Source organism: Planomicrobium sp. CPCC 101079 (genome assembly GCF_007859275.1).
Classification (GTDB): domain Bacteria; phylum Bacillota; class Bacilli; order Bacillales_A; family Planococcaceae; genus Planococcus.
In genome coordinates this window covers 1-50,992 of the sequence record NZ_VOHC01000012.1, presented here as the reverse complement: position 1 = coordinate 50,992, position 50,992 = coordinate 1, and the positions used below count along the sequence as shown (strand labels likewise).

The 50,992-nt window shown below is 44.6% G+C and carries 47 protein-coding genes, 1 tRNA gene and 1 rRNA gene; 5 read left to right on the top strand and 44 right to left on the bottom strand.

The window, feature by feature from the left end; genetic code table 11:
• Positions 1 to 489 precede the first annotated feature (489 nt).
• The 11 genes from lysS to tilS all read right to left on the bottom strand — a co-directional run bounded on the left by lysS (position 490) and on the right by tilS (position 12,016).
• Positions 490 to 1,974 carry a lysine--tRNA ligase gene (lysS, locus tag FQV28_RS07230; protein ID WP_146495080.1) on the bottom strand — a complete coding sequence of 495 codons (1,485 nt, stop codon included), beginning with the start codon at positions 1,972 to 1,974 and terminating at the stop codon, positions 490 to 492.
• Positions 1,975 to 2,322: 348 nt separating this feature from the next.
• Complete coding sequence (gene folK / locus FQV28_RS07225) at positions 2,323 to 2,811, bottom strand: 2-amino-4-hydroxy-6-hydroxymethyldihydropteridine diphosphokinase (protein ID WP_146495078.1); 489 nt, start codon at positions 2,809 to 2,811, stop codon at positions 2,323 to 2,325.
• The gene (folB, locus tag FQV28_RS07220; protein WP_146495076.1) at positions 2,808 to 3,173 is read right to left on the bottom strand and encodes a dihydroneopterin aldolase; all 366 of its coding nucleotides are present in this window, start codon (positions 3,171 to 3,173) and stop codon (positions 2,808 to 2,810) included. The genes folK and folB overlap by 4 nt, the downstream gene beginning before the upstream one ends.
• Positions 3,173 to 3,985 carry a dihydropteroate synthase gene (gene folP, locus FQV28_RS07215; protein ID WP_146495074.1) on the bottom strand — a complete coding sequence of 271 codons (813 nt, stop codon included), beginning with the start codon at positions 3,983 to 3,985 and terminating at the stop codon, positions 3,173 to 3,175. The genes folB and folP overlap by 1 nt, the downstream gene beginning before the upstream one ends.
• Positions 3,986 to 4,123: 138 nt before the next feature.
• Positions 4,124 to 5,065 (bottom strand): cysteine synthase A, encoded by a 942-nt coding sequence (gene cysK / locus FQV28_RS07210; protein WP_146495072.1) that lies wholly within the window; start codon positions 5,063 to 5,065, stop codon positions 4,124 to 4,126.
• Between the two features lie 133 nt (positions 5,066 to 5,198).
• The gene (locus FQV28_RS07205; RefSeq protein ID WP_146495071.1) at positions 5,199 to 6,143 is read right to left on the bottom strand and encodes a peptidyl-prolyl cis-trans isomerase; all 945 of its coding nucleotides are present in this window, start codon (positions 6,141 to 6,143) and stop codon (positions 5,199 to 5,201) included.
• Positions 6,127 to 7,008: an Hsp33 family molecular chaperone HslO gene (gene hslO, locus FQV28_RS07200; RefSeq protein WP_146495069.1), complete on the bottom strand. Its 882-nt coding sequence runs from the start codon at positions 7,006 to 7,008 to the stop codon at positions 6,127 to 6,129. Before hslO ends, FQV28_RS07205 begins: the two co-directional genes overlap by 17 nt.
• 17 nt (positions 7,009 to 7,025) lie before the next feature.
• The gene (locus FQV28_RS07195; RefSeq protein ID WP_146495067.1) at positions 7,026 to 7,793 is read right to left on the bottom strand and encodes a type III pantothenate kinase; all 768 of its coding nucleotides are present in this window, start codon (positions 7,791 to 7,793) and stop codon (positions 7,026 to 7,028) included.
• Between the two features lie 116 nt (positions 7,794 to 7,909).
• Positions 7,910 to 9,919, bottom strand: a complete 2,010-nt coding sequence (gene ftsH / locus FQV28_RS07190; RefSeq protein WP_146495065.1) for an ATP-dependent zinc metalloprotease FtsH — start codon at positions 9,917 to 9,919, stop codon at positions 7,910 to 7,912.
• Positions 9,920 to 10,041: 122 nt separating this feature from the next.
• Positions 10,042 to 10,593 (bottom strand): hypoxanthine phosphoribosyltransferase, encoded by a 552-nt coding sequence (gene hpt, locus FQV28_RS07185; protein ID WP_146495063.1) that lies wholly within the window; start codon positions 10,591 to 10,593, stop codon positions 10,042 to 10,044.
• Positions 10,594 to 10,603: 10 nt separating this feature from the next.
• Positions 10,604 to 12,016, bottom strand: coding sequence for a tRNA lysidine(34) synthetase TilS (tilS, locus tag FQV28_RS07180; RefSeq protein WP_146495061.1), 1,413 nt, complete (start codon positions 12,014 to 12,016; stop codon positions 10,604 to 10,606).
• A 120-nt stretch (positions 12,017 to 12,136) separates the two neighbouring features.
• Here tilS and FQV28_RS07175 point away from each other — a divergent pair.
• Positions 12,137 to 12,210, top strand: a tRNA-Met gene (locus FQV28_RS07175).
• A 47-nt stretch (positions 12,211 to 12,257) separates the two neighbouring features.
• On the opposite strand, the gene FQV28_RS07170 is transcribed toward FQV28_RS07175, so the two are convergent.
• From FQV28_RS07170 to FQV28_RS07160, 3 genes are all read right to left on the bottom strand, one after another.
• Complete coding sequence (locus FQV28_RS07170) at positions 12,258 to 12,719, bottom strand: DinB family protein (protein ID WP_146495059.1); 462 nt, start codon at positions 12,717 to 12,719, stop codon at positions 12,258 to 12,260.
• 122 nt (positions 12,720 to 12,841) lie between these two features.
• Positions 12,842 to 13,270, bottom strand: coding sequence for a S1 domain-containing RNA-binding protein (locus FQV28_RS07165; RefSeq protein ID WP_146495057.1), 429 nt, complete (start codon positions 13,268 to 13,270; stop codon positions 12,842 to 12,844).
• Between the two features lie 116 nt (positions 13,271 to 13,386).
• Positions 13,387 to 13,797 carry an FtsB family cell division protein gene (locus FQV28_RS07160; RefSeq protein WP_146495055.1) on the bottom strand — a complete coding sequence of 137 codons (411 nt, stop codon included), beginning with the start codon at positions 13,795 to 13,797 and terminating at the stop codon, positions 13,387 to 13,389.
• A 291-nt stretch (positions 13,798 to 14,088) separates the two neighbouring features.
• Here FQV28_RS07160 and FQV28_RS07155 point away from each other — a divergent pair, with 291 nt between their 5' ends.
• Genes FQV28_RS07155 through argF form a run of 3 tightly spaced genes read left to right on the top strand, consistent with a single transcriptional unit; the run spans position 14,089 to position 19,194 of the window.
• Positions 14,089 to 15,159, top strand: a complete 1,071-nt coding sequence (locus FQV28_RS07155) for a carbamoyl phosphate synthase small subunit (protein WP_146495053.1) — start codon at positions 14,089 to 14,091, stop codon at positions 15,157 to 15,159.
• Positions 15,152 to 18,247, top strand: a complete 3,096-nt coding sequence (locus FQV28_RS07150) for a carbamoyl-phosphate synthase (glutamine-hydrolyzing) large subunit (RefSeq protein WP_146495051.1) — start codon at positions 15,152 to 15,154, stop codon at positions 18,245 to 18,247. The genes FQV28_RS07155 and FQV28_RS07150 overlap by 8 nt, the downstream gene beginning before the upstream one ends.
• Complete coding sequence (gene argF / locus FQV28_RS07145) at positions 18,244 to 19,194, top strand: ornithine carbamoyltransferase (protein WP_146495049.1); 951 nt, start codon at positions 18,244 to 18,246, stop codon at positions 19,192 to 19,194. Before FQV28_RS07150 ends, argF begins: the two co-directional genes overlap by 4 nt.
• 95 nt (positions 19,195 to 19,289) lie before the next feature.
• Here the strand turns inward: argF and FQV28_RS07140 are convergent, their stop codons facing one another.
• The 18 genes from FQV28_RS07140 to metG form a co-directional block, all read right to left on the bottom strand.
• Positions 19,290 to 19,580 carry an RNA-binding S4 domain-containing protein gene (locus FQV28_RS07140; RefSeq protein WP_146495047.1) on the bottom strand — a complete coding sequence of 97 codons (291 nt, stop codon included), beginning with the start codon at positions 19,578 to 19,580 and terminating at the stop codon, positions 19,290 to 19,292.
• Complete coding sequence (gene yabN, locus FQV28_RS07135; protein ID WP_146495045.1) at positions 19,577 to 21,046, bottom strand: bifunctional methyltransferase/pyrophosphohydrolase YabN; 1,470 nt, start codon at positions 21,044 to 21,046, stop codon at positions 19,577 to 19,579. Before yabN ends, FQV28_RS07140 begins: the two co-directional genes overlap by 4 nt.
• A 6-nt stretch (positions 21,047 to 21,052) precedes the next feature.
• Complete coding sequence (locus FQV28_RS07130) at positions 21,053 to 22,648, bottom strand: putative polysaccharide biosynthesis protein (RefSeq protein ID WP_186763809.1); 1,596 nt, start codon at positions 22,646 to 22,648, stop codon at positions 21,053 to 21,055.
• Between the two features lie 25 nt (positions 22,649 to 22,673).
• Entirely contained in the window at positions 22,674 to 26,207 is a 3,534-nt protein-coding gene (gene mfd, locus FQV28_RS07125) for a transcription-repair coupling factor (RefSeq protein WP_146495043.1), read from the bottom strand.
• 139 nt (positions 26,208 to 26,346) lie between these two features.
• Entirely contained in the window at positions 26,347 to 26,910 is a 564-nt protein-coding gene (pth, locus tag FQV28_RS07120) for an aminoacyl-tRNA hydrolase (protein WP_146495041.1), read from the bottom strand.
• Between the two features lie 104 nt (positions 26,911 to 27,014).
• Positions 27,015 to 27,653, bottom strand: coding sequence for a 50S ribosomal protein L25/general stress protein Ctc (locus FQV28_RS07115; protein ID WP_146495039.1), 639 nt, complete (start codon positions 27,651 to 27,653; stop codon positions 27,015 to 27,017).
• Between the two features lie 91 nt (positions 27,654 to 27,744).
• Complete coding sequence (locus tag FQV28_RS07110) at positions 27,745 to 28,707, bottom strand: ribose-phosphate diphosphokinase (protein ID WP_146495038.1); 963 nt, start codon at positions 28,705 to 28,707, stop codon at positions 27,745 to 27,747.
• Positions 28,708 to 28,722: 15 nt separating this feature from the next.
• Entirely contained in the window at positions 28,723 to 30,093 is a 1,371-nt protein-coding gene (gene glmU, locus FQV28_RS07105) for a bifunctional UDP-N-acetylglucosamine diphosphorylase/glucosamine-1-phosphate N-acetyltransferase GlmU (protein WP_146495036.1), read from the bottom strand.
• Positions 30,094 to 30,290: 197 nt separating this feature from the next.
• Positions 30,291 to 30,575 (bottom strand): septation regulator SpoVG, encoded by a 285-nt coding sequence (gene spoVG, locus FQV28_RS07100; RefSeq protein WP_146495034.1) that lies wholly within the window; start codon positions 30,573 to 30,575, stop codon positions 30,291 to 30,293.
• A 142-nt stretch (positions 30,576 to 30,717) separates the two neighbouring features.
• Entirely contained in the window at positions 30,718 to 31,095 is a 378-nt protein-coding gene (locus FQV28_RS07095) for a RidA family protein (RefSeq protein WP_146495032.1), read from the bottom strand.
• A 1-nt stretch (position 31,096) separates the two neighbouring features.
• Positions 31,097 to 31,924, bottom strand: a complete 828-nt coding sequence (gene purR / locus FQV28_RS07090) for a pur operon repressor (RefSeq protein ID WP_146495030.1) — start codon at positions 31,922 to 31,924, stop codon at positions 31,097 to 31,099.
• Between the two features lie 56 nt (positions 31,925 to 31,980).
• Positions 31,981 to 32,844: a 4-(cytidine 5'-diphospho)-2-C-methyl-D-erythritol kinase gene (gene ispE / locus FQV28_RS07085; protein ID WP_146495028.1), complete on the bottom strand. Its 864-nt coding sequence runs from the start codon at positions 32,842 to 32,844 to the stop codon at positions 31,981 to 31,983.
• 145 nt (positions 32,845 to 32,989) lie between these two features.
• Positions 32,990 to 33,253 (bottom strand): biofilm formation stimulator Veg, encoded by a 264-nt coding sequence (veg, locus tag FQV28_RS07080; RefSeq protein WP_106534684.1) that lies wholly within the window; start codon positions 33,251 to 33,253, stop codon positions 32,990 to 32,992.
• Between the two features lie 164 nt (positions 33,254 to 33,417).
• Positions 33,418 to 34,296, bottom strand: coding sequence for a 16S rRNA (adenine(1518)-N(6)/adenine(1519)-N(6))-dimethyltransferase RsmA (gene rsmA / locus FQV28_RS07075; RefSeq protein ID WP_146495026.1), 879 nt, complete (start codon positions 34,294 to 34,296; stop codon positions 33,418 to 33,420).
• Positions 34,293 to 34,853, bottom strand: coding sequence for a ribonuclease M5 (rnmV, locus tag FQV28_RS07070; protein WP_146495024.1), 561 nt, complete (start codon positions 34,851 to 34,853; stop codon positions 34,293 to 34,295). The genes rsmA and rnmV overlap by 4 nt, the downstream gene beginning before the upstream one ends.
• Positions 34,854 to 34,963: 110 nt before the next feature.
• Positions 34,964 to 36,292 carry a G5 and 3D domain-containing protein gene (locus FQV28_RS07065; protein ID WP_146495022.1) on the bottom strand — a complete coding sequence of 443 codons (1,329 nt, stop codon included), beginning with the start codon at positions 36,290 to 36,292 and terminating at the stop codon, positions 34,964 to 34,966.
• An 87-nt stretch (positions 36,293 to 36,379) separates the two neighbouring features.
• Positions 36,380 to 37,147 (bottom strand): TatD family hydrolase, encoded by a 768-nt coding sequence (locus FQV28_RS07060; RefSeq protein ID WP_146495020.1) that lies wholly within the window; start codon positions 37,145 to 37,147, stop codon positions 36,380 to 36,382.
• A 331-nt stretch (positions 37,148 to 37,478) separates the two neighbouring features.
• Complete coding sequence (gene metG, locus FQV28_RS07055) at positions 37,479 to 39,446, bottom strand: methionine--tRNA ligase (RefSeq protein ID WP_146495018.1); 1,968 nt, start codon at positions 39,444 to 39,446, stop codon at positions 37,479 to 37,481.
• 331 nt (positions 39,447 to 39,777) lie between these two features.
• On the opposite strand from metG, the gene FQV28_RS07050 reads away from it, so the two are divergent.
• Positions 39,778 to 40,056: a transition state genes transcriptional regulator AbrB gene (locus FQV28_RS07050; RefSeq protein WP_146495016.1), complete on the top strand. Its 279-nt coding sequence runs from the start codon at positions 39,778 to 39,780 to the stop codon at positions 40,054 to 40,056.
• A 39-nt stretch (positions 40,057 to 40,095) separates the two neighbouring features.
• Here the strand turns inward: FQV28_RS07050 and rsmI are convergent, their stop codons facing one another.
• The 12 genes from rsmI to rrf form a co-directional block, all read right to left on the bottom strand.
• Positions 40,096 to 40,965: a 16S rRNA (cytidine(1402)-2'-O)-methyltransferase gene (gene rsmI, locus FQV28_RS07045; RefSeq protein WP_146495014.1), complete on the bottom strand. Its 870-nt coding sequence runs from the start codon at positions 40,963 to 40,965 to the stop codon at positions 40,096 to 40,098.
• Entirely contained in the window at positions 40,962 to 41,231 is a 270-nt protein-coding gene (locus FQV28_RS07040; protein ID WP_146495012.1) for a GIY-YIG nuclease family protein, read from the bottom strand. The genes rsmI and FQV28_RS07040 overlap by 4 nt, the downstream gene beginning before the upstream one ends.
• Positions 41,218 to 41,955 carry a tRNA1(Val) (adenine(37)-N6)-methyltransferase gene (locus FQV28_RS07035; RefSeq protein WP_146495010.1) on the bottom strand — a complete coding sequence of 246 codons (738 nt, stop codon included), beginning with the start codon at positions 41,953 to 41,955 and terminating at the stop codon, positions 41,218 to 41,220. The genes FQV28_RS07040 and FQV28_RS07035 overlap by 14 nt, the downstream gene beginning before the upstream one ends.
• 82 nt (positions 41,956 to 42,037) lie before the next feature.
• Positions 42,038 to 42,397, bottom strand: a complete 360-nt coding sequence (gene yabA / locus FQV28_RS07030) for a DNA replication initiation control protein YabA (RefSeq protein WP_146495008.1) — start codon at positions 42,395 to 42,397, stop codon at positions 42,038 to 42,040.
• 10 nt (positions 42,398 to 42,407) lie between these two features.
• Positions 42,408 to 43,220 carry a PSP1 domain-containing protein gene (locus FQV28_RS07025; RefSeq protein ID WP_146495006.1) on the bottom strand — a complete coding sequence of 271 codons (813 nt, stop codon included), beginning with the start codon at positions 43,218 to 43,220 and terminating at the stop codon, positions 42,408 to 42,410.
• 3 nt (positions 43,221 to 43,223) lie between these two features.
• Positions 43,224 to 44,216, bottom strand: a complete 993-nt coding sequence (holB, locus tag FQV28_RS07020) for a DNA polymerase III subunit delta' (protein ID WP_146495004.1) — start codon at positions 44,214 to 44,216, stop codon at positions 43,224 to 43,226.
• A gap of 108 nt (positions 44,217 to 44,324) precedes the next feature.
• Complete coding sequence (locus FQV28_RS07015; protein ID WP_146495003.1) at positions 44,325 to 44,654, bottom strand: cyclic-di-AMP receptor; 330 nt, start codon at positions 44,652 to 44,654, stop codon at positions 44,325 to 44,327.
• A 125-nt stretch (positions 44,655 to 44,779) separates the two neighbouring features.
• A complete protein-coding gene (tmk, locus tag FQV28_RS07010) occupies positions 44,780 to 45,427 on the bottom strand; it encodes a dTMP kinase (protein WP_146495001.1) in 648 nt (215 codons plus the stop codon).
• Positions 45,428 to 45,502: 75 nt separating this feature from the next.
• On the bottom strand, positions 45,503 to 47,611 hold the full coding sequence (locus FQV28_RS07005; protein ID WP_146494999.1) for an RNA degradosome polyphosphate kinase: 2,109 nt from the start codon (positions 47,609 to 47,611) through the stop codon (positions 45,503 to 45,505).
• A gap of 75 nt (positions 47,612 to 47,686) precedes the next feature.
• The gene (ppx, locus tag FQV28_RS07000; RefSeq protein ID WP_146494997.1) at positions 47,687 to 49,219 is read right to left on the bottom strand and encodes an exopolyphosphatase; all 1,533 of its coding nucleotides are present in this window, start codon (positions 49,217 to 49,219) and stop codon (positions 47,687 to 47,689) included.
• A gap of 73 nt (positions 49,220 to 49,292) precedes the next feature.
• Positions 49,293 to 50,714 carry an aminotransferase class I/II-fold pyridoxal phosphate-dependent enzyme gene (locus FQV28_RS06995; protein WP_146494995.1) on the bottom strand — a complete coding sequence of 474 codons (1,422 nt, stop codon included), beginning with the start codon at positions 50,712 to 50,714 and terminating at the stop codon, positions 49,293 to 49,295.
• 152 nt (positions 50,715 to 50,866) lie between these two features.
• Positions 50,867 to 50,982 (bottom strand): 5S ribosomal RNA (rrf, locus tag FQV28_RS06990).
• Positions 50,983 to 50,992: the final 10 nt, after the last annotated feature.

Genomic DNA, 50,992 nt, shown 5'->3' with positions numbered 1-50,992 from the left:
AAGCTTGATCAGTAGTGTTTGCTCAAGCCGCCGAAGCAGCTCTCGCAGAAATTTTATTGCCGCGTTCGGAACGCGCCAATAAACTGTTGTTGACGTTTTGCTGTTCAGTTTTCAAGGTTCATGTTTGAGTTGCATTTCTCAGCAACTTTATTAGTATATCTTTTTCTCGTTTCAATGTCAACCATTAAGTATAATTAATTAGAAATTCAATATTCTAATCTTATTTTTACTTTTACAGAGACTTTGTTATTCTATCACTTTTTAGAAAGAACATCAACAATATTCTTGCCTGTTTCATCGCTTGTCTTAGCGACTTTATCTATATTAAAGCACTCTCATTTCTATGTCAACACTTTTTTTGCTCTTCATTCTCACATTTATTCAATTATCGACAGGCTTGATTATATAAAATCCTTATCTTCCTGCTCTTTCTTTTCTTTATTAAAGAAAAAACGACTTAAACCTTAAAGTTTAAGTCGTTTTAAGCTTTTAATCGCGTGAACGCATTTGTGGGAACAAAAGAACGTCTCTAATGGAAGCTGAATTAGTCAATAGCATGATCAAACGATCAATGCCAATTCCTAATCCACCTGTTGGAGGCATGCCATACTCCAACGCTTCAATAAAGTCATCGTCCATTTCATGCGCTTCATCATTTCCTGCCGCTTTTTCAATCAACTGCGCTTCAAAGCGTTCACGTTGATCTATGGGGTCATTTAACTCCGTGAATGCATTTGCATGTTCGCGGCGTACAATAAATAATTCGAAGCGATCTGTAAAGCGTTCATCTTCTGGATTTTTCTTAGCTAAAGGAGATATTTCAACCGGATGGCCGTAAATGAATGTTGGTTGAACTAATTCCTCTTCTACTTTTTGCTCAAAGAATTCGTTTAAAATATGGCCTGTTTCCATAGTAGGTTTGATTTCAACGTTGTGTTCTTTCGCTAGGTTTTGAGCTTCTTCTTTTGTAAGAGGCTGCCAGAAGTCTACACCAGTATATTCTTTTACTGCATCAGCCATATGTAGTCTTTTCCAGCCTGGCGCTAAATTAATCTGGTCTTCACCATATTGAACCGTAGTTGTTCCAAGCACTTCTTGGGCTACATGGGCAATTAAATTTTCAGTAAGTGCCATGATGTCTTTGTAATCAGCGTATGCTTCATATAGTTCCAGCATTGTGAATTCCGGATTGTGGCGTGTAGAAATTCCTTCGTTACGGAAAACACGGCCAATTTCATAGACTTTTTCTAATCCGCCGACAATCAAGCGCTTCAAATGAAGTTCGATCGCGATCCGGACATACAGCTCCATATCTAATGCATTGTGATGAGTAATGAATGGGCGTGCAGCTGCTCCCCCGGCAATCGAATGGAGCATCGGCGTTTCCACTTCTAAAAAGCCTTGGCCATCTAAATATCTGCGCATCGATTGAATGATTCGGCTACGCAAGATAAATGTTTCTTTGCTTGACTCGCTCGTGATTAAATCCAGATACCGTTGACGGTAGCGCTGCTCTACATCTTTCAAGCCATGAAATTTCTCAGGTAGCGGACGAAGCGATTTCGTTAAGAATTCAATTTCTTTTGCCTTAACAGATAATTCTCCGACGTTGGTTTTAAATACCGTGCCTTTTACACCGACGATATCGCCAAGGTCTGCGCTATTGAAATAGCCATACGCCTCTTCACCAATCGCATCTTTGCGTACGTAGATCTGAATTCTGCCTTTTAAGTCTTGAAGATGGGCAAAACCGGCTTTCCCTTTTCCACGCTTTGTCATAATACGGCCCGCAATTACAACTTCATGCGGCGTTTCTTCTAGCTCTTCTTTTGATAGTTCACTGTACTCGTTAATAATGTCTTCTGATAGATGGGTACGTTCAAATCTTGCGCCAAATGGATCGATTCCATTATCGCGGAACGTTTGCATTTTTTGGCGCCTTACTAGTATTTGATCATTTAACTCTTCTGACATGTTCTACACTCCTTTATCTTTAAAAACCACGCTCGTTCGTGTATCTCTCTATTGTACACAATTTCTGCAATTTCTACATAAAAAAGCTGCCACGAATTTGTGACAGCTCGAATCTTTAACTTAAACTGCACCGCTCACAGCATCACGTTACGCGTCTTAGCGTTTCCATGTATCCCTTTATCACCGATTGCTTCAGTAAATACATGGTCTGCTCCATTTTTTTACAGACAGACAAAACGCCTCCGGCTATTGACATGAGAATTATTTGATTATTCCTGGTGAATTTCAGTCGCAAACATACTTTCCTTCTATTCTTCCCCGTCTCAAGAACCTATGACTGTGTTATTTTTAATTCTTCCGAACAAACGCATCGAGACTGTCGTATGTTTTCCATAACCGAACGCCTTGGTCTTTCGGTTTTTCAAACCCTTTAAGTTCAGGGTTGAGTTCCAATAAAGGGATAAGGACGAATGCTCGCTCATGCATCCGTGGATGCGGAATAACTAGCTGCTCTGTTTCCATATTTTCTTGATTATAAAGTAAAATATCAAGGTCTATCGTCCGCGGACCCCAATGTATAATACGTTTGCGATCTAGTCGCCGTTCAATTTCTTGGCATATACCCAGAAGTGTAAGCGCCGGAAGATCGGTCTTGATGCGGACAACCATATTGAGAAAAGGAGGCTGCTCGGTGAAACCGACCGGTTCCGTTTCATAGAGAGAAGATATTCCCGCAACTTCAATCGCGTGATGCTCCATCAATAAGCGGACAGCCTGCTTGAGCATGCCGAGACGGTCGCCCATGTTGGAACCAAGAGAAAGGTAACTGTCGTTCATGCAAATTCTCCCCGTGTCAGTTCAATCGCAACTGATTTATAATGGCCAGGAATCGGCGGATCCGGTTTAATCAATAAAACACGGATTCCTTTGACCAATGAAAACTTCGCCAGGATACTTGCCGCCACTTCCTCAGCGACCGCCTCCACCAACTTTTTTGGTTTTCCTTCAATAATTGATCGGCATGTTTCATACACTTCTCCGTAATGAACTGTATGCTCCAACGCATCCGTTTCACCCGCCTGCTTCAGATCAACCGCAAGCGAAACTGTTAACCGGAATCGCTGGCCAAGTTTTGTCTCTTCCGGAAAAACTCCATGATATCCGTAAAACTCCATATCATTCACGTGAATAAAATCCATTATGCCATCTCCTCGTATTTCGTATTGCCAAGCAAGACATCCATCATGCGTACAGCTTGGACCGTCTCTTTCACATCGTGGACCCTAACAATCCGGCAACCTTTTTCAACTCCATAGCAAACAGTTGCAAGCGAACCGGCTAACCGCTCAGAAACCGGCACATTCAACACTTTGCCAATCAACGACTTTCTGGAAGTCCCCAGCAAAACCGGATAGCCCAAACCAACAAAATGCTCAAGCAATTGCATCATCTCGATATTATGAGCTGTCGTTTTTCCAAATCCAATGCCAGGATCCAGCCAAATACCTTCTGCCTTCACACCGGCATCCAATGCAATTTGCACACTTTCTTCTATATCACGTTGCACTTCTTCCCAAAAACTCAGGTATGACGCTTCGGCCCGGTTATGCATCAAGACGATCGGCACTTTATACTTAGCTGCGACTTTGGCTATCGCCGGTTCATATCTTGCCCCCCAAATATCATTGATAATACGGGCTCCTGCTAAAACCGCCGCTTCTGCTACTTCCGCTTTATACGTATCAATGGAAATTGGTGTATCCAATTGGTCTACTAGCATCTTTATTACCGGAACGACTCGGGAGATTTCTTCTTCTGCTGATATCTGGGTATGGCCAGGACGCGTTGATTCTCCGCCTACATCTATAACATCTGCGCCATCTTCTGCCATTTTTTTTGCACGGGCTAATGCTTGGTCTACCGCAGTATAGTTCCCGCCATCTGAAAAAGAATCGGGTGTCACATTTAAAATCCCCATTACCAATGTTTTTCCTTTTGCGTTTATGTCCATTGTTTGCACCGCCTGTTTGCATTTATGTATTTCCCGGGAAATTGGTTGTTCTCTTATCTGCTTCATCTTAACGCGAATGCGCTGAATTTCGCCACAATAAAAGAGCACGCGGAGGCATGCTCTTCTTTTATTTAATCATTAGTTATTTTCTTCAAATTGGTAAAGGGGAGTGCTCAAGTAACGCTCTCCGTTTGAAGGGATAATCGCCAATACTTTTTTGCCTTTGCCAAGACGCTTTGCCACTTGCAATGCTGCGTAAATTGCCGCTCCTGAAGAAACGCCGCCAAGAATGCCTTCTTCGCGAGCCGCTCGACGAGCAGTTTCATATGATTGGTCATTGGTTACTTGAATAATTTCGTTGTACATTTCTGTATTTAATACAGCAGGTACGAAGCCCGCGCCAATTCCTTGGATTTTGTGAGGGCCTGGCTTTCCTCCTGAAAGCACCGGAGAATCTGAAGGCTCTACTGCTACGATTAGAATGTCCTTGTATTTTTCTCTAAGCACTTGTCCAGCACCGGTTATTGTGCCGCCAGTGCCAATTCCTGAAATGAAAGCATCTAATTGATCTCCCATCGTTTCAACAATTTCTGGACCTGTCGTTAAGCGATGCACTTCCGGGTTTGCTTCGTTGTTAAACTGCTGCGGCATAAACCAGCCGTTTTCAGCCGCTAACTTTTCGGCTGTTTTGATTGCTCCGTTTGGACCATTCATCCCGTCCGCACCTGGCGTTAAAATTAGTTCTGCCCCGTATGCACGAAGCAAATTGCGACGCTCCATGCTCATCGTTTCCGGCATTACCAGAACTGATTTATATCCTTTTGCTGCTGCAATCATCGCCAAGCCGATCCCTGTGTTTCCGCTTGTCGGCTCAATGATGGTGTCGCCTTCCTTTAAATCACCGGACTTTTCAGCCGCTTCAATCATCGCTAACGCAATTCGGTCTTTCACGCTGCTCCCTGGGTTGAAATACTCTAGTTTCAAATAGACATCTGCGTCTTCAGGACCAGTAAGACGGTTCAATTTAACGATCGGTGTTTGCCCAATCAATTCGGTAATAGAATTTCCAATACGAGTCATCATTCAACACTCCTAATCCCCACTAATTTTATCGGCATTACTCTTTACTCATCCTATCAATGTTTAGGAGAAGGTGTCAAATTGTAAGAACTATCAAAAAAAACGTTTCCGAATTCGGAAACGTCGCCATTATTTATTCGCCATAAAACCATTTTGCATCGAATTCCCGCCAAAATGCTTCTGGGGTGACGGATTGCGGCAATTGTTCAAGTGCCAATTCTCGGCTTACGTGTTCTTTGACGTCATTATACGAAAAGGTTTGGCCTTCGGCTTTTTCCGTAACCGACAGAATGGCAATTCGACCATCTGACAGCTCGAGCGGCTCGGACCAGCTATCGACATCAATAGTCGTTACCGTTTGTGCTATTTTAGGGTCGACAGTTGTTTGGTCCTGTGTGATGTAACCGATATCACCACCTAGGCTTCCGGTAGCGGTATCGACAGAACGTTCCTTAGCCAACGCTTCAAAAGAGGTACCGTTTTCCAATTCGGAAATGGCTTTATCCGCTTCCCCCATAGAATCCACCACAATCATTCGGGTACGGTATGCATCTTTGATATCGTAGAGGGCCTGATTGTCGTTGTAAAAAGCCTCGACATCTTTGTCTTCAATGACGATGTCTTTTGTCAGTACTTTTTCTAAAATCAATTGGGTTTTCAAATTATCACGCAGTCGATCTTCATCTGCAGAATAAATCGTTTTGTCGATTCCTTCTTGGGCAGACCGCAGCATCGCGAGTTCTAAATCGACTTCTTTGTCGGTGACTTTAATATTGTATTCTTTAGCCGCTGTTTCCATGACTTTTTCATTGACCAGTTCAAGCAATGTGTCCCTGCCGTGCAACTCTTCCATGGCCGCCATCCATTGTTGGCGCGTGATTTTTTCTCCATCGACGGACGCCACTTCTTCGCTCCCGCCAGATTGGTTTGGAATCAGCCATGCAATAAACCACAGAAGATTGCCGACAAATAAAATCAATAAAAGAACAAGAAGCGGCTTTGTTTTCAAACGCCTTCTAGGCCGTCCCCCATCTGCCGGTAAAGACGGAGGGCGGTTGCGGTTATGATTGAAGCTCATTGATGAACGCTTCTAATTCCTTTTGGGAATAATGGTATGTCTCCAAACAAAAATGGCATTGTGCTTCTGCCATTCCATCTTGTTCGATCATTTCCTGAATTTCTTGTTGGCCAAGCCCCAGGATTCCATTTGCAAAACGTTCTTTTGAACAATTGCATTCAAAGCTCACCGGCATTTTATCTAATATCTGGACATTCCCTTTTCCCAGCACTTCTTCCAGCACTTCTTCTGGCGACAGTCCGCGCTGGATCATCATCGAAACAGGCTGAATTTGGGCCAATTGCTTTTCAATCAGTTCAATCGTTTCTTCGTCTGTGTTTGGCATCAATTGGATAATGAAGCCGCCTGCAGCCAGCACAGAGTTGTCTGTATCAACTAATACACCTAGTCCCACGGATGAAGGCACTTGTTCCGACACAACGAAGTAATACGTAAAATCTTCGGCGATTTCACCTGAAACAATCGGGGTTTGACCGGTGAAGTTATCACGCAGCCCCAAATCCTTTACCACAGATAACATGCCTTCTGTTCCGACTGCACGGCGCACGTCCAACTTGCCGCTTTTATTCAAATCAAAATGCGTTTGCGGGTTAGTGACATAACCCCGCACGCCACCTTTTGCATCGCTGTCTACCAGAATAGCTCCAATTGGCCCGCCACCTTCAATTTTAACCGTTACTTTATTGTCTCCTTTCAACATGGCCCCTAACATGACTCCACCGGTCATCGCCCGCCCGAGTGCCGCAGTAGCAGTCGGCCACGTCATATGGCGGCGCTGCGCTTCGCCGACAGTTTGCGTGCTGTCCACTGCAAAAGCACGGACACTGCCGTCAAAACCAAGGCCGCGAACTAAGTAATCTCCCATATCTACCTTTCCTTTCCTTACGCTTGGTTGCGTTTATATATATAGTATAGCCCTTTCAAAGTTAAAAAAGGATCGACTTTATCAATCACATTGGACTCTTTGGCAATTAAAGAGGCGAGTCCTCCAGTTGCGACCACAGTAGGAGTACGTTTGCTTTGCGCTTTCATGCGGCTCACGATGCCTTCCGCTTGGCCGACATACCCGTAAACGATTCCAGCTTGCATGGCCGATACTGTATTTTTGCCGACTACGTTTTCCGGCCGTGCAATTTCAATGCGCGGCAATTTTGATGCCCGGTTGTAGAGCGCTTCTGTTGAAATGGCAATTCCCGGCGCAATGGCACCGCCCATATATTGCTGTTTTTCATCAATATAGCAGTACGTAGTTGCTGTCCCAAAATCCACAATGATTAATGGAGATCCGTAATCTTGGATGGCCGCAACAGCGTTAACGATCCGGTCCGCTCCCACTTCACGCGGATTGTCATACTTGATATTCAATCCGGTTTTTATACCCGGACCGACGATTAATGGTTTCAAGTAAAAATACTTTTGGCACATTTTTTCAAGCGAAAACATGATCGGCGGAACAACGGAAGACATGATGATGCCGTCAATATCGGCAACCGCCACCTCTGCGTCAATCAAAAACGCTTTAATTTGAATACCATATTCATCTTCGGTTTTGTGGCGAAGCGTTTCCATCCGCCAATGGTGCATCAATCGACCTCGGTCGAAGACCCCCAACACGATATTGGTATTTCCTATATCCAATACTAAAATCATAATCCGACCTCATTTATCGACGATTTTCCAACACATCATACCACAACTCTTTGAAAAGAAAAAAGGTTGATCGCCTTTCCCCTTTTAGGAAATAGACAATCAACCTATAGTACTGCTTATTTTCGGTTTTCTTGAATTGGGCCTCTAGTTCCGCTTGGTTGGCCTTCTTTTGGCAAGTCGCCAGACGAAGGATCGCTCGGGGCACCCGTAATATCAGGATTAACCTTTTCTTTTTTCAAGTCAACGTTCTTTTCGAATTCGCCATTCAACGCTTCGTATGAACGTTCAGGAAGTGTGCCGTGCTCTTTCAAGTGAAGGATTTGGGCAGCATCTAATGTTTCCACTTCAAGGAGTGTCGTCGCAATCAATTCAAGAAGATCTTTGTTTTCTGTCAAGATTTCTTTTGTGCGAATGTACTGCTCTTTGATAATGCGTTGGATTTCCTGATCGATTTCGAATGCAATAGCATCTGAATAGTTTTGGTCAGAGTTGAAATCGCGGCCCAAGAAGACATTTCCGCCTTGCGCCTGGCCAAATTGAAGCGGCCCGATTTTGTCACTCATACCGTATTCCGTCACCATGCTGCGGGCAATTGCAGTTGCGCGTTGGAAATCGTTATGGGCACCAGTAGAAACTTCGCCAAATACGATATCTTCCGCAACCCGGCCGCCAAGCAATCCGGCAATTTTATCGAGCAATTCCGGCTTCGTCATGAAGTAACGGTCTTCTCTCGGAAGCATTACCGCATATCCGCCAGCTTGTCCGCGAGGGACGATCGTCACTTTATGGACGATATCAGCATCGTCGAGAATTAAGCCGACAACGGTATGCCCAGATTCGTGGAATGCCACGATATTGCGTTCTTTTTTCGAAATGACTCGATTCTTTTTAGCAGGACCGGCAATAACGCGGTCTGTTGCTTCGTCGATATCGGACATGTCGATTTTCAACTTACTGCGTCGGGCAGCAACAAGAGCCGCTTCGTTCAATAAGTTTTCCAAATCAGCACCTGAGAAACCAGGCGTACGTTGAGCGATTGCTTTCATATCCACCGAATCATCAAGTGGCTTGTTGCGTGCATGAACTTTCAATACCTCTTCGCGTCCTTTTACATCCGGACGGCCAACTGTGATTTGGCGGTCAAAACGGCCTGGGCGAAGAAGGGCTGGATCCAAAATATCGGGGCGGTTTGTCGCCGCGATGATAATGATTCCTTCATTTGCGCCGAAACCATCCATTTCAACCAATAGCTGGTTGAGTGTTTGTTCGCGTTCATCGTGTCCGCCACCAAGGCCTGCGCCACGTTGGCGTCCGACTGCATCAATTTCATCAATGAAAATAATACAAGGCGAGTTTTTCTTAGCGTTTTCAAACAAATCGCGAACTCGGGATGCCCCGACTCCGACAAACATTTCAACAAAATCGGAACCACTGATCGAGAAGAAAGGAACGCCTGCTTCCCCGGCAACTGCACGGGCTAAAAGGGTTTTACCGGTACCCGGAGGTCCGACAAGCAAAATCCCTTTTGGAATGCGGGCGCCGATATCGGCAAATCTGCGGGGGTCTTTCAAGAAATCAACAACTTCAACCAGTTCTTGTTTCTCTTCATCTGCTCCCGCAACATCCGGGAAGCGGACCTTGTGTTTCTGGTCATCGTACAGCTTCGCTTTACTTTTACCGAAGTTCATCACACGACCGCCACCGCCGCCTTGTGATTGGTTAAGCAAGAAGAAGAAGAGGATGAAAATGATAATGAATGGAATGATCCCCGTAAAGAACTGAACCCAGCCGCTTGTTTGCGGAGCAGGCAAGTAATCTACTTGGACATTAGTGTCAAGAGCGGCATTATCTATCTCTGTTAGCAGCGCTTCATTTTCCATTGGAATATTGGTAACAAATGTGTCTTCATCAGTTTCGGCAGTAGACAATTTCCCCATTACTTCATAAACCATCTGGTTTGGCTGAATGGTAACTTCATCGATGTTACCAGTTGTTAAAGCCGTCAAAAATTCATCGTATCCTATATTTTCGGTCGGTTGGTTGCTGCTGTTAAACGTCCCCAAAATCCCGATAATAACAAGGAAAATCAGCAGATAAAATATAGTGTATCGAAATATTCGGTTCATCCCGAGCCTCCTCACAAAATTTCCCTTAAAACTATACTAAATACTAACACAGTAACATTTGAGCGTACAACGAAAAGCCTTTGTTCATCAGGCTAAATTAACAGACTGTGAACGTCTTTTGTCTATTCTTGTTCTCCGCTGTAAACCGAAGGCTTAAGAATGCCGATATACGGCAAATTGCGGTATTTCTCAGCATAATCCAACCCGTATCCAACAACAAAAGCGTCTGGAACTTCAAAGCCAATGTAATCCGCCTTCAAATCCACCTTACGGCCGGAAGGCTTGTCAAGCAATGTAACGATTTTAATAGAATTTGCTTTGCGGTATTTGAACAAGTCCACCAAATAACTAAGCGTCAACCCACTGTCGATGATGTCTTCAATAATAAGAAGGTCGCGCCCTTCCACGCTCGTATTTAAGTCTTTGACAATTTTAACTTCTCCTGAAGAGACGGTTGCATTGCCATAACTCGAAACATCCATAAAATCCATTTCAACATAGCTATCCATGCGCTTCATCAAGTCGCCCATAAATGGCATTGCACCTTTTAATACACCAATAGCCAATGGATACTTGTCTTGATAATCACGCGCTAACACTTCTCCAAGCTCCCGCGCTTTCGCTTGCAGGCTTTCTTCAGAGATTAATACTTCTTCAATGTCTTTCTCTAACATGGTGGACCTCCTATAATCCGCTTTTTGCGGCCTTGACCTGTTGCTCGATCAATACCCAATTATCTTCAATGCGCTCAGTTCGGCTAACAAGTTTGGACGGGCGAATCCCGGGAACAAGCAAAATTTCTCCACTTGCTGTCGCGATGACCGGCCAACTATCTCTTTTGGAGACCGGGACTTTTTCGTCAATCATGAGGCGGGCCACTTTTTTCGCTCCCACCATCCCCGGAAGATAGATGCGGTCACCCGGCTTACGGGTTCGCATCGTCAGCACAACCTCGTCCGGAGCAGAAAAATACCAAAAATCCGCATCGGCCTGTTGCTTCACTTTTTTGAGTGGCATTGCTTTGTAACGAAAGCCGTTCACTTCTGAAGACCAGTCGTCTGTAATGATTAAAGAATCTTTTGCTGCCATTTCACCAATCGGCTGCCGGCTGAAATACACCCGGTCATATTGGCGAACCATCATACAATTTTGCGGCAAGTGCAAAAAAACTGTACCCGCTGAACTGTGCATCAGATGCCGCACTTGGTCGGCGAGCTGCTTAGTAATAGCAACTTGCTTCTCATTATATAGATAGTTTAATAGTAGTAGAACCAGTCTTTTTTGTAAAGCAAGTGCCTCTTGGCTGAATTTTTCAACTGATAACGAAAAACCACTTTCTTCATATTCGACCAATTGCTGCAGTTTCTCTTTAGCCAACTCCATCAAATACCGTTGATCTTCCTGCATCGTTTCCGCAAGTTCCACGAAATGAGCTGAAACATTGCCGTTTTCTTGCTTCAACAGAGGCAACACAGATTGGCGGATGCGATTTCTTGTATAAATCGGCTGATTGTTGCTTGGGTCTTCCTGGTAAGAAAGGCCAAACTCCAAAGCATAGCGGTGAATCTCGTCTTTTGTTACCGCAAGCAGCGGCCGGACCAAATCACCATCGCTAAATGACCGGCTAGTCGGCATGCCGAAAGAGCCGGACTGCAGCGTCCCTTTTATGCCTGCCATTAAAATGGTTTCAAGCTGGTCATCAGCATGATGGGCAGTCACTAGCTTGTTCGCTTTTTCCTCTCGCATAATTGCGGAAAAATACGCGTAGCGCTCTTCTCGGCACACTTGCTGCTTATTGCCTCCGCCAGATTCTAAAATATCCGGAACCGGAATATCACGACTAAAGCAAGGTACATTCCACTTTGCACAAAGCTGTTCAGTAAAAAAACGGTCCTCGAGCGATTCTTTTCCTCGAAGCATATGATTGACATGTACTGCGGCTACTGAAATGCCAAGAACCGCTTGTTGAGACGTTAGAAAATGCAGCAGTACAACCGAATCGATTCCTCCAGAACAAGCGACCAGCACCCGGTCTCCCGGATTGAACAAGTGATGCACTGAAAGATGGCGGTACACTTTTTCTGAAAAACTTTTCATTTCTTCACCTCTAAAAACCTGCATTCCGTTTCAAAGATCCATGTGCCAAGCAAAAACTTTTAAAAATTTCGTTGACACATTTTCTGTTCGATAGTATGCTATTAAAGTTCGCTTGAACAAGGCGGCGTAGCTCAGCTGGCTAGAGCGTACGGTTCATACCCGTAAGGTCGGGGGTTCGATCCCCTCTGCCGCCATTTTAATTTTTCTTTAAAGCAGTGTCCCTTTTGGGCGCTGCTTTTTTTTACGTTAAAAAAGAGTTGATTTGCTCGATGTGGTGATGGTCGTGCTCAAGCATTCCAGCAAAATAATCCGACGGGGAAGTTTCTTTGCCGCCAGCCGTAAAGCGGGCATGCCAATTGGACTCATCCATTCCTTCAATGGCTTGCCGCAGCAAAGCCCGTTCTTGCTGAGCATGAGCTAGAATTTTGGGGAATTTCATTTCTTCGACGCCTTCTACCGCTTTCCGATTAAATTCATCGACATCTTCAAATCCTTCAATGTTGGCGTCTTCTTTCATCTGAGGAAGGCGTTCCTCCCGGACAAAGCGATCCCATTCAGCGAGATGCATGACGATTTGGGCAACGGACCATTTGCCTTCCGTAAACGGAGTATGGGCTACTTTTTCATCTTGGATTGCGGTTTGAAGTGACGCCAAGTAAACTTCATACTCCTTGTAGGCTTCCAGCACTTGAGTTTTCTCCATCCTTCTCACACTCCCAACAAATTTTTTGATAAAAAAAACGCTTCCCTGGTGAGAAGCGTTCTAATTTAAATTTGTTCAGCTGTATCGAAGCATTTTCCTATGCCATTAAAACAGCTAGCAAGTTATCCTCTTCTTGCACCACGGCCGCCACGCTTAGATTCTGTAGCACGTTTCAAAGTCGAAATGTTTTCTTCACTGTCTTTCAAGAATTTCGCCATTTTTGTTTCAAAATTTTCTTTTGGCGCGCGTTCGAATGAACGATTATTGCTTGGGCGTGGACGTTGTGGACGAGCAGTTGTTGTTGCGCCTTCTGGCTGCGGTTTCGCTTTGCGAATGGAAAGGCCGATTTTGCCGTCTGCTTCTACATTCATCACTTTAACTTCAACCATTTCGCCAACTTTAAGGTGGTCATTGATGTCTTTGACATAATTGTCAGCGACTTCACTTATATGCACGAGGCCAGTTGCACCAGTCGGAAGCTGAACGAACGCTCCGAAATTTGTAATACCTGTAACTTTTCCTTCTAACTTGCTACCTACTTCAATCGACATAAAAAAAATGCTCCTCCTTAAAAATTAAGATGACTCTATTCCAGTGTCATATAAACGTTATAAACGGGACTATTCCCACTTTTAATTATAACCATGAAAAAAAGAGTGTCAACTGACTACTCTTTTTCATCGGCTTTTTCTTCTGTTTTTGGAACCGTAAAAATAATTTCTCCATCTTCGGATAAAAAGTATTCTTTACGGGCAAGTTTCGCTAAATATTCGTCATCATTTAATAGAACAATTTGTTCTTTTAATTTCTCCTGCTCTTGCTCCACTTCCTGAAGTGTGACCAGCGCTTCTTTATGCAGCTGTTCTTTTTCAGAAAGAGTCTGTGATTGAGCATGAAGTGTCGAGCCGATCCATATACTGGTCAATACGACAAGTAACCCGAAAACCGACAGCCGTCTAAACAGCCGGACTTTATGAGCTTTCTGGCGCTGCTCTTGGCGTTCGACCGAGCGGACATAGTCATTGCGAATTGAAGTGACTTCGCGACCTTCCGCTTTTGTTTCTCTCTTCAAACCCATGACTTGTTTCCCCCCCTCCGACTGACTTTGATGCCATTATACATGAAAAGATGAATTTTTATAAGTTTTTTTTGCAGTTCTTACTATTTTTCCCGCAAACCACCTGGAAAGCCCATTTTTATTTTATTCATATACATTTATAAAAATACTATTGACTTAATTTTTATGCAGTTCTATAATACAACCTACTAGAGGCATCTTGTTTGTTTTATTAATAAGATACTGTTTTCACGAAAAAGAGGATTTATAAATATGCATTATCAATGAATAAAAGAAATGGAGTGTGAAATTATGTCAGGCATGCTGACACTTTCAAATGGGCAAACATTTACAGGACATTGGCACGGCATTGATACGGAAATCCAAGGTGAAGTTGTATTTTATACCGGAATGACGGGCTATGAAGAGGTATTGACCGATCCATCTTACAAAAGCCAAATCGTCGTCTTTTCTTATCCATTAATTGGGCAATACGGCATCCAGGCAAAACATATTCAGTCAAAAAAAATTCAAGCTGCCGGCATCGTCGTCGCAGAGCTATACGAGGGGCCGATTGAAAAAGGCGCCATGGCACTTGCTGAATTTGCTAAACGTGCTGGTGTTCCGATATTAAGCGGCGCTGATACGCGCTCCATTATCAAAATGGTGCGCGAAGCCGGCACCATGCAATCGCATTTGAGCCCTGCAGGAGCGCTTCCGGACGTATGGAAACCTATACAGACCCAGTTTTTTGCCGATGAGCAAAAACAACAGGAGGTTGTTCAATCAGGAGAAGGACATCCACATATCGGACTAATCGACTTTCACTACAAATCTTCCATACTGGAGGAATTGCTGCAGCGAAACTGTAAAGTCAGCATCCTGCCTCACACCATATCAACCGAAAAATTGGATGCCTTGCAAGTGGACGGTTTGTTGTTTTCAAACGGTCCGGGAGATCCCGCTGCGCTCGAAGCCCTCTTCCCCGTTTACAGGGATTGGGCAGAACGCTATCCTTCATTCGGCATTTGTCTTGGACATCAAGTACTGGCTTCTGCTTTTGGGGCGAAAACAGCAAAATTGCCATACGGCCACCGAGGAGCCAACCATCCGGTAATGAATCTTAAAACCGGACAAGTCAGTATGAGCTCCCAAAACCATAGTTATGTAGTAGAGGAAGCAAGCCTTGGGCAAACGCCGCTTGCTGTTCTTTACACAAACGTCAACGACAGCAGCATTGAAGGCCTGTATCATCCGGCGCTTCCCTTGATGACGGTACAGTTCCATCCGGAAGCAGCGCCCGGTCCTGCTGAGCATCTTGAATTATTCGACCAATTTATTTTGGCGATCCAACAGAAAAAGAAGGTGAAAATTCATGCCTAAACAACAAGGCATTAAAAAAGTATTGGTCATCGGTTCAGGCGCCATCGTTATTGGACAAGCCGCTGAATTTGATTATTCCGGTACACAAGCTTGCAGAGCATTGAAAGAAGAAGGCCTCCATGTGGTATTGGTCAATAACAACCCCGCCACAATCATGACCGATAAAACCGTTTCAGATAAAGTTTATTTTGAACCTTTAACCGTGGAAAATGTAACAGCCATCATTGAAGCGGAACGCCCGGACGGACTGCTGGCAACAGTCGGCGGCCAAACCGGATTGAATCTCGCGATGGCTTTGTCCGAGGCCGGCATTTTATCGAAATACGGAGTTGCGCTTCTTGGCACCAACATCGCTTCCATCAAACAAGCAGAAGACCGCGAACAATTCCGCTCGTTGATGAACAAGCTCGGTGAACCGGTACCGAGCAGCGACATCGTTTATTCCACTGACAGTGCGCTGGAGTTTGCCGGACAAGTCGGCTATCCGCTCATCGTCCGCCCGGCCTATACTCTTGGTGGCTTTGGAGGCGGCATCGCCCAAGATGAAGAGACCTACATATCTCTTGTCACACAGGGGCTCAGCGCTAGCCCAATTCAACAATGCCTTGTTGAAAAAAGCATTGCCGGTTTCAAGGAAATCGAATATGAAGTGATGCGCGATGCAAATGGCACTTGCATCACCGTCTGCAATATGGAAAATATGGACCCGGTCGGCGTCCATACCGGCGATTCGATTGTAGTGGCTCCGAGCCAGACCATGACAGACCGGGAATACCATATGCTGCGCACTTCTGCCATCAACATTATCGATGCGCTAGGCATTATCGGTGCGTGCAATGTGCAATTCGCTTTGCATCCGGAAACATCCGCTTATTACTTGATCGAAGTCAATCCCCGGGTCAGCCGCTCTTCAGCCCTTGCATCTAAGGCGACCGGCTATCCGATTGCCAAAATCGCCGCAAAACTTGCGGTCGGCTATAGTCTTGCCGAACTGAAAAACCCGGTAACCGGTACAACATTCGCAAGCTTTGAACCGGCATTGGATTATGCAGTGGTGAAGATTCCACGCTGGCCATTCGATCAATTCCAAAACGCCAACCGCAAGCTTGGCACGCAAATGAAAGCGACCGGCGAAGTGATGGCAATTGAGCGAAGCATGGAAGCAGCGTTCCAGAAAGCTATCCGTTCTCTCGACATCCCACTTGACGGCTTCCGGCTGCCTGCACTTGCCGATGTACCGACAGAGGAGCTGGAACAGCTGGCCATCGAAGCGGATGACCGCCGGCTTTTCGTCTTACTTGAATTGCTGATCCGCGGCAAAAGCATGGAAGACTTGCATGACGCAACTGCAATCTCCCCGTATTTCCTGTATGTTTTATCACGCATCGTTGATGAATGGCAAAATTTGCAGAAGCTGACATGGAACAGCATGACGCCTAAGCGGCTGCTCGAAGCAAAAGCGCTTGGATTCAGCGATCAGCAATTGGCGGCCATATGGGGCATTTCCGCTTCTGAGATTTGGGGACAGCGAAAATGCTGGAACTTGCTTCCGGCTTATCGGGTCATCGACACTTGCGCAGCGGAGTTCCGCTCGCAGACAAACTATTTCTATTCCACATGGACCGGCTCTTCTGATGAACGCTCCGTGAACCGAAAAAAAGTGGCAGTTATCGGATCTGGCCCAATCCGCATCGGCCAAGGCATTGAATTTGATTATTGCTGCGTCCACAGCATTTTAGCTTTGCAAAAGTTGGGCTATGAAGCCATCATGATCAACAACAACCCCGAAACTGTCAGTACGGATTACGAAGTGGCGGATGCGCTGTATTTCGAACCATTGACTACGGAAGACATTTTAAATGTGCTGGATTTTGAAGGCATCACTCAAGTAATTGCCCAGTTCGGCGGCCAGACATCACTCAATGTGGCGGCAGAACTGGAACAAGCAGGCATTACCATTCTCGGCTCTGCTGTTGACATTCTTGACCAAATGGAAGACCGCGACCGCTTTTACGCCTTCCTTGAATCAATTGGGCTGCCGTCCATCCCTAGTTTCACAGCAAGCGAAGCGTCCGAAGTCGCGGCCTATGCCGAACAGCTCGGCTATCCAGTGCTGCTGCGCCCGTCCTATGTGATTGGCGGCAAAGGCATGACCGTTTTGCATAGTGAACAAGAACTTGCTGCATGGCTCCAGAAGATGACAATGACTTTCCCGATATTGGTCGACCATTTCATCACCGGAAAAGAAGCGGAAGCGGATATTTTATCGGACGGCGAAAACGTATGGGTGTCGGCTATCTTTGAACATATTGAAGGTACTGGCGTACACTCGGGCGACAGCATTTCCATCACGCCGCCAATTTCCTTAACGCAAGCTGCGCTGGACAAACTGGCCGATACGGCCCGGCATATCGCGAAAAACATGGACTACAAAGGCTTGTTCAACATCCAATTCGTTTACGAGCAAGACCAATTGTTTGTCATGGAAATCAACCCACGGGCATCACGGACTGTGCCAATCAGTTCTAAAGTGACAGACGTTCCGCTCGTCCAGCTGGCTACCGCCTTGATGCTCGGCGCCTCTTTCGAGGAACTTGGCATCGACAAATTGTACAACGGACAGCCTGACTTCACAGTCAAAGCACCGGTTTTTTCGCACATTAAGCTTCCAGGGCTTTCACCAGTTCTGTCTCCTGAAATGATGTCTACCGGAGAAGTAATCGGCTCTGATAGCGATGCATCAATCGCTATGTACAAAGCATTAAAAGGCGCTTCTCAGCAACTGGCAGATTTGCAGTCTGGCGGGACCGTTTTTGCCACTGAGCCGTCACTCGGCTTTATTGATAAATCCTTCTGGGAATCACGAGGTTTTACATTTTTTACAGAAGCCGACTTGCCATTCAAAGAGTGGCTGAAAACCGATTCGAAAACAGCTTATATTGATTTGACGCCGAACCCGGATAAAGTCCAAGCGTCTCTTGCCGCTATTCATCGCCTTCACGTGTGGACACGCGGAGAAACGGTCGACGCTTTTGAAAATTATGTCCATGCCGTGCATGGCCCAACCAAAGGAGTGCTTGTAAAATGACAATGACTTCAACGTTTGCCCCAAAAATCAGCCAAAAACACCTATTATCGCTGAAGGATTATAGCTCGCAGGAAATACTGGACTTGCTGTCGCTTGCTTCGGAACTGAAAAAGCCTGAAAACAAATATGCACCTTTATTGCAAAACAAAGTGCTTGGCATGATTTTCGAAAAATCTTCGACACGTACACGCGTTTCTTTTGAAGCCGGCATGCTGCAGCTTGGCGGACATGCCATGTATTTGAGCACACGCGATATTCAGATGGGGCGCGGGGAAACAATCGCCGATACAGCGCGCGTTTTGTCAGGTTATTTGGATGGCATCATGATCCGTACGTTTGAACAGGAAACAGTCCAGGAGCTGGCAGACAACAGTTCTATCCCTGTGATCAATGGACTGACCGATGACTTCCATCCGTGCCAAGTTTTGGCGGACCTTTTAACGATCCAGGAACAGTTCGGCTCGCTGCAAGGCAAGAAAATGGCATATATCGGAGACGGCAATAATATGGCGAATTCCTTGATGATCGGTGCGGCAAAAGTCGGTATGGACATTACAGTTGCCGCACCTGCTGGATACAGCCCGAAACTGGAAATGGTGGCATTGGCACAAAAATTCGCAAAAGAAACTGGCGCTATCATTCACGTAACGGCAGACCCTGTTGAAGCGGTCACCGGGGCTGATGTCATTTACACCGATGTGTGGGCTAGCATGGGCCAAGAACAAGAAGCATTGGAACGCTTAGAGCATTTCAAAAATTTCCAAGTCAACGAAGCGCTTGTCCAGCATGCAAATCCAAATTACATTTTCATGCACTGCTTGCCTGCCCACCGTGAAGAAGAAGTAACGACTGGCGTATTGGAAGGCCCAAACTCGGTAATCTTCCAGGAAGCCGAAAACCGCCTGCACGCACAAAAGGCCTTATTGGTAGCGTTATTGAATAATTAATATAGAAAAAGCTGTTCCAACGCCCTTTGGGTGATGGAACAGCTTTTTAGTTTATTTTATAGTTGAAAAAAACTCTAAGGCGTCCGGCGCAACTCTTACGCTTCGTCATCGATAAACTGCGGTTCGATTTTTTCAAGCTTCTCTTCTTTCAAGATGGTATACATATTGGCGGTTTCTTCTTTTTTCGCGTTTTCTTTCAATAAGTCAACGCGGACGGTCACCACTTTTTGGCCAAAGCGGATTTGCAGTTCGTCGTTTACCTTGATGACGGAGCTGGCTTTCGCTTTTGTACCGTTTACAGTGATTCGCCCTTGGTCGGCCACTTCTTTCGCTAATGTCCGGCGCTTGATCAAGCGCGAAACTTTTAAAAATTTATCGAGTCTCATTTGTCCTCTTCCTTTCGTGCCAAGTGTTTGGCTTCGTTCCAAAATTCATCAAGCTGCTCGAGCGTGTAATCGCCAAAGTCACCCGTACCTTCGTTCACCCGTTTTTCCACATAGCCGAAGCGCTGTTGGAATTTCCGGTTTGCGTGAAGCATTGCTTCTTCCGGCGACAAATCAAAGAACCGGGCAATATTGACCAGCGTAAATAATAAGTCCCCAAGCTCGTCTAATTGGCGGTCTTTTGATCCTTTCGCCACTTCTGCCTGGAACTCCTGCAGCTCTTCCTGGAATTTTTCCCAGGCGCCTTCCGCATCCGGCCAGCTGAAGCCGACTTTCGCCGCTTTTTTCTGGTAGTTGTATGAGGTCATAAGCGAGGAACTGAAACGTTCCTGCCCTTCAAGCAATGAAGCGGATGTTGGCTTTTCCTCTGCTTTGATGGCTTGCCAATTGGCGAGCACGTCATCAGAACCGGAAACCTGGACATCGCCGAAAACATGCGGATGCCGGCGGATCATTTTTGCACTGACCGCTTCCAGCACATCTTCAAGCTGGAAATAGCCATTGTCTTGGCCGATTTGGGCATGCAGGAAAATTTGCAGGAGCACATCGCCGAGTTCTTCTGCCACCGCTTCATCATCTTCCTCACGTATTGCCTGCAACAGCTCGTGCGCTTCTTCAATCAAGTAAGGGCTCAAGGATTCATGCGTCTGCTCCCGGTCCCACGGACAGCCGTCCGGGCTTCTGAGCACCGCCACAATATCACGGAACGTCTGCCACTCCCGCAAGCGCTGCATATGGTCTTTTGCCGGCGGCACATACACGGTCGTCAAATTATTCACTTCTGTGCTGCGGTCAAGTTCATAAAGAGGTACGGTACGAAGCGATTCCGCTGCAGAACCTGCGGCGGTGACAATCGTTACCGGATAATCGTCCGGGTATTTTTCCATCAGCGTCAATTTCACTTCAGATGCGCTGAATGAGTCATACACTTGGGCAATTAAAAGGTGCTGCGTCATGTTCAACTGGCCGCTTTTCATTTCCGTGCCATCAACCAATTGAAATCCTTCAATTGGATCGATACGGAGCGCCCCGAACAGGGCATCCAAAAAGCTGTGGCCGCCTTCGATGCTTAAGCGGCAATCGCCATTTTTCTCAGCTTCGATTAAGTTTTGGACAGTTTGTTCTGCCACAAGAGGATGTCCGGGTACTGCGTAAACCACTTTTTCGTCTTTCGCCATCTTGATAAGCGTTGCGGCAATCTCTGCATAAACTGGTTCAAATGCATCGTGTTTTTCATAAACGGCGTCAAAGCTGGTAAACGTTACGCCTTCTTCGGCCAATTCCGCCAACACCGGATGATCTGCTGTCCGAACATAAAGCCTTTCCGCTTTTTTCAAACTTTTATAGACACCCAACGGCAATTGATCCAAATCCCCTGCCCCGAGGCCGATGATATGAATGGTATTCATAGGTGATCACCTTTTTCTTCTAGAATTTATAGCTAATTGAAGGCCAGCCATTTTGCGGCCGAACGGAATGATGTACCATTCCTTTTCCGTAACGATGCGGCTCTTTGCAATAATAAGCAAAAAGACAAAAGCTCCGAGCGGCACTGCCGTAAGCGTTGTAAATAAAGCAGACAACCGGCTTGGAAGGCCATCAAACAATACCCAATCAGACAATAAGGCCCATAAGACCACAACTGCTGACATTGCAAATGAGGCAGTAAACAACCAACCGTAATAACGGAACGGCGCAAAATGCAGTGGCCAGACTTTTTTAAAATACCAAATCAAGCGGACAGAGATAAAACAGAGTGCGATATTTCCCGCAACCGCTGCACCTGTAATGCCCCATGCCGGTATCAGCAGCCAATTGCAGGCAATTTTAATCAGCACCCCTCCTACGAGAAGCAGCGCCGGCAATTTTGTTTTCCCAACGCCTTGAAGCATAGCGTTCATGACAAGCAGCAGTGACATCCAAACGATCTGCCAACTGAACACAATGAGTGCAAATGATTCTTCCCGCGTTTGAAACAGCGCTTCGTTGACGTAGGGCATGACGAATGTTAGTCCCACCGCTGCTGCAAAAGCAAACAGGAATGAGGTGCGAAATGCCAATTGGACGTACAGATTGGCGGAGCGGCCGCTTTGCTTTTTGGACATATGGGCAATAAGCGGAACGATTGCAAGCGACAGCGAAGTCGCAATTAACAGGCCGAACTGGACAAGCGGCTGGCCGCGGTCATAGATGCCTTTTTGCTCCATTGCCGCCATACGCCCCACTCCGCTTTCTGTCAGCAACCGGAAAACCGTAAACGAATCCACCAGTTGGAAAAATAGGAGCAGGAGCGAACCCATGCTGATACTAAAGCTGATGGCCATAATTTTTCTCAAAATCGGTCCTTTCTGAATCGGAACAGGCTTTGGCAGAGCGGTAAAGCTTTTTCGAAAATACCAAATCAACAGCAAGAGACCTGCTATGCCGCCTGCCACAGTCCCGAAAATCGCCATTTGTCCTGCAGCATATAGAGAAGCACCGCTTGAAACAAGAATCCATGTGCCAAGTAAAATGACCGATATACGGACAGCTTGATCCGATACTTGTGCATACGCGACTGGTTCCATCAAATTATGCGACTGGAAATAGCCTTTCACGACAGCGAGCGGCGGCATTAAGAGAATGGCAAATGCACTGACCTTCAGCAACCCGCTGAGCTTTTCATCCCCCATCCAGTCCGACAACAGGCCTGAACCGAAAAACAAAAAAGCAAAGAACAACACCGAAATAGCGGTTATACAGCCAAAAGCAGTGCGCAAAATGGCAGCATGGTGATGCGGTTCATGGTCTGCCATCACTTTTGATACCGCCACCGCAAAACCGTATGATGTCCAAATGCTAAAAATGCCAACAAACGGATAAACTTGCTGGTAAATATAGAATCCGTGATCACCGACCATATTTTGAAAAGGTACCCGGTACACCGCGCTGAGCAACTTAACAATCAAGCTTGCCAGCGTCAGAAGGACTGCGCCTTTCATAAACGATTTCATTGTGCCTTCATTGTTCACCGGATTCACTCATTCCCATTGAAAATTAACTAATCGACCTTTCCTCCCGGAGCGATTCCGGCAGAAATTGCATCATGCCTTCAAGCACATCGAAAGGATGGTGCTTTGTGGTTTTGTTTTCGTCGATTGTCATGACTAGTTGTTGGCCAGCCATGCTGAAGCCAACTGCCCGGCCAAACTTGGCGGAGTCTTCCACCAATTTCCCGCCATTAACAGCAGACGTCCCTTTTTCGCTTAGGCGAATCGAAACAATCTTTCCGTTTTGCTTGATCGACTCTACTCCTACCATGCGTGCCCAGACTTTCATGCGGGCAATGCGCAGGAGACGGTCGGTTTCAAGCGGCATGTCGCCGAAGCGGTCGATCAGCTCGTCTTGCAGCTCGTCCACTTCTTCTGCCGTCTCGATGCCTTTCACCCGTTTGTACATCTGGATTTTCTGGTAGCCATCGCTAATATAAGAGTCCGGGATATAAGCATCGATATCCAAAGAAATCTCGATTTCCGGTATTTCTTCTTTTTTGATGCCTGTCTGGCGTTCTTCCACCGCTTCTTTCAACATTTGCGAATACAGATCAAAGCCGACAGAGTCAATAAACCCATGTTGCTGCGAACCGAGCAAATTGCCGGCTCCGCGGATCGTCAAGTCGCGCATGGCAATCTTGAATCCGGAACCAAGTTCGGTAAATTCTTTGATGGCCATCAAACGTTTTTCCGCTACGTCTGTCAATACTTTATCCCGCTGGTACATGAAATAGGCATAGGCCACCCGGCTCGACCGGCCGACGCGCCCGCGCAGCTGGTAAAGCTGGGACAAGCCCATGCGGTCGGCGTTATGGATGATCAACGTATTGACGTTTGGAATATCAATGCCCGTTTCAATGATGGTTGTCGTCACGAGCACATCATAGTCGCCGTCCAAAAAGCTTATAATGACTGATTCCAACTCCCGCTCAGTCATTTGACCGTGCGCATAACCGACGCGAGCTTCCGGCACCAAGGCTTGGATTTCTTCTACTTTCCGTGTCATGTCATCGACCCGGTTGTACAGGAAAAACACTTGGCCGCCGCGTGCCATTTCCCGCTCAATCGCTTCACGTACGAGCGTGCCGTTATATTCCATGACATAACTTTGCACCGGAAAACGGTTTTCAGGCGGCGTTTCGATAACCGACAAATCGCGCACCCCGATCATCGACATGTGAAGCGTCCGTGGAATTGGCGTTGCCGTCAATGTCAACACGTCAACATTGGTCTTCATTTGCTTGATCTTTTCTTTATGGGTAACGCCAAAGCGTTGCTCTTCATCAATGATGAGCAACCCAAGATCTTTGTATATCAAGTCTTTCGACAAAATCCGGTGTGTGCCGATTACCACATCCACCGAACCATTTTTTAAGCCTTTGATCGTCTCCGTCTGCTGTTTTTTCGAACGGAATCGGCTCATTAAACCGACTTCAATCGGGTAATCTTTAAAACGCTCACTCATTGTTTCAAAATGCTGTTGGGCAAGAATAGTTGTTGGCACCAAAAAGGCCACTTGCTTGCCATCCAATACAGCTTTGAATGCAGCACGAATCGCTACCTCTGTTTTCCCATAGCCTACATCGCCACAGATTAAGCGATCCATCGGGCGTTCTTTTTCCATGTCCCGCTTTACTTCCGCAATCGACCGCAACTGATCGGTAGTTTCTTCATATGGGAATTCCGCTTCAAACTGGCGCTGCATGTCCTGCTCTTCTGAGAATGCATAGCCTTTTTGCGCTTCGCGTTCCGCATACAGCTTGATCAAATCATCCGCTATATCCTGAACGGCAGCCGATACTTTCTTACGGGTTTTTTGCCATTCCGCTCCGCCCATTTTATGCAGTTTCGGTTCTTTTTCTTCGGAAGCAATGTATTTTTGAATCAAATCAATTTGATCGACCGGCACAAACAATTTATCGTCCGCTTTGTACACAATATGCAGATAGTCTTTGTGTACGCCGCCGATTTCAAGCGTTTCAATGCCGACATAACGCCCGATGCCGTGATGGACATGGACAATGTAATCGCCGGGCTTGATTTCGGAATAGCTTTTGATGCGTTCCGCGTTTGTCATTTTTTGCGGACGTGATTTCTTCTTCGCTTGCTTGGTGAAAAGTTCAGAATCAGTAAGAACCGCAAAACGCTGGAGCGGTATTTCAAAACCGTTCGCTAAATCTCCGTCGATCAAGTACACTTTGCCGCCTTGCAGTTCGGCAGCTGCTTCCGCTATTTCTGCTTCCATGCCGTAATCTTCAAGCACCGAACGCACTTTTTTCAGACGCGCCTCGCCTGGTGCCACGATAAAGACGCGGAACTTCGCGAGCTCCCAGCGCTCGACTTCCGCTTTTAATAAATTCATTTGTCCATGGAACGACTGCATTGGCTTGCTTGAATAAGCCACTGATTTCTTCACTGATATCATCGGGAATGTCCGGACAAAAAGCGATAAAAAAGTCATTTTCTGTTTTAAACGAGACAGCACTTCACGGAACGGGTACGCCAAGTGGACATCGTGAAGAAACTTGCCTTCTTCCAATAGCGAGACAATCCAGTCGCCTTCTTCCCGCTCCAGCGTTTCTGTCATTTCTTGGATGCGCCCCAGTTCATCGAAAAAGACAAAACCGCTCTCAGGGAAGTAATCGCCTAAAAAGGCCGATTGCTCTTCGACCAAAGCTGCGTATTTCGCCACGCCATCCGGCACATTTCCTTGCCGGAGCATGTCGATATCGTGCTGGATGTGCATGAGCAAGGCTTCTTTTGTATCATCGGCTTTTATCTTTTTCAACGTATGAGCTAACTGGTCTTCCAGCTTGTCCGCCAGTTTCCGCTGTTGAAGCGTCGACAGCACAAGCTCGCTTGCCGGCAAAATTCGAAGTGAGCGTAATTTCTCAAGTGAGCGCTGATCTTCCGCCGAAAACAAACGAATGGAATCTACCTCGACATCAAACAGTTCAATGCGTACCGGGTGCTCAAAATTTAACGGATAAATATCAAGGATACCGCCGCGCAGGGCAAATTCCCCTGGAGTCGTCACCATTGAAGTCCGTGAATACCCCATCGCCACTAATTTTGACAACCATTGCTCCGTATCAAGCTCTTCACCTTCTGCCGTATGCAGAGTGGAAATGTCCCATTGTGCTTTTGATGGCAAAAGCTTCCGCATGCCGGCCACCGGCGTCACGTAGATGCCTTTGCCCATATTCTTCATATGATCGAGCGTATCGATACGGTGGGCCCTGAGTTCAGGCCCTGAAAATGAAATATCTGCAGCAATTAATTCGTCAGCTGGATACAAATGGACATTTTCTTCGCCCATTAATTTAATCAAATCATCATAGACGCGCTGTGCATGCAGCAAATTCGGTGTAACAATCAATAAAGGCTCTTCCAGTTGCGCCCATACCGTCTGGTAAAAAATCGACCGGGCACTGCCTGAAAGGCCTGAAACCAGCTGATGGTCCTGTCCTTTTTTCAAATCTTCGATAAATCGTTTTGTATGAGAATCCTCTGAAAATGCTCGTAAGATATGTTCCATGAAGATTCCTCCTCTCCGGGTAAAAGTGAAACTTTTTATATTAAGGGATATACCTCTTGTTAAGCCATGCGAATCTCAATCAAGAAAAAAGATAAAGAAACAGAAAAAAGCTCTGAACGCAATTTGCGCCAAAGCGAGATCATGCTCCGTTGAACTTGGTCATGACGTCTATAAACGGTTTCGACAACCAGAATTCACATGCGTCGGCACTTTTTTGGACCGCTTCTGCTACTTCCGGAGCTTCGTCTTTTGAAAACCGCGACAATACGTAATCCGGCACTTTCATGCCTGCAGGCGGACGATCGATGCCAATGCGCAGCCGGTTGAATTGTTGGCTTCCTAAATGTTGAATGAGCGATTTAATGCCATTATGACCGCCGGCGCTGCCTTTTTGGCGCAGCCGAAGTTGCCCGGTCGGCAAATCTAAATCGTCATAAATAACCACAATATCTTCAATAGCGATATCGTAGTAATCCATTAAAGCTCCAACACATTCGCCTGATAAATTCATATAAGTAAGCGGCTTTAACAGCATGACTTTTCCTTCAGGCCGATGGATGATGGAGTACATTCCCTTGAATTTCGATTGCGTCAAAGGGGCATTCCACTTATCTGCCAAAAAATCGACCACTTCAAATCCGATATTGTGCCGTGTTCCGGCATATGTTTTGCCAGGATTCCCTAGCCCGATTATCAACTTCATCATAACTCTTCCTTTGCTTTTCGCTGCTTTCTATTTTACCATAAGCCTCTGCTAAATAAAAAAATAGGGACTGTCGACTGACAGTCCCTATTTTTTTGTGTCATTTATGCTTCGTTTTCTTTGCCTGGAGCATCTTCACCGATTACTTCCGGCTCAGCGTCCTCGTCTGTCGGTGTTTCCAGTTCTACATCAAGCGTTGGTGCCGTGATGGAAACTAAGATAAAGTCATCTTCTTCCAGAATTTCATAAGACACATTCCCGCGGATATCGCCCACTGTAATATGGTCGCCAACTGCTAAGTTTGTTACGTCAACTTCCAAAGCATCCGGAATGTCCGCTGGTTTTACTTTGATTGTTACTTCACGGTTTGGCTGGTTCAAAACGCCGTTTTCTTTTTCACCGGCAGATTCACCGACTGTATGGACAGCTACTGAAACTTCCAGTTCATCAGACATATTGACTGCCAGAAAATCGACATGCTTGAAGCTGCCTTTTAATGCATCCATTTGGTAATCGCTTAATACGACGTTGATTGTTTTTCCATCCACGTCTAAACTAATGACTCCGTTGCGTCCAGATTCACGCAACGTTTTAATCAAATCGATTTCAGAGACTGAAATCGGCGTAGTTTCTACTTGATAGCCGTAGACCACGCCTGGAACTTCGCCTTTCCCTCGCAAATCAGTTAATACTGAATGTGGTTTTCCGCTTTCCCGTTTTTGTGCCGTTATTTTTCCAGTCATTTAGGTCACCCTCCATTAGTTAAGTACATAATGGATAAATACCCTAACGCCTAGAAGCGCAAACATAGATAAGGAACAGGCGGTTTACTGGTCAATCGAACAGGGTGCTGACAGATTTTTGTTCGTGCACGCGGACAATCGTTTCCGCCAACAGTTTCGCTACAGACAATTGCTTGATTTTCGGAGATTTCTTGTGTTCCGGCAAAGCGATTGAATTTGTAATAACCAATTCCTTGATCACAGAATCGTTGATGCGTTGAACTGCCGGCCCTGAAAGAACTGGATGGGTAGAGCATGCGTAAACTTCTTTCGCTCCACTTTTAACCAACGCCCCCGCAGCGAGCGACATTGTGCCCGCAGTGTCAATGATGTCATCGATAATGATGGCTGTTTTGCCTTCAACATTTCCGATGATATTCATCACTTCCGAGACGTTCGGCCGCGGGCGGCGTTTGTCGATAATGGCAATTGGTGCTTTCAAGCGGTCCGCCATTTTACGGGCACGCGTTACGCCGCCGTGGTCTGGTGAAACAATAATGACGTTTGACAAATCAATGCCGCTGTCATTTATAAAATACTCGGAAAGAAGAGGCACAGCCAATAGATGGTCAATCAAAATATCAAAAAATCCTTGAATCTGAGGCGCATGCAAGTCCAAAACAATTGCACGAGTCACTCCAGCAGTTTCCAGTAAATTCGCAACAAGTTTCGCTGTGATCGGTTCACGCGAGCGGGCTTTGCGGTCTTGGCGCGCATAGCCATAATACGGAATCACTACGTTGACCGTGCGGGCAGATGCGCGTTTAACCGCATCCACCATAATCAATAGCTCCATCAAGTTTTCATTGACCGGTTCTGAAGTCGATTGCACGATGAAGACATCGCACCCCCGAATGCTTTCTTCGATATTGATCTGGATTTCACCGTCACTGAACTTTGTTACGGAACATTTCCCAAGCGGAATGCCTACGTTTTGCGCAATTTCTTCTGCAAGCTGCCGATTCGAATTCAATGAAAAGATTTTTAACTTATCGCCTGTATTTTGATAACTCATCGAGTGAGAGCCCTCCTATTTTTTCCCGTTTAGTTTGGTGACATAGCCTTCTTTATTTTCTTGGCGAGCCCGTGCAATTGCTAATGCATCGCTTGGCACATTTTTCGAAATAGTTGATCCTGCGGCTACATATGACCCTTTACCGATAGTAACAGGTGCAATAAGGTTCGAGTTGCATCCGATGAACGAGTCATCCTCAATCGTAGTCAAGTATTTATTTTTGCCATCGTAATTGACGGTGATGGTCCCACAGCCAATATTGACGTTCGTGCCAACTTCTGCGTCACCGATATAACTTAAATGGGAAACTTTGCTGCCGTTGCCAAGAGCAGCTTTTTTCACTTCGACAAAATTACCGATTTTCACATCGTTTCCTAAATTGCTTTCAGGGCGCAGGTGAGCAAACGGTCCTACCGCTGCATCTTCCCCAACACTACTGTCGTAAACATGAGATGAACGGACGCTTGTACGGTCTCCGATGACGCTATTGGAAATCGTCGTGCCGGAAGAAATAAAACAATCTTCTCCAATTTTCGTATTGCCTTCGATTATGACGTTTGGCTGAAGAATCGTATCCCGGCCGATTTCCGCTTGAGCGCTTATATAAGCGGACGATGGATCAATGATTGATACACCGGCACGCATGTGTTTTTCAGCAATGCGCGCACGCATGATACGCTCCGCTTCACTTAATGCCACCCGGTCATTGACGCCAAGTGTCTCTTCGAAACTATCGGTAGCAAACGCAGCCACTGTTTCACCTTGTTTTTGCAAAATCTCAATAACATCCGGCAGATAATATTCACCTTGCACATTGTCATTCGATACAAGCTTGAGCGCTTCGAAAAGAGATTCGTTATCAAAGCAATAGGTTCCGGTGTTAATTTCCTTCACAAGCTGCTCTTCAGATGATGCATCTTTTTGTTCCACGATTCGCTCAACACTTCCCGCTTCGCTGCGCAAAATACGGCCGTATCCTGTCGGGTTGTCAGCGATAGCGGTAAGAATTGTTGCTTTTGCTCCTGCTGCATTGTGATGGTCAAGCAATGCCTGCATTGTTTCCGGCCGAATCAGCGGTGTATCCCCACAGACGACCAATGTTGTACCAGGCTTTCCTTCAATCAACGAAGCTGCCTGTTGAACCGCATGGGCTGTTCCAAGCTGTTCCGCTTGCAGCGCATACTCACTTCTGGCACCTAATTGTTCCTGGACTTTTTCAGCACCATGGCCAACAATCGTAACGATTTTTTCGACGCCAAGTTCACTGACATTTCTTGTTACGTGTTCAACCATCGGCATACCGCATACTGGGTGAAGCACTTTATAAAGCTTCGACTTCATGCGCGTTCCTTGGCCTGCTGCTAAAATTACTGCGTATGTATTCATCCGTTGACCTCCATCGTCTAATTTTTATCGTAGTTCTTTATCGTGGTTATTTAGCTGATTAATGATTAAAATATTAATATTTCCTTATTGACTATAGCGGAAAAACCTTGACAATTCAAGGTTCTAGGGCATTACATTACGGGAGGGCAACAAAAAAAGAGCCCATTTCGCGCAGAAGGCTCTTTGAGTTGCAGTAGTTAAACGCTGGCTTCTTCAAAAACCGGATCATTCTCACTTTGTGCATATGCAGTTAAAACAGCTTCTTGAAGTTTGCTCCGTGTGCCTGAGTTGATTGGGTGGGCAATATCCCGAAATTCCCCATCGGGTGTCCGTTTGCTTGGCATTGCTACAAATAATCCCTCGTTGCCATCAATCACTCGAATGTCATGGACTACAAACTCATTGTCTAATGTGATAGAAGCGATTGCCCTCATGCGCCCATCTGTCTGTACGCGCCTTAATCTCACATCGGTTACTTCCATTTCTTCTCACCTCTCCCAAAGATGTAATTTTATGAAGCTCTGTATGGTATTCGCCAGAGAGGACTAATATCCTTCATAAATTACAAAATTTATTAGAAAATTTAATTAACAGACCCAAAAATAAAACCGCCCTATAGGCGGTTTAGTTTACTACTTTTGCGATTACTTCAATTTCCACTTTTGCGTCTTTTGGTAGCCGCGCCACTTCCACTGTTGAACGGGCGGGCTTATGGTCGCCGAAATAAGATGCATAAACTTCGTTCAGCAACGCGAAATCGTCCATATTTTTGATGAATACTGTCGTTTTCACCACTTGATCAAGCGAAGAACCCGCTTCTGCTAAAACGGCTTTCAAATTAGCGAATACTTGGTGCGTTTGGTCTTCTATGGTTCCTAAAACCAAATCTCCAGATGGCGTCAATGGAATTTGTCCGGAACTATAAAACAAATCTCCTGCTATGATGCCTTGCGAATAAGGTCCGATTGCTGCTGGTGCTTTGTCTGTGGCTACGTATTTCATCTTAAATCCCTCCATTAAAAAAGTAGTTTCCTTCTTCTAAAGCAATGGTGCGCTCTTTTTCGCTCACTTCGTGCAATTTAACGAGCGATAGATAATTTTCAACAAGCCGCTCATCCGTATGTTCTGCTTCGACCAATACAGCGACACCGGCAAGCGTGCATTCAAACTCTTCGAGCAAGTTTTTCATGCCATTCATCGTGCCGCCGACTTTCATGAAATCATCTGTGATTAACACGCGTTGGCCACTTTTCATGCTGCGCTTTGATAAAACCATTGTCTGAATGCGCCGCGACGAACCAGAAACATAATTGATGCTGACAGTAGAACCTTCCGTCACTTTACTGTCCCGCCGTACAATTACAACCGGAACGTTTAAATGGCGGGCAATTGCGTGGGCAATTGGGATTCCTTTAGTAGCCACTGTCATGATCACGTCAATTTTTTCATTGGCAAAGGCGGTTGCAAACACTTTTCCGACCCGGTTCATCATGCTCGGGTTGCCTAGCACATCTGTCATGTAAAGATAGCCGCCGGGCAATAACCGGTCTGAGTGGCTTAACTCGTCCATCAATTCATTTATGATAGTCTTGACTTCATCCACATGAAGTTTAGGGACATACTTTACGCCTCCCGCTGCTCCCGGTACGGTCAACAGCAAACCGATGCCTTTTTCTTCAAACGTTTCCTTCACAATTCCTAAGTCTTCACTTATAGAGGACTTAGCAGATTCATATAAATCCGAGAAATATGTAAGCGGAATTAGTTTATGTGGATGTTCTAACAAATAATGTGTCATGTCAACTAACCGTTCGCTTCGTTTCCACTTCATCCTGCACTCTCCTAAACACGAATAATTTAATGAAAACTTACCATAAATATACGTGTTTAAGCAAGGGGCTCCCGCTCGCCAATAAGACGGACAGCATAAACTTCGGAACAAAAGCCTCTCAATCCATTATAGATGCGGGGAATACGGGCTTCTTGGTGTACAAGCCCAAATACAGTAGGACCACTGCCGCTCATCAATACTGCATCAGCACCAAACTTTTTCATCTGCTCTTTAATTTGGGCAACTTCTGGATAGAGATTTAACGTTACACTTTCAAGCGCATTGCCGAGAGTGTTACACATAGCGTTATAATCGCCTGTCTCAAGCGCTTTGATCATTTGCTGTGTATTTGGATGTTCCGCCTTAGCGGGATCAAAAGCACCATACACATCGGCTGTAGAGACCCCGATTGTCGGTTTCGCCAAAATGACCCAGCAATTTGGCGGCGCCGGCAACTCTTGGATGATTTCTCCTCGCCCTTTTGCTAAAGCTGTTCCCCCGTATACGCAAAAAGAAACATCAGAGCCAATTTTGGCGCCGAGTTCCGCTAATTCATCTAATGATAAATTCAGCTGCCACAATTTATTCAATCCTTTTAAAGTTGCTGCCGCATCGCTGCTGCCGCCGGCTAGTCCGGCAGCCACAGGAATCTGTTTGTCTAAATGGATGATGACCCCTGTCGAAATATTGTATGTATCTTTAATCAGCTGAGCCGCTTGATAAGCCAAATTCCGGGAATCATTCGGCACAAAACGATCTGCCGATTCAATATGTATGCCTTTTGCCGTCCCCATCAGTCCGATGCGGTCTGACAAATCGACCGTTGTCATGATCATCTCAATCTCATGGTAATTGTCTGGACGTTTATACAACACGTCCAATGTTAAATTGATTTTGGCAGGCGCCTTCACGTAGAGCATCCCACTGCCTCCTTTTATAGTCTAATGAGAACTATTTTAACACAACCCGAGGAATTGGGGAGAATTGGAGGAAAGAAACAAAAAAACCCACGTTCTGTTAAAAATAACAGTTCGTGAGTTTCAAAAAATATAAAAATAAAGTTCGTTATCTAACAACAAGTTCGTCTGCTGTTCCTTCTTCTACAGTAATTTCTACTGCTTCTGTTAAAATGTCTGCGTAGCTGTAAGACACACGTTCAAATGCATGCTCATCTTGATCTAGTTCAATCACGAACACGGAGTGATACGTTTCGCGCAAAATTCCACTGCGTTCGACCGTTTTCTTGCGACCTCCGTTTGCCTTCAAAAGCAATCGTTTTCCTACATGTAGATCCAACGATTTTTTAATATCCGCCAAAGTTTTGGGCATCTTGTCTACACCTCACTATAGACAAACTTTAGCATAAATCAAGTAATAAGTCAAAATAAATTTATAATTTTATCAGCGCCGTATAGGAGATGTCAATATTTTTTTATTCGAAATATCTCTATATGTTGAAGGTATATGGCGGAACTGCAACAAAGCCCGAACGTTTAATGAAAATAAGCATGCAATTTATTTGCCAATAGCCCGAATTCTTCTATGGACAAGGTCTCGCCGCGCCGCGTTGGATCAATTTCTGCTTCAGCCAAAGCCTTTAAGATCAAATCTTTCTTTGCTTTGCCTTCTGGCATGCCGACTTGCAAATTGTTTAAAATGGTTTTTCGGCGTTGGGCAAACGAGCTGCGTGTCACCGTGAAGAAGAAATCTTCATCGATGACCTCAACTAAAGGCTGTGGGCGCTTGATCATCCGGATTACAGCAGAATCTACATTCGGCTGGGGAAGAAAAACGGATTTCGGAACCGTCAAGGCCATTTCCGCTTCAGTATAGTATTGAATAGCAATTGACAGGGAGCCATAAGCCTTGGTTCCCGGTTTCGCCGTAATCCGCTCCGCCACTTCTTTTTGGAGCATAACTACTAAGCCCCGAATCGGCAAGTTCTCAAGCAATAGTTTTAAAATAATCGGCGTGGTGACATAATAGGGCAAGTTTGCCACTACCATAATATCTTCATATCCAGCCAATTCTTTCTTGATAGCAGCCTCGACATCGGCTTTTAGAATGTCCGAATGGATGATGGAGACATTATCGTAAGGTGAAAGTGTATCTTCTAATACTGGCAATAAGCGCTGATCGATTTCAAAAGCCAGCACTTTCCCAGCTTCTCGTGCCAAATGCTCCGTCAACGCCCCGATTCCCGGCCCTACTTCAATGGCGGCTGATTGCTTCGTCAAGTTCGCTTTGCCGACAATTTTCCGCAAAATATTAGGATCGATTAAGAAGTTCTGTCCCAAGCTTTTCTTTACGGTTAACCCGTGTTTTGCCATTATTTCTTGGGTGCGTAGTGGCGTGGCAATATCTTTAGTCATGAAAGTTCCTCCTGATTTATCGCATGCACCGCTTCGATAAATTGGCTCTTGGAAATGCCAAACATATGAAGCCGTTTTTCGAGCTGTTTACCGTTAGTGTAACCAATTTGCAGCATGTCCCCTAATTGTGTCCGGCGCCGCTTAGATTGCGGGTGGGCAACTAATCGGGCATCGATTAAATCTTCCATCGTAATTTCAACCGCCTGCTCTTTTTCACGAGGCGTATAAACTTTCGACAAAGCTTCTCGGATGTCGTTGTCACAAGCATGTTCAATTCCAAGTCCTTTACCGTTCTTGGCAATTGTCTTTTCTTTTGCCAAAAACGCATGCTTGACTGCAGGCACATGTTCTTCAATAATAGCACGGATTCGTCTTCCCGGATAATCCGGATCGGTAAAAACAATCACTCCCCGCTTTTTTTGAGCGTGGGCAATTCGCTGCAACGTTTCCGGTGATATGGCAGACCCATTGGTTTCAATTGTATCGGCTTCTACGGCCCGTTTTATTGCAACCGTATCGTCTTTGCCTTCGACGACTATAATTTCACTTATTTTCATTCGTCATCCTCGCTTCCAAACTTCCTGTTTATTTTACATGCTGGCGAACAATTGTGTAAAAAGAAAAAGCTTTCCCGGGAATTCCTAAGAAAGCTTTTGCAGTCTATGCATTAATTGAGTATTTTAATCTTCACTTGTTTGCGCCCAAAAGCAAGTGCTGCTGATTGGTCCGCTACGAACAAGTCAATTTTGTTTCCTTTAATTGCGCCGCCTGTGTCGCCGGCAATCGCGTAGCCATATCCTTCAACCCATACTTTTGAACCGAGAGGAATAACGCTCGGGTCAACTGCAATCAATTTGATGCCTGGGTTCGATTTTAAGTTGATGCCTGTTGCTGTGATTCCTGAACAGCCTGCACAGCTTGCAGTGTAAGCTGTAGCAGAGACAACCATTTCTTTGCCAGCTGGCTCAGAAGCCTTTTCTGCTTTTGCTTCTGGCTTAGTTGCTGCTTTTTTGGCAGGAGCTGTCTCTTTTTCAACTGGTGCAGACGCTTTTACTGTTTTCGCTTGAGCTGTTTCTTTCTTCGAGTCAGATGATGTATCTTTGCCGCGTGATACAGCAGCTACCACCACTTTAGTTCCGACTGCGGTAATTTGTTTTTTCGGTTCTTTCACGACTTTTTCTTGTTTAAGATCCCGTTTTACTTCTTTGCCGTTTTCTTTTACAACTTCATATGTTTTTTTAACGACACCTTGCTGGCCTTTTTGGACAAGCTTTTCTTTCCCTTTTAGAAGAGAAGAGTCTTTTTTCGTTTCAACTGCGAATTTTACAGAATCTTCCACTACATCGGTGACCTTTTCGACACGAACTATTTTGACTTCAGAATTTGGAAGGACCAATTCATCCATTCCTTTTTCAACTCGGTCAAGTTCGCTTAAAGAGACTTTTTGCTGTTTTAAAAAGTCAGCGACCGTAGTCGAAGTGGACCATGCCTTTTTCTTTTCCAAACCATCAAGGATCGTAACCTCGAATGCTTTTTCGACAGATATTGCCGTGTCCTCATCTACTTGTTCTTCAAGTGCTGGTGAAACTTTATCATGTTCTGTAATTTCAATTTCAGCTTTACCCAAAATATCTGCCACGGTATTTTTTGTGGTCCATGCAGTTTTAGCTTCCCCGTCAATTGTCACGGTATACTGTTCTGCTTTGTCCCATTCGATTTTCGTGTCGCCTTTGATTGCTGCATTTGCCGACTGGCTTAAGTAATCGTCTTTAGCGACTTCAATTTCTTGTTCTGTTAAAAATTCCCCTACCGTCTTCGCATGCGTCTTCACTTCTTCAGTTTTGCCGTTGGCGGTCATGGTAATCGTATTTTTTGTTCCTTCGTATATCGCGAAAGTCAATACAGCTGCAAACATCAAAACCGTGACAATGGTAATCGCCAACGATTTGCCTTTGAAGGATTTTGCAGCCTTACTATTATTTGCTTCTTTTGACAAAATAACTCCTCCTTATTCACTTGGGTGATTGTATAGCTCTAAATTCAACGTGTCAACTTATACGAGTATTTCTCGTTTTGTCATTTTTTACGATAACTTGAAAAATTTCTCCGCGTTGCGTGTTGTGGCCTCTGCGACTTCTTCTACTGAAATTCCTTTCAAACGGGCAATTTCTTCGGCTACAAGCGGCACATAAGAAGGCTCATTACGCTTTCCTCGGTAAGGGTGCGGCGCCAAATAAGGTGCATCTGTCTCAATCATCAAATGATCGAGCGAGATTGATTCGGCGACTTTTTTCGGCTGTTTGGCATTTTTAAACGTTACCGGCCCTCCAAGCGAAATCATAAAATTCATCTTTATACTTTCGAGCGCCGTTTCCACACTGCCGCCAAAGCAATGCATCACACCGCCCGTCGTTTTTGCATCTTCTTCTTTTAAAATGCGCATGACATCTTCTGTAGCATCTCTGTTATGGATGATAATTGGCAAATTCACTCGTTTTGCGAGGTGGATTTGTTTGCGGAATACTTCCTGCTGAACTTCTTTCGGGGATTTGTCCCAGTAATAGTCCAAACCTGTTTCTCCGATGCCAACTACTTTCGGATGAGCCGACAATTCTTCAATCCATGCCAAATCTTCTTCTGTGCAGTCTATCGCATCAACAGGATGCCAACCGACAACTGCGTAAATGAACTCGTACTTCTCTGCAAGCGCCATCGCCCGCTCAATCGTTTTGCGGTCAAAGCCGATGACCACCATTTTTGTTACCTTATTTTCTATTGCCCGTTCAATGACTTCTGTTAAATCTTCATCATATTGGTCTGCATTTAAATGCACATGGGTATCGATAAACATTCATCATTCTCCTCACATTAAAATCTATTTTAATGGTTTCCCTTGTTTCTTTCTTCACATCAACATTACAGTTGTATAACAAAAGATGTTGTTTTTGTGTCACACATAGAAATTTTGAACCACCAGTAATACTAAATACCCACTAAAATTAGTTGCTTCTAAGGTAAACAGATTGCATTTTGAAAAAAATTTAAACTTTGTAGCTTATTTGTAATCTTGTAACTCAAAACCTTTTGAATAAATTGCTGACAGAAACTATATGTGAGAAGCGGAAGAATAAAAAACTAAAAAGCAGGCTGCTCTAATGAGCAGCCTGCTTTTCTTTTCTTTATTATTTGATTTGGGCGCCGTTCGGCAATTTTTCATCGACAGCTGTTAATGTTAAATAGCCATCTTTTTGACCTGCTAAGATCATGCCTTGCGATAGTTCACCACGCAATTTGACTGGTTTTAAGTTGGCAACCACTACTACACGCTTGCCGACCAAGTCATCAGGTTGGTAATGCTCCGCTATACCCGAAACCACTTGGCGCTGCTCATAACCCAAATCCACTTGCAGTTTCAAAAGTTTTGTCGTTTTTGGCACCGGTTCGCAAGCAAGAACAGTCGCTGCCCGAAGATCCACTTTCATAAAGTCGTCAATCGTAATTTCAGGAACGTCTGGAACTTCCACCACTTCTTCTGCCGCTTCTTCCTCTGCAGCAGGAGCTGCACCTCCGCGCATCTGTTCACGGATATAAGTCACTTCCGGCTCGACTTCAAGGCGCGGGAAAATCGGCGTTCCTTTTTCCACCACTTTTGTGCCTGCAGGGATGTTGCCAAAATTCTCAAGTGTCTCCCATGCCAATTGGTCACTCGTTAAGCCCAGCTGTTCGATGATTTGTTTTGGTGCATTCGGCAAGAATGGCTGAAGCATAACAGCAGTCAAGCGCAAACTTTCTGCCAGGTGCGCCATTACCGAAGCAAGCTGTCCTTTGGAAGCTTCGTCTTTTGCCAGTACCCACGGCTGTGTTTCATCAATATATTTATTGGTTCTTGAAATCAATGACCAAACTTCACTCAAAACGATGCTGAACTGCATTTTCTCCATGTGTTCTTCGTATGTGCTGATGGTTCGTTTTGCCACATCTTGCAACGTTTCGTCAAAGTCCGTTTGGTAACCCTCTACTTGCGGAATAGTTCCGTCTAAATACTTATTAATCATTGATACAGTGCGGTTCAACAAGTTTCCAAGGTCATTGGCCAAGTCAAAATTCGTTCGTTCAACAAACGATTCCGGTGAAAACACGCCATCAGAACCAAATGGCAACTCGCGCAGCAAGAAATAGCGTGTTGCGTCTAAACCATAGCGTTCTACCAGCATTTCAGGATACACAACATTGCCTTTGGATTTAGACATTTTACCGTCTTTCATCATGATAAAACCGTGGGCGAAAATCTTTTTCGGCAACGGCAAGTCAAGTGCCATCAAGAAAATTGGCCAATAAATCGTATGGAAACGAACAATGTCTTTTCCGACTACATGAACGTCAGCCGGCCAATACTTATTAAACATTGATTCGTCTTCTGAACCATAACCAAGTGACGTGATATAGTTTGACAATGCATCAACCCATACATAAATAACGTGTTTCGGATCTCCAGGAACTGGGATTCCCCAATCGAAAGATGTGCGGGAAACCGATAAATCTTCTAGTCCTGGCTTAATAAAGTTGTTGATCATTTCATTTTTACGGGATTCCGGCTCGATAAATTCGACATGATTCTCATAATAATCGAGAAGCCGATCTGCATATTTCTTCATATTGAAGAAATATGATTCTTCCTTCACTTTATGGACCGGTCGGCCGCAATCGGGACAATTGCCGTTCTCCAATTGCGCTTCCGTGTAAAACGATTCGCATGGCGTGCAGTACCATCCTTCGTATTCCCCTTTATAGATGTCTCCGTTGTCGAGAAATGTCTGGAAAATCTTTTCAACGCCTTCTTTATGGCGCTTTTCTGTTGTCCGGATAAAATCATCATAGGTGATATCCATCAATGACCATACTTTCTTCGCTGCCGCTGCCATTTCGTCCACGTATTCCTGCGGAGCAAGGCCTGCTTCTTGCGCTTTTTCTTCAATCTTTTGGCCATGTTCATCCATTCCCGTTAAAAAGCGGACATCAAAACCTCTTAAGCGCTTGTAGCGGACAATTGCATCAGAAGCGACCGTCGTATACGCCGTCCCAATATGGAATTTTCCGCTTGGATAATAAATCGGGGTCGTCAAATAAAAAGTATCTTTTTTTACAGTCACGAAAAATTCCTCCAGTTTTTTTGTATAGTTCTTATTTTAACCAAGTCCCCAATTTTGTACAATCTTTCAATTTGGCACGCTTTTTCGACAGAGTATTTCCGCTGTCGAAATACTTTATTTTCAATATATTTCCTTTTTTAAATTCTTTATAAAAATTATGGAAAAAACCTCGATTTATAGCATATTAATGTCTTATAATACGAAATTTTATTATGAATTCGATAGTTTTTTATTGACCTAATTGCCAGTACTTGGTATGATTTATGACAAGAAGTGGTAAATGTCGAATTTTGACGAATTCTTGTAAACACTATTAAAGGGGGATATTTAGATGAAATCAACAGGTATTGTACGTAAAGTTGACGAATTGGGTCGTGTAGTCATTCCAATTGAATTGCGCCGTACTTTAGGAATTGCAGAAAAAGATGCTTTGGAAATATATGTAGATGACGATAAAATTATATTGAAAAAATATTTACCAAATATGACTTGTGCAGTAACAGGGGAAGTTTCAGATGAGAATATGCAACTTGTCGGTGGAAAATTGATTTTAAGCCCTGAAGGCGCAGAAATGTTAATGAAAGAAATTCAAAATAACTTGAAAAAATAAGTTCAAAAAACCGGAGTGCTCCAAGGCGCTCCGGTTTTTTTAAATGTGATAAGCTTGGTAAATTTCCCGTTTTGATACTTTACGGGCGATTGAAACTTCTTTGATCGCTTCTTTTGAAGTCAGGTTGTTTCGCTCCATCAATTCGTTTACATGTTCTTCAATCGATAGATGCTCCCACCATTCTTCGCTTTCAACAAGATCAGGAGAACTGTTTCCTTCTATTACAATACAGAATTCTCCTCGGATTTCGTTTTGTTCTGACCAAGCCACGGCTTCTTCGACTGTACCTCTTAAAAACTCTTCAAATTTCTTTGTTACTTCTCGCGCCAAAACAATTTTTCGTTCATTGCCAAAAGCCTTTTGAACACTTTTTAAATTTTCTTTTAAACGATGCGGTGCTTCATAAAAGATGAGTGTTTCTTCTTTCTGGCTCAATTTCTCAAGCTCTGCCTGCCGGTCTTTTTTATTGCGCGATACAAATCCATAAAACAAGAAAGGCTGTGGGGAGATCCCAGAAACAATCAATGCACTCAGTGCTGCGTTAGCGCCTGGTATCGGCACCACCGGATAGCCTTCCGCGATTACCCGTTTAACGATATCTTCACCTGGATCAGAAATGCAGGGCATGCCGGCATCGCTGACCAATGCCACCGATTTCCCTTCACTTAAATAGGAAAGAATTTTAAACCCGCCGCTTTCTTGGTTGTGTTCGTGATAACTCGTCAATTTTGTTTGAATTTCAAAGTGGTTGCATAATTGTTTAGTATTCCGTGTGTCTTCCGCGGCAATCACATCGACTTCTTTCATGATTCGGAGGGCACGGACTGTTATATCTTCCAAATTGCCGATGGGTGTAGCAACTAAATACAATGTTGGGCGCTTTTCATGAAAGCTTTTTTGGGACTTCATAGGGTGCCCTTCTTTCCTTCCGCAATATAACGGATTTTTTGTGGTTTTGATAATTGCTTAAAAGCATATTCCGCTTTCATCGCTAGTGGTTTCGTATCGAAGGTTTCCTGGTGAATGATCCGGACGGGGCCTTTTGCGCGTGTGTATTTCGCACCTTTTCCAGCGTTATGCGCTGCAAGCCGTTTCTCCAAATCGTTGGTATACCCCGCATAATAAGAACCGTCTGCACATTCCAGCACATAGAAGAAATGCTCATTTGTTTCCATAAAGCAGCGCTCTCACTTCTTCCGTGTATTCCCCGTCTTCCCCGTAAACGATCAAAGGCGGGAGAATCTTCAAGTCCGGTTTCCCGTCTTTGATTCCTTCAATCAGCAATGTATTGGCTTCTTTTCCCGCTTTTGGATATACCAGCCGAATACGTTTTGGTTCTAGCCGATTTGCGCGCATCGCAGCAATCAAATCGATGAGCCGGCCGGAACGGTGGACAAATGCCGCTTTTCCACCTTGTTTCAGCAATTGGCTTGCAGCAAGGACCGCTTCATCAAGCGTCAAATGCAACTCATGGCGGGCAATAGCCATATGCTCGCTCAAATTTTTATCGCTCATTTCATGTGCCGGGAAATAGGGCGGGTTGCAAGTTACGACATCGTATTTCTCAAAGCCAAGCTGCGAAGGGATCTGTTTGACATCTCCTTCGATAATTTCAATCTGTTCCGATAGGCCGTTATAGTCCACGCTGCGCCGGGCCATATGGGCAAGCCGCTCCTGCAATTCCACGCCGATGATGCGTGATTGTGTCCGGGCGCTTAAAAATAGCGGGATTGCACCATTTCCAGTGCATAAATCTACAATAGTTCCTCGTTTAAGCGGAACATACGCAAAGCGCGCCAATAAGACCGCATCCAGTGAAAACGAAAATACCGAGGGGCTTTGGATGATCCGCAGCTCTTCCGCCAGCAAATAATCCAGTCTTTCGTCATCTAATAACATAGGGTCAACTCCTCATACATAGCAAAAGGCTGCCGCCACACACTGTGTCGGAAGCCTTTCTCTTTTATAAATTATTCAAACGTTAGTTTTGCTTGTTTAGGAACGATAAACAGAACAAGCAATCGTCGCCTTTTCTTGAACTGCCAAAATGCACATGGCATACATGATACCCTTCGTGGTACAAACGCGCCAGATTATCATAGCCTTCGCCGATGTCCATAACCGCTTTTTTCAGTTTCACCGGATCTACTGCCGCAGTTTCCGGAACTGCTTTATGGAGTTCATCAAGACGCGTGCGCAAATGGTGATTTTCAAGTTGCAAAGCATGGTGTTCTTCCATCGTATGAGCCACCACTGCTTTTAATTCGCGGAATTGCTGCTGCATTGATTCGAGCTGCTGCTCGAAATCCATTACCGTGTCCAAAAAGTTTTTTTCTTTCACCTAAACCACCTCACGCTCTCGTTCCTTGGTCCACTATCTCGTCTAATGTATATTCCAATGTTTGTTCTTGCTCAGCCAAGCGGATCTTTAATATCCGCTCCAAAATGTTCATTCCTACTACGCGGCCTGCGCCGTCTGGAGTTGATACATGCGTACCTACATCCGGCATTTCTTTTTTCGCCTGTTCATACTCATCGTTTTCGTATTTCAAGCAGCACATTAACCGGCCGCACAAGCCTGAAATTTTCGATGGGTTCAGCGATAAGTTCTGGTCTTTTGCCATTTTAATGGAGACCGGTTCAAAATCGCCTAAAAAAGTCGAACAGCAAAGCATTCTGCCGCAAGGTCCAATGCCGCCAAGCATTTTCGCTTCATCGCGCACACCGATTTGACGAAGCTCAATACGCGTGCGGAAAATGGATGCCAAGTCTTTCACCAAATTCCGGAAATCCACACGTCCTTCTGCTGTAAAGTAAAAGATGACTTTATTGCGGTCAAATGTATACTCTACATCGACGAGTTTCATGTCCAATCGATGTTCTTCGATTTTTTCGGTTCCTTGCTCAAAAGCCCGGGCCGCTTCCGTCCGATTTTCTTCCACTTGCTGGCGATCGCGTTCACTTGCTACGCGCACCACTTGCTTGAGAGGCAAGACAACATCGTTTTCCCCGACTGATTTCACCGGGACCACCACTTTGCCGTACTCCACACCTCTTGTTGTTTCGACGATGACATAGTCATCTTTTTCAATCGCAAATTCCCCTGGATCAAAATAATATATTTTACCCGCTTTTTTAAAACGGACTCCTATTACATTATACACTTGCTACCCCTCCTGCAGATTCAGCATTAATTGCTCCATCAGCAGCGTCCGGTTCATATTGCGCTGCAATTGCTGTTTGGCCTGCAATATGGCCTGCAATTGCTTAGACAATGCGCTAAATGAACGCTGAAGCGCCATCTGCTTCCAAATTTCTTCCATGTCAGGATACGTGCATACAGTTTCGAGACCTGCTTTCACTGTAGCAATGTCCCGATATGCAAATAATAACATGTCTAGCCCTCTTTCGGCATCTTCTTTTTCCTTAAAAAATGGAAGCCAGTCTGCTTGGACCATTAATAAGGCTTCATGGACGTTCGTTCCTGCTACTTCAACCATTCTCAAAACCAATTTTCTGGCTTGTGCAAATTGCTCATCGGAACTGAGCTCGACCGCTTCTTCCGCGCTTTGGGTCAGCATGCTGACCGTTGCTGCCATGGATGCAGTCATTCCGTCAGCCATCAGTTTTTCCATCAATTTCGGTCTGGACAATGGCTGAAAAGAAACCAATTGGCAGCGGGAGCGAATGGTTGTCATAATGGCATTCAGCCGCTCAGTCAAAAGAATAGCCGTTACGTTCATTTCCGGCTCCTCTAAAAATTTCAATAGCGCATTTGCTGATGAGTTGTTCATCCGATCTGCTTCTTGAATTACATATATCTTACGGCCAGTATTCAAGCCGGTTTTATTCATTGTTGAAATCAGATCCCGTATTTGGTCGATTTTTATGTTTTGCCCGTCTGGTTCAATAAAAACTATGCTCGGATGATTTCCCGAATTGTAAAGTTTGCAGCTTCGGCATGTTTCACATGGAACATTTTCTACTGGTGTTTCGCATAACAAAAGCTTGACGAAAAAATGAGTAATTTCTTTTTTTCCTGCGCCTGCTGGGCCTTCAAAAAGGTAGGCATGTGCCAGCCGATCTTTTTCATAGGCGCCTTGCAATCTTTTCATAACGACTGGCTGCATTCCCTGGATTTCTTCAATAGTCTTTTGCACATTTTCACCTTCAGCCTTTGTAAAAAATCCCGTGTTCCGGATGGAGCACGGGTATCACACAGAACCTTTTACTGGACTGCATGAGATATTACTTATTGTCTTTACGGTTTAAAATTGGTGGAATTGCTCAATGGGTAAGACGAAAATCGTCGCACCACCCACTTCAACTTCCACTGGATACGGAATATAGGAGTCCGCATTGCCTCCCATCGGTGATACAGGCGCCACCATTTGTTCACGTGCACGGCAATTTTCCCGGATTAAATCCATTAATTTCGGCACGAGGCTGTCGTCGACACCAATTAAAAAAGTCGTATTTCCTGAGCGCAAAAACCCTCCTGTACTGGCCAACTTAGTAGCCCGGAAATCATTTTTTGTTAACGCATTGGATAAACGGTTACTGTCTTGATCCTGTACAACTGCTACGACGAGTTTCATCAACACTCACTCCTTTTTTGTATTTCTTCTATTTAAGTATAACATGAACAGAAATTTTCACCGTGTTCATAGACGTATTTTTTTATTTTCTGCTGTTTGCTCTCAAAAAAAATAGCCGACCGCTGTTAGCGATCCGCTTCTTTTTCGTTTATTTTCATAAAAGCAAGAACAGCTTTTTGGGCAGCTTGCGCTACCGTGTCTATTTCGTTGTCTGCATCAATTACTTGTATGCGCTCTGGATATTGTTGAATCAACATCTGATAACCTTCCCGAACCGCTTCATGGAACTTTATCGATTCCACATCCAAACGGTTCACTTCCCGGTTTCCATCCTTTTCGATGCGCGCTAAGCCTATTTCTGGCTGAATATCAAAATACAATGTTAAGTCTGGCATGTACTTGTCAATTGCAAATTTATTGATGGAGAAGATTTCTGAGATGCCTAGCCCTCTTGCATGGCCTTGATAAGCGAGGCTGCTGTCTATATAACGGTCGCACAATACCACTTTACCAGCTTCAAGCGCCGGGATGATTTTTTCAACCAAATGCTGTCTTCTGGCGGCTGCATATAGGAGCGCTTCCGTCCGCGGATCCATCTCCACATTATTTTGATCCAAAATCACTTTTCGGATCTGCTCAGAAATTTCGATGCCGCCCGGCTCCCTTGTAGAAACGACCGAAAACCCTTGCTGTTCCAAAAAGACTGCTAGCCGTTTCAAGACGCTGGTTTTTCCAGCTCCTTCTCCGCCTTCTAGCGTAATTAAATAACCCATTACTTGATCCACCCTATTCCTGTTAATCTATCTTCTTTAACTATACAGGAATTCCAACTGCATTACATCGCCGATCTATTCTTCTTCTGCTGTCCGGTAAGCTTCCGTATACAAAACATATTGACACTCAATTTCAGGATCTTCTTTTTTCCTCTTCACATAGCGGTATACACCTGTTTCGTCTTGTTCCCGGGCTTTCACATTGTCTGATAAGGAAACTTCTAAAATATGCTTGATCTTCGCTTTGATGCGCTGGTCACACACCGGAAATAAAATCTCAATTCGGTTTTCCATATTGCGCGTCATCATATCCGCCGAGGATAAAAAGGTCTTTTCTTCACCGTTTTGATAAAAATAATAAATGCGGCTATGCTCCAATAACCGCCCGACAATACTCCGGACGTGGATATTTTCACTGATGCCTTTTATGCCTGGCCTCAAACAGCAAATGCCTCGGACGATCAACTGAATGCTGACCCCTGCTATCGAAGCTTCATACAACTTTTTGATAATGACTTTATCCGTCAATGAGTTCATTTTGGCAATGATGCGCCCATTGCCGAATTTTTTATGGCATTCAATTTCTTTGTTGATCAATTCCAAAAAGTCCTGGCGAATGCCGAACGGGGCTACAGACAAGTGGTGAAATTCGAGCTTGTCTGAATACCCGCTCAAATAATTAAAGAAATTGGTTGCATCAACCCCAAATTCCTTTTTTGCTGTAAACAAACTCATGTCGGTGTAGAGTTTGGCAGTTTGGTCATTATAATTGCCAGTCCCTAAATGGACAAAGCGCTGGATGCGATCTTCTTTTCTCCTGACCACTAGCGTGATTTTACTATGTGTTTTCAAATGAGTGATGCCATATATCACATGGCATCCTGCCTGCTCCAATTCCTTTGCCCACTGCACGTTATTTTCTTCATCGAACCGCGCTTTCAGCTCCACCAGCACCGTCACTTGCTTGCCGTTTTCAGCTGCTCGTTTAAGCGCCTTGATGATGGGCGAATCGCCACTTACCCGGTACAAGGTCTGCTTGATTGCCAATACATCTGGATCGTCTGCCGCTTCTGATACAAACTCGATAACTGGCTCAAACGATTCATAAGGATGATGCAAAAAAACATCCCGTTGCATTATCTGGTCAAAAATACTTTCAGAAGGATCCAAATCATGAGGCATTTGAGAAATCCTATTTTCATAGATTAATTTCCGATTGCCCTTCTCCAGCTTTTTATAAAAACCGAATAAAAACGTCAGATCTAGCGGCCCTTCGAGTTCATACACATCATGTTTTCCAATTTCCAATTCGTTCATCAAATGGCTTAATACACTGGGATCAAAGCTTGGCTGCTGGATTTCAAGCCGAACAGCAGCTCCCCATTTTCGCTTCCTTAATTCCTTTTCGATTTCCTGCAGCAAATCACGGGCGCCTTCTTCATGTATGGTCATATCAGCGTTCCGCGTAATTCGAAAAACAGAAACGGAGACCACTTTGAAGCCATGGAATAACTTGCCGATAAAATAACCGATCACATCTTCTAGGAGGACAAAATGCTTTTTGCTATGTTTCCCCTCTAGAGGCACCATTCGGTCCAATACAGACGGCACTTGCACAATTGCCGTCTTGTAGCGGTTTTCTGCCTCTTCGTCCTTATCTTCTAGCACTACCGCTAAATTGATACTTTTATTGAGAAGCATGGGAAAGGGGCGATAAGCATCGATTGCCATCGGAGTCAATACTGGAAAAACCTGCTCATCAAAATAAGCTTCCACCCCTTTAAGTTCTTCTTTGCTTATATCAGTGATTTTAAAAAGCTTTATTCCTTCATTTTTAACTTCAGGCAATAATTTATCCCGCATAACATGATATTGAAGATCCACCAACTGATGCGTTTTATGGGAAATTTCTTTTAGCTGCTGCTTTGGCGTCATGCCTGCCTTGTTTTCAGGCTTTGTAAAATTTACTTTTACTTGGTCTTGTAATCCGGCAACACGAACCATAAAGAATTCATCCAAGTTTGAACTGAAAATTGCTAAAAACTTGAACCGTTCCAACAATGGATTGCGCTCATCAAGGGCTTCCTGCAGCACCCTCTCATTAAATGCCAGCCAACTAAGTTCTCTGTTGTTGTAGTAAGAAGGATTATTTAATTCAACGGTGTTTTTTTTCACTATACTCAAAGTTTCCGCCATCCTTTATTTACAAATAGTTGGTTCAGCTCAACACTTTTTAGGGACCAAGAGGGAAAAGTTTTATCAGGAACTTGAAACAAACTGAAACTGAATCGCTTTTTTCAATTGTTTTTCAAGGTGCTTTTTCTGCTTCTCTGCTTGATACTCTTCCGGCGTCCAGTCGCTATTGCAATAAACTTCAAACAATAGTTCCTCATCGTCAAGCTTTATTTGGATTTCCTCAACAATATCCCGTTTTGTTGTATTCAAACTATAAGCCAGCTTAATAATTGCACCAAGCAAGCTGTATTTTGCCATTTCTTCTTTTGTAAACCAATCTTCGTAGACAGCTGCGTTGCGTTTGAACACTTCTTTGTTTTTAAAGGAAGCAATCAAGGCAATGATTAGCCGATCTTTATGGAGCAAACCATCAATTGTGCGGTTTGCCAATAAATAAAACGTATGCTGGTGGCTTGCATCTGCATCGATGTAAGAACCAAGATTGTAAACTGCGCTTCCAAATCTGATATAGCGTAAATCTTCTGGAGTTAAAGCAACTGCTCCGAATTTCTCCATTTCTTGTGAAATCATGACTGCATTGTCGCTTACCTGAGCAGCATGTTCTAGATTAACATCATAATCAATTGCTAAATCATGGAAACTCTCTTCAACAACATTTGGGAAAAGGCCATCTTCATAGTTTTTTGTCAGTTCTTCATAAAATACTCCATCACGCAAACCTTTTCTGCTTAAAGCGAAAGTATCGGTTCCGATACAGCGCATTAAATGAGCAAAAACCTCGATAGCCGGAATAATGATATCCGCTCTATCTTTCGATAACCCTTCTACCTTTTGCACCTCAGAGAAATTCATGGAAAGGAGCATGTTCTTTACCATTTGGACATCTTTTTCCTTCATTGTATATTGATGGATTCCCGCCAATGGATACTCGATGTATTCTTGGTGGATTTGCGCCATATTTCGGGCACTTCCTCCAATGCCGATCAAAGGCAGTTTTTTGTTTTGGATCCAAGGCAATGTTTGGAACTGAGCCTTTAAAAAAGACCGGAGCGTTTTTAGTTCCGCAGAAGTTGGTGTATTGCTCTTGATAAATTGTTCTTTTAGCGACAATGCCCCAAACGGGAAGCTATAGAAATAAATTAATTTTCGATTTTGAAAAAAGGTCAGTTCAGTACTGCCGCCGCCGATGTCCACTGATAATCCATTTTCGAAAGACATGGAATTGACTACTGCCAAGTAACCATAATGTGCTTCTTCATATTCCGATAAAATCCGGATTGAAAAATCCGTTTTTTCTTTTACCTTTTCTAGAATTTCTTCTTGGTTCGTTGCTTGTCTGACTGCTGCGGTAGCAACACATTTCACTTCTTTTAGGTTGTGGTGCCTTGTGACCTCCTGGAAACTTTGAAGGGTATGGATCAATACGTCAATCCCTTCGCTTCTCATTTTGCCTGATGCCGACAAATAGTTCCGTAGGCGCGCTACCGTTTTAACATTTTCAGTTTCAGCCAGCCTTCCGCTTTTATCTCTCGTATAAATTACAAGTCTTATCGTGTTGGAGCCAATATCTACAATTGCATACTTTTCTTGATCCATGCTGATAGCCACATCCTATTCTTTTGAATATCGTATACTATAGCATACCCGCTTCCCTGAAATTATCGCTTTATCATTGGGGAACTACACAGATTAATTTTTCTGCTAAACGATGTTCTCCTTGAATTTGCGCTCCTGTCGCCAAATAGTCCATCAATTCTTCAAGCTTGGCGACGTTCCATTTTTCTCCAGGCAAGATTAGCGGAATCCCTGGAGGATAAGGGACGACCATAGCCGCCGAAATTCGCCCAAGCGCTTCCGTGTAGCTAATCCATTCGCGGTCTTCAGTATCCATTTCTTCAAAAGATAGTTCCGGCATACTAACTTTCTCTTGCCTATAAGGCATTTTCACTGAAATTGCTTCAGGGATTTCTTTTACTATTTCCTGAACCGCTTGTTTGATGCGGCTTCGAATTTCAGCGAAAGGATAGGTTTGAGTTTTTTTCAATAAAGGTAAGATTAACATAACTTGGTAAGGGTCAGCTAATTCTCCATAAATCTTTACATTTTCTAAACACTGCTGTAACTGAAACCCACTATAGCGCGGAACACGGAGCATCAATTTTAATGGATCATCCGATTGGAACACTTCAAGATGAGGAATAGCGGCAAGGCTCTCCACAAACTGATTACGTTTATCTTCGAAGTTCCTTACGTCTTCTGGCGCATAACTTTGAACAAAAGCACGTGCATCGTCCAGCGATGCCATAATGAGGTAAGAAGGACTGCTTGATTGCAGCATCCTTAAATATTTTTTGATTTTCTTTCTATCTACTAAGTTTCCTGTGCTATGTAAAAAAGACCCCATTGTCATAGCAGGCAAGGTTTTATGGGCAGAATGCACAACTACATCAGCACCGCACGCTACTGCCGAAACCGGATAAGGGCTTCCAATTTGGAAGTGGGCGCCGTGGGCTTCATCGACCAATACCGGAATACCCTGCAAGTGGCAAAAAGAAACGATTTCTCCCAAATCCTCAGCTGCCATTCCGTAATAATTGGGATACGTAAGGATAACCGCTTTCGCCGCCGGGTATTGCGCTACGGCCTTTTGGATGTCCTCCAATGCCACACCTATAGCTGTTTTTGATTGTTCGTCCCATTCGGGCATGATATATACAGGCTTAACCTTTGTTAACTCCAAGGCATAGAAAACTGACTTATGCGAATTCCGCTGTACGATGACCACGTCGCCTTCTTTGCATACTGCATGCACCATCGCTAAATTCCCTACTGTTGAACCGTTAACCAAGAAAAAACTTTGATTCACCCCGTATACTTCTGAAAGCAGCTGTTCCGCTTCTTTGATTGCCTCTTGAGGATAGTGGAAATCATCAAGCCCAGTAAGTTCAGTAAAATCGTAAGCCAGGGCATTCCGTATCTCCTCTGGCAGCATCGAGAGCTCTCCATTTTTATGGCCTGGCACATGAAATGAAATAGGTTTTTGCTGTTGAAATTTGATTAAAGCGTCTACTAATGGTCTTCTCGGTTTCATACCATCATCCTCATAGTTTGTGATTAGCTTTATTATACTGAAATTAAAACTTTTGCTCTAACAAACTGCTAATGTACTTACTTTTTGCAGCATTGGAATATCAAAGAACGCAAAAAAAGCCAGAACCTCATCGGTTCTGACTTTTTCGGTGTGCCCAGCGACGTCCTACTCTCACAGGGGGAGACCCCCAACTACCATCGGCGCAAAAGAGCTTAACTTCCGTGTTCGGGATGGGAACGGGTGTGGCCTCTTTGCCATCATCACTGGACTCTTGTTAG

Bases quoted from the DNA above. Each gene is read 5' to 3' on its own strand.
- lysS (WP_146495080.1), bottom strand. From the start codon at position 1,974: ATGTCAGAAGAGTTAAATGATCAAATACTAGTAAGGCGCCAAAAAATG.
- folK (WP_146495078.1), bottom strand. From the start codon at position 2,811: ATGAACGACAGTTACCTTTCTCTTGGTTCCAACATGGGCGACCGTCTC.
- folB (WP_146495076.1), bottom strand. From the start codon at position 3,173: ATGGATTTTATTCACGTGAATGATATGGAGTTTTACGGATATCATGGA.
- folP (WP_146495074.1), bottom strand. From the start codon at position 3,985: ATGGACATAAACGCAAAAGGAAAAACATTGGTAATGGGGATTTTAAAT.
- cysK (WP_146495072.1), bottom strand. From the start codon at position 5,065: ATGACTCGTATTGGAAATTCTATTACCGAATTGATTGGGCAAACACCG.
- FQV28_RS07205 (WP_146495071.1), bottom strand. From the start codon at position 6,143: ATGAGCTTCAATCATAACCGCAACCGCCCTCCGTCTTTACCGGCAGAT.
- hslO (WP_146495069.1), bottom strand. From the start codon at position 7,008: ATGGGAGATTACTTAGTTCGCGGCCTTGGTTTTGACGGCAGTGTCCGT.
- FQV28_RS07195 (WP_146495067.1), bottom strand. From the start codon at position 7,793: ATGATTTTAGTATTGGATATAGGAAATACCAATATCGTGTTGGGGGTC.
- ftsH (WP_146495065.1), bottom strand. From the start codon at position 9,919: ATGAACCGAATATTTCGATACACTATATTTTATCTGCTGATTTTCCTT.
- hpt (WP_146495063.1), bottom strand. From the start codon at position 10,593: ATGTTAGAGAAAGACATTGAAGAAGTATTAATCTCTGAAGAAAGCCTG.
- tilS (WP_146495061.1), bottom strand. From the start codon at position 12,016: ATGAAAAGTTTTTCAGAAAAAGTGTACCGCCATCTTTCAGTGCATCAC.
- FQV28_RS07170 (WP_146495059.1), bottom strand. From the start codon at position 12,719: ATGGAGAAAACTCAAGTGCTGGAAGCCTACAAGGAGTATGAAGTTTAC.
- FQV28_RS07165 (WP_146495057.1), bottom strand. From the start codon at position 13,270: ATGTCGATTGAAGTAGGTAGCAAGTTAGAAGGAAAAGTTACAGGTATT.
- FQV28_RS07160 (WP_146495055.1), bottom strand. From the start codon at position 13,797: ATGGGTTTGAAGAGAGAAACAAAAGCGGAAGGTCGCGAAGTCACTTCA.
- FQV28_RS07155 (WP_146495053.1), top strand. From the start codon at position 14,089: ATGTCAGGCATGCTGACACTTTCAAATGGGCAAACATTTACAGGACAT.
- FQV28_RS07150 (WP_146495051.1), top strand. From the start codon at position 15,152: ATGCCTAAACAACAAGGCATTAAAAAAGTATTGGTCATCGGTTCAGGC.
- argF (WP_146495049.1), top strand. From the start codon at position 18,244: ATGACAATGACTTCAACGTTTGCCCCAAAAATCAGCCAAAAACACCTA.
- FQV28_RS07140 (WP_146495047.1), bottom strand. From the start codon at position 19,580: ATGAGACTCGATAAATTTTTAAAAGTTTCGCGCTTGATCAAGCGCCGG.
- yabN (WP_146495045.1), bottom strand. From the start codon at position 21,046: ATGAATACCATTCATATCATCGGCCTCGGGGCAGGGGATTTGGATCAA.
- mfd (WP_146495043.1), bottom strand. From the start codon at position 26,207: ATGGAACATATCTTACGAGCATTTTCAGAGGATTCTCATACAAAACGA.
- pth (WP_146495041.1), bottom strand. From the start codon at position 26,910: ATGAAGTTGATAATCGGGCTAGGGAATCCTGGCAAAACATATGCCGGA.
- FQV28_RS07115 (WP_146495039.1), bottom strand. From the start codon at position 27,653: ATGACTGGAAAAATAACGGCACAAAAACGGGAAAGCGGAAAACCACAT.
- FQV28_RS07110 (WP_146495038.1), bottom strand. From the start codon at position 28,707: ATGAGTTATCAAAATACAGGCGATAAGTTAAAAATCTTTTCATTGAAT.
- glmU (WP_146495036.1), bottom strand. From the start codon at position 30,093: ATGAATACATACGCAGTAATTTTAGCAGCAGGCCAAGGAACGCGCATG.
- spoVG (WP_146495034.1), bottom strand. From the start codon at position 30,575: ATGGAAGTAACCGATGTGAGATTAAGGCGCGTACAGACAGATGGGCGC.
- FQV28_RS07095 (WP_146495032.1), bottom strand. From the start codon at position 31,095: ATGAAATACGTAGCCACAGACAAAGCACCAGCAGCAATCGGACCTTAT.
- purR (WP_146495030.1), bottom strand. From the start codon at position 31,924: ATGAAGTGGAAACGAAGCGAACGGTTAGTTGACATGACACATTATTTG.
- ispE (WP_146495028.1), bottom strand. From the start codon at position 32,844: ATGCTCTACGTGAAGGCGCCTGCCAAAATCAATTTAACATTGGACGTG.
- veg (WP_106534684.1), bottom strand. From the start codon at position 33,253: ATGCCCAAAACTTTGGCGGATATTAAAAAATCGTTGGATCTACATGTA.
- rsmA (WP_146495026.1), bottom strand. From the start codon at position 34,296: ATGACTAAAGATATTGCCACGCCACTACGCACCCAAGAAATAATGGCA.
- rnmV (WP_146495024.1), bottom strand. From the start codon at position 34,853: ATGAAAATAAGTGAAATTATAGTCGTCGAAGGCAAAGACGATACGGTT.
- FQV28_RS07060 (WP_146495020.1), bottom strand. From the start codon at position 37,147: ATGTTTATCGATACCCATGTGCATTTAAATGCAGACCAATATGATGAA.
- FQV28_RS07050 (WP_146495016.1), top strand. From the start codon at position 39,778: ATGAAATCAACAGGTATTGTACGTAAAGTTGACGAATTGGGTCGTGTA.
- rsmI (WP_146495014.1), bottom strand. From the start codon at position 40,965: ATGAAGTCCCAAAAAAGCTTTCATGAAAAGCGCCCAACATTGTATTTA.
- FQV28_RS07040 (WP_146495012.1), bottom strand. From the start codon at position 41,231: ATGGAAACAAATGAGCATTTCTTCTATGTGCTGGAATGTGCAGACGGT.
- FQV28_RS07035 (WP_146495010.1), bottom strand. From the start codon at position 41,955: ATGTTATTAGATGACGAAAGACTGGATTATTTGCTGGCGGAAGAGCTG.
- FQV28_RS07015 (WP_146495003.1), bottom strand. From the start codon at position 44,654: ATGAAACTCGTCGTAGCAGTTGTACAGGATCAAGACAGTAACCGTTTA.
- tmk (WP_146495001.1), bottom strand. From the start codon at position 45,427: ATGGGTTATTTAATTACGCTAGAAGGCGGAGAAGGAGCTGGAAAAACC.
- ppx (WP_146494997.1), bottom strand. From the start codon at position 49,219: ATGGATCAAGAAAAGTATGCAATTGTAGATATTGGCTCCAACACGATA.
- FQV28_RS06995 (WP_146494995.1), bottom strand. From the start codon at position 50,714: ATGAAACCGAGAAGACCATTAGTAGACGCTTTAATCAAATTTCAACAG.